Consider the following 56,467-nt stretch of genomic DNA (forward strand, 5'->3'; position numbering starts at 1 on the left):
TTTTGTCATACGAAACACCCTTTCTCCTGACAAACGACGCAATAGAAAATATTTATTTCTCATTATAACAATAATTTTAAAAGAAAGTATACACTAACGTCGCAATAATTTGTCAATTTCTTGAATCTTCTCATCAGCTTTCCCAATTTGCGTATTTTTAGCCTGTTCGCCACCAAGAGCTTGATGTAGTAAAAAAGTTTGACCGGAAATAGCAGTTACAATGGATACTTTTATAATTTCTTTTATCGCGGTGACATCGAATAAAACGAGCCCAAGAAGTGCGGCTAGGCTACCAGTAAAAATATCAGTTAAAAATCCAAAATGAAAAAATGTTTTCAAACGGCGTGGAAGCAATAACTTACCTTGGTTATTGATTAGATGGGAAACGAAGCCGGTAATGCCACCAACGAGAACAGCGGTTAGCCATTGATACATTTCCATCGAATCCACTCCTTTTAGTGAATAAGATTCGATTATTTTATATTGATTCCTTTTAATATTTCATATAAGCATATTGAGAAAGTTTGTTTGGGTATATTTTGTATTCAATTTAATTATAACAGAAAATTTCGAAAGGTTTCAGTCTATTATATGAATCATTTTTACAATAATATGAATGCAGAAAGGGGTGCATGATATGAAGATAGATTATCGAATAAGAAGTGTAGATGGTTATACAAAAACTATAGGGGAATTAGTAAGCATGCTGGAGCATACGAGGGCTGTAACATTAGGCGAAGTAAAAAATTTATCAGTTGAGCAATTAGATTTAATTATGCAGAGCAGCGGAAATTCAATTGGCGCCTTATTAAAGCATATAGCAGCTATTGAAAAAGTTCATCAGCTTATTTCATTTCAAAATCGTGACTTTACAAAAGAAGAATTAGAAATATGGGAAGATGCACTGTATTTAGGGGAAGCAGGTAGAGCGATCCGTGGTCATGAAATACAGTATTATGTACAACTTCTACAAAGTGTTCGAGAAGAATCTCTGAAGTATTTAAGTGAACAAAGTGATGAGTGGCTCATGTCAGAAAGAAAGTGGCCTAACGGTGTAATATATAACCAGCACTATCTTTGGTATCATGTGCTAGAAGATGAAATTAGTCACCGAGGACAAATTAGAATGCTCAAAAGAAAGTTGTTTGAAAATTACGTTAAATAATGTAGCTTTTTATAGGAGAATTCCATATAATGAGAGTAATTAAAAGAAGAACGGGGTGATGTATTATGGCGAAAATAACTTATATGAATAATAAACCAAATACAAAGGTGGATGGAAAGGGCGAGACTATATAAGTGAGCGCACGATCCTTCCGCTTAGCTTACACTAGGGAGGATATCAATTTGAATCAAAATATTTTAGAATCGTTCGGCTGGGATTCTTTTTTTGAGGAACAAGCTGTTGAGAACTTTGAAATAGGACGAATTTTACTCGAGCATAAGCATATATATCGAATTATTTGTAATGATGGTGAGTATATGGCAGAACTGTCTGGGAAGTTTCGGCATGAAGCAGTTACGAAAGGCGATTATCCAGCAGTTGGTGATTGGGTGTATATAAAGAAAATAGAAGATGAAAAGAAAGCGATTATTCATCGTATTTTCCAGCGAAGAAGCTCTTTCTCAAGACAAGAGGCTGGAACAAGAACAGAAGAACAGATTATAGCAGCAAATGTAGATTATTTATTTTTAGTGAATGCACTTAATCATGATTTTAATGTTAGAAGGATGGAACGTTATTTATTATTAGCGTATGAAAGTGGCGCTATGCCAGTTATTGTTTTAACAAAGAGTAGTATATGTAATGATATAGAACAAAAAATTGTAGAAACGGAAGCTATAGCAATTGGTGTTCCTATTTTTGTTGTTGATAGTTTAGAGCATACAGGTATTGATTCGTTGAAACAATTCGTTTCTTCAGGGAAAACAATTGCTTTAGTGGGGTCATCAGGGGTAGGAAAGTCAACTTTGTTAAATGCGCTAATAGGAATTGAGGTAGCAAAAACGGGAGATATACGTGAGGAGGATAGTAGGGGAAGGCATACGACAACGCATCGAGAGTTATTCCAATTGCCAAGTGGCGCTCTCGTAATTGATACTCCCGGTATGAGGGAATTGCAACTTTGGGAAGGAAGCGAAGCGATTCAAACAACATTCTCTGATATTGAAGAACTTGCGACAACATGCCGTTTCCGTGATTGTAAGCATGAGAATGAACCAGGGTGCGCGGTGTATAGTGCAATTGAAAACGGACTTATTACGATAGATCGTTTAAAAAGCTATAAAAAATTACAAAGAGAACTGGCGTATTTTATAAGAAAACAAGATGCAATCCTTGCCAGAGCAGAGCGTGATAAGTGGAAAAAGCTTTCTAAACAACATAAAAAAATGTAAAAACCAAAGGGGCACCCTTTGGTTTTTTCTATTTGTAAATTTTATAATAATATTATTTATATATATAGACAAAGGGAAGTTAATTGTTTAAACTTTACAAAGTATTCATCATAATAGGTTATGAAAATAATAATTAGGGATTGGGAAATATTCATAATTAACTCAATTTAACTTTTAAATTTGAAAATTAGGAGGTTCATAATGGGTAAACTATTAAATTTGTTTCGTGATATGAAAGTAGCAAAAAAGCTATTAATTTCATTCTTTGTAATTTTAATTGCGGCTGTGTCTATTATCGGAGGCATGTCTTATCAAACAGCCAAAAAGAATTTTGAATCGCAAATTAAGAGTAGTGCCAACGACAATATAAAAATACTGGATAATTTAATCAATCAAATGATTGATGCAAAATTTAATGATGTGAATAATTTTGCACGGGTGATTCAGGGGAATATGTATCAAGGAGATAATCAGGATGAATTAAGAAAAATGTTATCTCAATATATAAATTTAAATAAAGATATTGAACAAGTATATGTTGCCGGAAATGATAAAAAATTTGTACAAGAACCAAATATACAAATGGCAGCAGACTATGATCCAACAGAGCGTTCTTGGTATAAAGATGCGGTTGCAAAACAAGGTGGTATTGTTGTTACTGAGCCATATAAGGCAAAAGGAAATGGACATATTGTCGTAACAATCGCAAAACAAACAGAAGATAAAAATGGAGTTGTTGCGCTAGATTTAAGTTTAGATAATTTATTAAAAACATCAAAGTTAATTAATATTGGTAAAAAAGGATATGCCTTCATTTTAGATGGAAAGCAAAAAATAATTGCTCATCCACAAGAAAAATCAGGGGAAAAAGCGGCTGATTCTTGGGCAAAGAAAATTTATGAAGATAATCACGGTGCTTTTTCATATTCTTATGGCGGTAGTGAAAAGAATATGGTATTTGCTACAAATGTAAAAACAGGTTGGAAAATTGGTGGGACGATGTACTCAAGTGAAGTAATTGAAGCTGCTCAACCTGTATTTTATAATATGTTAATTGTTATGCTTATCTCATTAGTAGTAGGCGGGGCACTTATTTATTTTGTAACACTTTCAATTACGAAGCCTTTAAAGAGATTAGTTGTTACCTCTAAAGAAATAAGCGAAGGGGATTTAACGCAAACAATTGAAATTCATTCTAATGATGAAATCGGCCAACTTGCTAAAGGCTTTAATGAGATGACGAATTCGTTACGGACGTTAATTGGAAGAATTAACGATTCAGCTGGGCATGTTGCAGCGGCATCAGAAGAGCTAACTGCAAGTGTAAGGCAAGCGAGTGAAGCGACTGAGCAAATCACAATCGCAATGGATGAAATATCAAGTGGGGCAACGACGCAAACAACAAGCGTAGAAAATGGCGCTATGTTACTGTTTGATGTAACGGAAGGAATTCAACATGTAGCAAATAGTTCATCATCTATTAATACGGCTTCTGCACATACTCGTGAAAAAGCAGAAGATGGTGGGAAACTAGTAGGAAGAACAGTAAACCAGATGCAGTCTATTGCAGAATCGGTTTCACAATCAGATGCAGTTATACAATTACTAAATAATAAATCAAAACAAATTGGTGATATTTTAGAAGTAATTCAAAATATTGCAGATCAAACAAACCTTCTAGCTCTAAATGCGGCGATTGAAGCCGCAAGAGCCGGTGAGCATGGAAGAGGTTTCGCAATTGTTGCAGATGAAGTGCGTAAATTGGCAGAGCAGTCTAGCGTATCTTCTAGTGAAATTAGTAAATTAATATGTGAAATACAAGATGATATGGGTAAGACAGTCAAATCTATGAATCATGTAAATGAGGAAGTTCAATCTGGACTTGTTATCGCAAATGAAACGAAGCAAAACTTTGCTGAAATCTTACAATCTACAAATGAAATAGCTAATCAAATTAAGACGATGGTTGAAACGGCTAATGGAATGTCAAAAGGGGCAAATGAAGTATCTATTTCGGTAGGACAAATTGCAATGACAGCACAAAATAATGCGACAAGCACACAAAATGTTGCGGCTTCAGCTGAAGAACAGCTAGCTTCGATGGAGGAAATTGGATCTGCAGCAGGCACGTTATCTCAAATGGCTGAAGAGTTGCAAGGACTAATTGAGAGATTTAAAGTTTAATAGAGAACAGACTATCCCCTAGTAGCATTATGCCAATAGAGGGTAGTCTGTTTTATTGTGTAAAATCAAATGGAGATGTAAACTTCCTTTATGACGTTTAAAATGGTATTTTGCATAATGTTTGTCGAAAAATAGAGGTATTTGTTAGCTTTGTGTATAATTATTAACGTATAGAATACAAATAAAAGGAGAGTATTATGGGAGTGTATTGGGGGACAAAAAGACATTCTTGGCTTAGTTACGTCTCATTTTGGCTAAGTATTTCATTTTTTATTGTTTTTCTAATTGAAGTGTTTATATTAAAAACACTTTCGAATAGCTCGGTGCAAATTGTTAAATATTTTTATTTTATATTTGTACCAGTAAATATTTTTCTTAGTTTAAAGTTACTATTTAAGAAGAATGAAAAGAAAGCGTTACCTATTTTTAGTTTCATTGTCTCATTATTATTTGCAATTTTAATAATCGTATTAGTTTTAGCAGCTATAGGGAAGGTCTTTTGAGGGGAGTGGTATAAGTCACTCTCCTTTTTTATTTGTGGTAGTCTTACTATATGTAAAAATGTGAATGCTGTAAGCTAATAAAAGCAGAGAGTAGACAATATTTGCATGGATTAAAGTCTGTCGTTATTTGAACTTGTAAGAGTGTATGGAGTAATGAGGTAATATACATAATAATGGAGATAGAATTAGTTATTTTATAAGTATGTATGAAGCAAATGAATACGGTAAGAACGTTGATATATGGTACAATAGCTATGGATAGTGATAGAGATAAAGGGTATATAAAATACTCATCGTTTTTTAGTAAGAGAGGGGTTATCTTATGCTATACGAGGATTTGGAGACATTATTTCAAACAGCTCCGAAAGAAGATAGAGGCGGATGGAAATATATAATCCAAGAACAAAATAATACATTTAAAATTGTTGATGAAATACTGAAAAATCAAATGAGTGTCGAATTATATTTTAATGAATACGATGAGGTGAAAATCACTTTATATAAAGATGGAATTCCCATTACGACTATGCAAAGAATTGCGATTTCAAAAGTTGAATTAGACGAAGATGAAGAAGGTATTCAATTTGTTTTAGAGCGCATGCCTAGTCGAATGATTCGGTTGCAGTTAAAGCCATATTTAGCATTAGAAATGGGACCGTATTGGGAAGTATGTGATGATTGTGAATGAGCATAAAAAAGCATCCAATAACATGGATGCTTTTTTATGTTTTTTGAAGTTGTTTAAACGCAATGATTGGCAGTATAACAATACTTACCCATCCGATGATAGGATATAGAATGTGAAGTAAGTCACTGTAACCGATGTAGCTAAAGCAATAACTAATTAGTAAAATGAAGAAAATAATATTGTTATTTTTCCACCCAGTAATAGATTGCATCTGTTTTGTCATTCCGAACACATTACCAACTAAAGTTGTGAAAACTTCACCGAAAATAATGAGAACGAAAAAGAAGTGAAAAGTTGCATTAAATCTTCTTATGACTTCAGCCATTGGGATGTTATATTGGTAAAATTGATCGACTGATAAGATTGCTAAATGGCTGCATAATAAAATTAAAGAAAGTCCAGCACCACCTAAAATCCCACCCCAAAAAATAGCTTTTCGATCCTTTACTTCACTGGCTAATGGGACGAGAACACTTTGGGCGAGAGAAAGATTTAAGGCGACATATGTAATAGGGCTAGTAATCCATTTCATATTCCAGCTCTCTGCAGGAATAGTGTTGTTAATAGGAGTTGTACCGTGAAAAAAGGTTGTAATAGCAAGTCCGATAATAAAAATCATCATAATAGGTACGACAAGTGTATTTACTTCAAAAACACCTTGTAATCCGCGGCTACTTATAATGAGACAAGCGATAACTGTAATAAGAATACCGAGTTGTCTTGGTAAGCGAAGTTGCTCTTCAAATACTGCACCAGCCCCTGATAACATAACGCTCGTTACGCCGAATAAAACGAGTAATAATAATGTGTTTACAACATTCCCAAATACATCCCCAAATAAATATTTGTTAAATTCTTGCGCTGAAAATGCCCCGATTTGTGATGAAAGTAACATCATCTTTGTGCCAAGCCAAATAAAAAAAAATCCACTTACACATATGCCAATTGTCCCGTATAATCCATTCACTGTGAAAAATTCAACAATTTCTCGTCCAGTAGCAAATCCAGCTCCAACGACAGTTCCGATATAAGTAGCGGCTACTTTCTTTGCTACTTGCCATTGTTGATTGTCCATGTTATCCCTCTTTCTACTATGATGAGCTTGATGTACTATTATGCATATGTATGAGCTTGGACAATTAGACGTATGAAGTGTTTGAAAAAATACATGAATTTAATGATATTAGGGAAGCATTAAAGGTGTTAAAACTTTGTTACATATAAGCCAATTGTTCGAAAGGAAAGGGAATGTATGGTAAAATGTAATTAGGTTATTAAAAGATAAACATTACAAAATGATAAGAGGAGTGATTGTATGAGTACGAAAACAAATGTTGTTGAAGTATTAAACAAGCAGGTAGCAAACTGGAATGTGTTATATGTGAAACTACATAATTATCACTGGTATGTGACAGGGCCACACTTCTTTACATTACATGAGAAATTTGAAGAGTTTTATAATGAGGCTGGAACGTATATTGATGAGTTAGCAGAACGTATTTTAGCTTTAGAAGGTAAACCATTAGCGACAATGAAAGAATATCTCGCAACATCTAGTGTCAGCGAAGGGACAAGCAAAGAATCTGCAGAAGAAATGGTGCAAACATTAGTGAATGATTATTCTGCACTTATTCAAGAATTAAAAGAAGGTATGGAAGTTGCAGGTGAAGCTGGCGATGAAACATCAGCTGACATGCTGTTAGCAATTCATACAACATTAGAACAGCATGTATGGATGCTAAGTGCATTCTTAAAATAACGATAAATATAATAGAAACCCATTGAAAAATTATTTCAATGGGTTTTTTATGATTTTTCAGTTTTCTTTTATGCTATAATATAGTAAAAAGGAGGCGATGCGATGTTTCGCTTTTTCAGAACTGGAAAAGAAGAGCGGGAAATTACGAAAGATGAATTAGAACAAGCGATGGCTCAGTTTTTAGAAACGAATGCTAATATCGTTTATACAGTATTAGTAAATGAAGATTATACAGTAAATTATGATTTGTTAAAACCGTATTTACCTGCATTTCCAACAAATGATTTTCTCATAACGAAGGAAACGCTTGAGGTATTTGAACATACAGCAGAAAATTTAAGCCTAGTGAAAGAAATTGATGTCGTACAAAAAGCAGTAGACCAATACGTAACAGAAAAAGAAATGTTCCCAATTGTTGAAGGTAGCGAAGATCGCCTCATATGCGGAATGAAGCTAGGACCTTACTTAAATCGTAGCTTAAAAAGAGACTTATATATTTCAGAAAAACATTATTTAGTTTCAAGTAAACCAGATAGAAAAAAACAAAAGAGCGGGTAGATGTAATGAAAGCAACAATACATATATTGTTGTCTTTTTTTGTTTGTTAAAATATTGATTTTTCAGTCTATTATTATTTATACTAAATGTATTGGACAGGGAAGAGTAACTATTAAGCATCATTTTGAGAATAAGGTATTGTTAGCGTGGGTTATACAAAGTGGTATAAAGATTCGCAAAAAATATTATAAAAGGTTTCGGGGGAATTGGTACATGAAAAATAGCATGACTTACATTCAATTATTAAATGAAACGTTACGTTGTTATGCAAATAAAGGAAGTTTTGAAGCGTACAATTATATAATGGAAAACGCTACAGGTGTAATAGGGAATGAGGCGCAAATATATAATTTTAAGTATGCACTCGCAAGTGCATCGGGACTTGAAAAAGAAGCATTACATTTAATGAGAGAGGCCATTATAGAAAAGGGATTCTGGTATGGAAATGAGTATTTAATTTCCGACGAAGATTTAAAATCACTACATAAATTTGAAGAATTTCATACAATGGTGCAATTATGTAAAGAAAGAGAAGAATTAGCACATAAAAAGGAAAGACCAGATGTGAAATATATATACAGCAAGAAAGAGGGAAATCTACTACTTACATTGCACGGTGACCAAGAAAATATACAAATAGTAGAACCATATTGGAAATCTGTGTTGACACAAGATTATATGTTAGCTTTACCACAGTCTTCACAAATTGAGTTTTCAGATGGATTTGTTTGGGATGATATAGAGAGAGGGAAAGAGGAATTAAAAGAGCATTACAATAAGTTTATAGAAAATCATACAGTAGAAAGTGTAATCATTGGTGGTTTTTCTGCAGGGGCGAGAGTAGCTTTATATACGATTTTACAACAAGATATAAATGTAGATGGTTTTGTTTTTATGGCACCATGGCTTCCCGAGATTGAAGAATGGGATGAGTTGTTAAGAGTGCTGCAGGATAAACATATAAAAGGATATATAGTATGCGGGGATCAAGATGAAGATTGTTTCGAATCCACGCAGCAATTTGTACAACTATTAAGAGAGAAGAATATAGAACATAAGTATAAAGTTGTGCCTGACTTAGATCATGATTATCCTATTAACTTTGAAGAGCTATTAAAAGAAGCTATTGAATATATAGGAAATGAAAACAATAAGTAGTAAGAAAAAGAGATGCATCACATGTGATGCATCTCTTTTTAGAATTATAAATTAAAAGCATTTGCTAATAAGCGATAAGACTTTAATTTATGTTCAAATTGATGAGTAATCGTGACAATCATAAATTCGTCAGTATTGTATGCTTTGCTTAAGTTTATTATTTTTTCTTTTACAGAAGACGGATCACCAACAATCATACGTTGACGATTTTCTTTTATACGGAATAAATCATAAGCGCTGTATGAATAATTTTGAGCAGTTTCAATAGAAGGTGTACCAGTAGTTCGTTTTCCTTGCTCTAATAATAAGATTGATAAATCTAAACTAGAAGCAATTTTTTCCGCTTCTTCATTTGTTTCTCCGCATATAACAAAGATCGCAACGATTGAATTAGGCTTATCTCCTAAAAATGAAGGCTGATATTGTTCTTGGTAAGCCCTCATAACTTCAGGGCCTCCGAAGCCGTTAATAAATTGTGCAAATGCGAAAGAAGCTCCGTTGTTTGCAGCAATTTTAGCGCTCTCTCCGCTAGAACCGAGCATCCACATTTCAGGAGACGTTGGGATAACTGGAGTGGCTTTTAAGTTTGCATAGTGATGGTTTTCTGGTACTTGATCATGTAAGTACATTGCAACGTCTGCAATTTGTTCTGGATATTGATCAAGTGAGACCATTTTCCCTTCTTGAAGTGCGCGAGTTGCTATTGGCATACCACCAGGAGCTCTACCAACACCGAGATCGATGCGGTTCGGATACAATGCTTCTAGAACACGGAAATTCTCAGCAACTTTATATGGGCTATAATGCGGTAACATAACACCACCTGAACCGACTCTAATACGGTCCGTTTTAGCGGCAATATGAGAAATAAGTATTTCTGGACTTGAACCAGCTAAGCTTACGGAATTATGATGTTCGGATACCCAAAAACGTGTGAATCCGAGTTTTTCAACTTCTTGTGCAAGCGTAACTGTATGTGAAAAAGCTTGGGCTGCTGTGCTACCATCTGAAATAGGTGATTGGTCTAATACACTTAACTTGATCATAGAATATACCTCTCAATCTTAATGTACATATCCTATTATATATTTACTTATGAAAAATGCGTAGTGAAATGCTCAAAATGAAAAGCGGATAATCTTATTTCCGCTTTTAACGAGAAAATCCGCGTTCATAATGATTCATTTCGACTAGATTTAAAATATATTCATAGTTGTCAATTTCACGTTTTAGTTGTTCACGTTCTTTTTCAGATAGTGTCATATTGCTAAGTTTTTTACATAAGTTTTGTTTCTTTAATTCTAAATGTTTTTTTGTAGCATCATAGTCATAGGTATGTTTCATTTTTAACCACTCCTTCTTTGTAGTTGCTATATTATACGAAGTATAAAGAAAAGTGAGATCTGTCTCTTATGTACTTTTAGTGAATATTCAAATTGGAATGGTGTTATGTTTATGGGGATTTATGAATAAAATGCACTAAACCACTAACGTCCATTTGATGAAGTAAGGGGTGGAATTGTGCAGAAAGATATAATGTATAACACTGAAATGGATGAAGCGTTAAAAGTTATAGATAAAGGATTGAATAAGACGACAAGCCCAAAACAGATTATTGTAGTGGGAGCTGGTATGGCTGGGTTAGTTTCAGCCTCTTTATTAAAGGCTGCAGGACATGATGTGAAAATTTTTGAAGCAAATAACCGGGTAGGTGGCCGTATAGAAACGGTTAGAATGGAAGATACCGGATTATATTTAGATGTTGGAGCAATGAGGATTCCATATTCGCATACATTAACGATGACATATATAAGAAAATTTGGGCTACAGGTGAGACCTTTTATTAATAGGAATGAGACGGATATTATATACGTAAATGGACGGAAAACGACGTTAAAACAATATGAAAAAGATCCAAGTATTCTAAGATATCCTGTGGAAATGAATGAAGTTGGAAAAACGTCAGAGGAATTATTATTGTTAGCGGTACAGCCCATTATAAATTTTATAAAAAAGAACCCAGAAAAAAATTGGGACGTTGTAGTAAAGGATTTTGGAAGATACTCTACTGGGCAATTTTTAAAGTATCATCCTTATCAGTATAATACTTACTTTTCGCCAGTAACAATTGAGATGATTGGTGTTCTATTAGATTTAGAAGGTTTTTTGGAACGATCGTTTGTAGAGACTTTACGCTTTCTATACATTATGCAAGAGGAGAGCGGATTTTGTGAAATTGTGGGCGGGAACGATAGATTGCCAAAGTCATTTTTACCGCAATTAGAAGAGAATATTATATATAATCAAAAATTAATGAAGCTACATCAACACGATAATGGTGTGACAGCTTTCTATCGGAACGAGGAAACTTTTGAATATAGTAGTATTACAGGAGATTTAGTTATTGTTACCATTCCGTTTTCGACAATGCGTTTTGTAGAAGTAGATCCGTTTGATTCTATATCTCATGAAAAATGGAAAGCAATTCGTGAATTACATTATATGCCTGCGACGAAAATAGGAATTCAATTTAAAAGCCGATTTTGGGAAGAACAAGGACAATTAGGCGGCAGAATTATAACAGATTTGCCAATTCGTTATGCCTATTATCCAAGTTATGGGATTGGGCAGAAAGGACCGGCTATGATGTTAGGTAGCTATACATGGTCTTATGACGCGTTGTTATGGGATGGTTTATCAAAAGGTGATCGTATTTATTACGCATTACACAACTTAGCAACAATATTAGGTGGTCAAGTGTATGATGAGTTCATATCTGGAATATCAAAAAGCTGGACATTGGATCCGTATGCGCTTGGAGGATTTGCACTTTTTCAAGCAGGTCAAGAATCTGAGTTGCAACCAGCGATTGTCAAACCAGAGGGGAGAATATTCTTCGCTGGAGATCATACAACGCTATATCACGGATGGATTCAAGGTGCGATTGAATCTGGAATTCGTGTAGCGGTGGAAGTGAATGAGTAAAAGGTTTTCAATTCGGAAAATTCTTTACTATATAACTTGAGATGGATATTATTATATATAAAAGAAATATAGGGAGTGTTTACAGTGAATCCGTTATTATTCGATTTTCCTTCTGAATTTTATACTGACAGGCTTTTTATTCGAATGCCGAAACCAGGAGATGGTAAAGTTGTATATGATGCAATTCAGGCTTCAATAGAAGAACTAAAACCTTGGATGGTGTTTGCACAAAAAGAGCAAACAGAGCAAGAAGTAGAAGAAAGTATTAGAAAATCACATATTCAATTTTTGCAACGTGAGGATTTAAGATTACTAGTATTTTCGAAAGAAACAGGTGAATTTATTGCTTCAGCTGGATTGCATCGTATTAATTGGGATATACCTCAATTTGAAATCGGATATTGGATTGATACAAGGTTTAGCGGAAAAGGCTATATGGTAGAGGCTGCGAAAGGTATAACGGATTACGCTTTTTCTGAATTGAAAGCAAACCGTGTAGAAATTCGTTGTGATTCTTTAAATAAGAAGAGTAGAGCGATACCTGAGAAATTAGGTTTTAAGTTAGAAGGTACGTTAGAAAGTGCGAGTGTTGCGGTAGATGGAAACGGATTAAGGGATATGTGTGTATTTGCCATGACTAGAAATACATATGAAAAAGAAGAGCTGTAAGAAAATAGCTCTTCTTTTTATGCATTATGGTACAGGATGTCCATTAGAGCTTTCGAAAATTGTAAACCATTGTTGACGGTCTAAGTTAACTTTTGTAGCAAGAGCGGCAGTTTTTACGCGATCTAATTTACCAGAGCCAACGATTGGCATCATATTAGCTGGATGAGCAAGTAACCAAGCATACATAACCGTATCGATATTAGAAACACCTAGCTCAGTAGCAACTTTTTGCACAGTTTCGCGTACACGTACAGCACGTTCTGATTGACCAGTAAAGATCTCACCACCAGCAAGAGGTGACCAAATCATTGGATTGATTCGTTTTTCTTGGCATAAGTCAATTGTTCCTTTTTCAAAATGCTCAAGCTGCAATGCAGAAACTTCAATTTGGTTCGTAATAAGTGGAAAATCTAAGTACGAATTTAACATATTAAATTGTGAAGGTAAGAAGTTAGATACACCGAAGTGACGAACTTTTCCTTCTTGTTTTAATTGTGAAAAGGCTTTTGCCACTTCATTTGGATCCATAAAAGGATCGGGACGATGAATAAGTAATACGTCAATATAATCTGTATGTAAATTTTTAAGTGATGCTTCTACACTTTGCATAATATGCTCTGTACTAGTATTGTAGTGAGCAACATATCGTTCTGGAAATTTCGGTGATGGGGGAGCGATTCCACACTTTGTAATAATTTGCATGTTTTCTCGTAAGGAAGGCTTTAATTGTAAAGCTTCGCCAAATAACCCTTCACACGTATATGCGCCGTAAATATCAGCGTGATCAAAAGTAGTAATTCCCATATCCATACAATCTTCAATGAAAGAAAGTAATTCTTGTTTTGTCATATTCCATTCTGCTAAACGCCAAAATCCTTGAATAATACGAGAAAATTCTAGCGTTTCAGCCATTTGAACTCGCTCCATTATAAGTACCCCCTTGATGAATAATAATGTTTTGAAAAGGCTTTCTTACTACATGTTATTATATAGTTAATTAGGTGTACAGACAATAAATATGTTTTGCTACAAAAACGATTTTCTCTATATGTTATAATGTAGAAACATATAGCTATAAGGAGATGTACGAAATGATTCCAGTAACAATATTAACTGGTTTTCTTGGATCGGGGAAAACGACATTATTAAATCGTATTTTATCAGAAAATCACGGTAAGAAATTAGCGGTGATTGTAAATGAAATAGGGCAAATTGGCATTGATAATCAGTTGATTATGAATGTGGAAGAAGAAATTATGGAAATGACAAATGGCTGTTTATGCTGTACTGTACGTGAAGACTTACTTGTTGCTTTAAAACAGTTATTGGACGTAAAAGCAGAAGGGAAAATGGATTTTGATGGTTTAGTAATTGAAACGACTGGCCTTGCAAATCCAGGCCCGATTATTCAAACATTCTTTTTAGATCCAGTCATCCAATCTGCTTACCAAATTAACGGTGTTGTAACGGTGGTAGATAGTTATCATATACATAAACATTTTGAAAAAGGATTAGAAGCAAAAGAGCAAATTGCGTTTGCTGATGTTGTTTTAGTAAATAAATTAGATTTAATTGAAGAGAATGAGAAAGAAAATCTCTTGCATGAAATTCAAGGAATTAACCCGACTGCAAAGTTAATTGAGGCGACTAACTGTGAGGTAGATATACCATCTTTATTACAAATCCAAACGTTTAAAACGAAAGATACGTTGCAAATTTACCCTCATAAAGAACATAACCACTTAGAAGGTGTGAAATCATTTGTATTACGTGAAGAACGTCCGCTGGATTTACAAAAGCTTAATGAGTGGATGTCAGCTGTCGTGCAAGAGCTAGGGGAATATTTATATCGTTACAAAGGAATTTTATCGATAGACGGAGTAGATAAACGTATCGTTTTCCAAGGTGTACATACGTTATTTGCTGCTTCGTACGATAGAGAGTGGCAAGAGGGCGAAGAGCGAGTAAGTGAAGTAGTTTTTATCGGAAGAGATATTAATAAAGAGTGGTTCCAAGAACATTTCGAGGAGTGTGTGAAATAAGTCTGCGTAAATTGTAGGCTTATTTTTTATGAGTATTCTATTAGATTGCAAAACAGAATTAAATAAGGGAAAGAAACTAAAAATTGATGACTGTATAATAAAAAGCCTGTTTTCACAGGCTTGTATTTTCGTCTATTAGTAACTCCATTACAACACCTACAACTGGACCTTCATCATCAATATCCCCATTTAAGCGGAAACCAAATGATTCATACAGTCCCATTGCAAGTTTGTTGTCTGGATGTAAACTTAAGTAAATTATTTTACATTCAAATTTTTCTTGTAAGAATTGAATAAGTAAGCGAAGGAAACGTTTTGCGTATCCTTTTCCTTGATATTGTTGGTCAATCATAAAGCGATCGAGCCATACACTTTTATGTTTTACTGAATACCATCCATACATTGCGTATCCTACAAGTGTTTCGCTATCATATAAACCTACTGACGTTCCGTTTCCTTCATATAATGATTCTGCTAAAGAAAACGCGTTACTTTCAATAAATTGTTGCTGATCTTTTGCGACGTCTAAAGCAACTACTGAACGCCAATTTTTTGCTGTTACTTCACAAATGTGAAGATTCATAATTCCAACTCACCTTCTAAATTAATATAGCTTTCAAGCTAATATGGATAATTTTACTTGTTATTTTGGTCAAGTCAAGGATAAATACATAAAAAGGCAGCTGAATAACAGATTCAGCTGCCTAGAAAATATAATGGATTAGTTTGTTGCTTCTTTCAATGTATTTACGTTTTCTTCCATTAAAGTGAAGTAATCTTTATTATTTTTTGCATCATCTTCAGAAATAGTAGCTAAGTGATTTAAGCGTAAAACTTTTGTACCAGTTTCTTTTTGAATTACGGATGCTACTTTTGGAGTAGAGAACGTTTCGAATAAAATATATTTTAGATTATGTTCTTTTACTGTTTTTGTAATGTCAGCAAGCTGCTTTTGAGATGGTTCATCAGAAGCTGAAATTCCAGCGATAGGAATTTGTTTTAGGCCGTATCGTTGTTCCCAGTAACCATAGGCAGCATGAGAAACTAAAATTTCTTTCGTTTTTGCGTTCGCTACAGCTGCCTTAAATCCATCGTCTAAATCAGTAAATTTAGTTTGAAGTGCTGCAAAGTTTTTTTCGAATTCTTTTTTATGTTCAGGTTGTAATTCTACAAGTGCATTTTTAATTTTTTCTGCTTGTTTCATTGCTAGAGTAGGATCTAACCAAACATGTGGGTCTTTATCGTGATGATGTTCATCTTCTTTATGGCCATCTCCATGATCATGATGCTCTTCTTCAGTAGAAGCACGAAGCTCAATACCTTTAGATGCATTTACAATTTTAACATTTTCTTTTTGTAATGTTTTTTCCATTTTTTCAGCAAATGGTTCTAATTCAGCGCCGTTATAAACAAATAAATCGGCTTTTGCAACTTGTACTGTTTGTTTTTGACTTGGTTCAAATGTATGTGAATCTGCACCAGGTGGGTAAATTGCTTCAACATTTACATAGTCGCCACCAATTTTCTTTGCGAAATCAGCGAGTGGGAAAATCGTTGTATAAACTGTTAGCTTTCCATCTTTCTTGGCATTACTTTCTTTTTTATTTGAGCAGCCAGCGAAAATTAAGGTAAAAATAAGTAAGAATGAAAATATAGTCAATCTTTTAGGCATGAAGTTCTCCTCTTTTCTTTTTTACGGATATATTTTCCCCAATTATAGAAGAAAAATATCATTTTAATACAAAACGGAATAATTACGTTTTAGTTTGCGAACTTAGTATAATACATCTTTAATAAAGTTGCAATAAATAATAATCATTCCGATTTGTTTTTGTTATAAAGTTGTCAAATATAGGTGTATTATTTTTGCAAATGCATGCATATGTGACAACGCTGTTTTCATATATTGAAAAGGAGGTAAAGAGGGGGATGAGCGCTTGGGTTACTTAATGGAAGCTATTTTATTAATATTAGCGGTAGTATTGCCATTATCTTTCGTATTAATTTTTTTAAGAAGATTAATAAGTAATTTAGGGGACGCTACAACAATAACGAAATTACAAGAGAGAGATGAGAAAAAAGAGTGAGTAAAGCACTATGCGTACGCATAGTGTTTTACTTGTGGTAAAATAAGAGCAGGAAACTCCTAAAGGTTGTATTTTACTGAAGGAGAGAAAGTAAAATAAGAGGTATATGCATATATGAATAAGCGAACAGCGTTAATACTTGGTGCAAGTGGTTTAGTTGGACAAGAGATAACGCGTCTATTACTTGAATCAGATTACTACGATTCGGTTACTATTTTTGTAAGAGAGCCAATGCAATTGCAACATGAGAAGTTACAGCAGAAACAAGTTGATTTTTCGGTATTAGAGGAATATAAAGAGTTCTTTGCTGTGGATGATGTTTTTAGTTGCTTAGGAACAACAATAAAAAAAGCAAAAACAAAAGCAAATTTTAAAAAAGTAGATTATGAATATACGTTACGAGCTGCTTGTTTAGCTGAAAAACAAGGGGTACAAAATTTCCTTGTCGTGTCTTCTATGGGAGCGAATCCTAAATCATTTTTCTTTTATTCACAAGTGAAAGGGAAAATGGAAGAAGAATTGCAAAAGTTAGTAATCGGTGGTATTCACATTTTTAGACCATCATTATTAGTAGGAAATCGACAAGAATTTCGTTTCGGCGAACAAATGGCTGAAAAGTTATCTCGTATTATCCCTTTTATATTTAAAGGGTCTTTCAAAAAGTATAAACCAATTTCAGCTAAAGATGTGGCGAAAGGGATGTATATAACCGCGCTGCGAGAAGAATCGGGTATCCATACTTATAATTCAAATGAAATTACAACGATAGAATAAATAAAACCGAGAAGAATGACTTCTCGGTTTTATTTATTCGTATGAATTTTCCCTGGCGCTCGCTTGTATTGATATGGTTCTTGCAATTCAAAGCCAAGTTCATTGGCCGCTATTCTCGGGAAGTACGGATTGCGAAGTAACTCACGTCCGATGAAAATTAAATCAGCTTCGTTATTATTTAAAATTTGTTCTGCTTGTGACCCAGTCGTAATCAATCCAACTGCACCAGTTGCAATCTTAGTATGCTCTTTAATATGTTTGGCGTATTGTACTTGATAACCGGGATACACATCAATAAGTGCTGGTACAACTGCGCCAGAACTACAATCTATTAAATCTATTCCCTGTTCTTTCATCCACTTTGTATACTGAACATAATCTTGAACCGTTAGCCCGTCAGGGTGATAATCATTTGCTGAAATACGAACGAATATTGGTCCGTCCCAAACTTCATTTACAGAGTCGATAATTTCGCGTAAGAAACGATAGCGGTTTTCAGGTGAGCCGCCGTATTTATCCGTTCGTTTATTAGTAAGTGGTGATAGGAATTCATTGATAAGGTAACCGTGAGCGCCATGTAATTCGATAACATCAAATCCGGCTTGTTTTGAACGTAACGCGGCCCTCTGAAAAGCTAATATAGTCTCTTTGATTTGCTGTATATTCATTTCTACTGGTATCTTCATCTTATCATTAAAAGGAATTGCAGAAGGAGCGAAAGCATTCGTATCTAATTCAGCTTTTCTTCCGGCGTGAGCGAGTTGAATGGCAGCTTTTGCGCCGTTATCATGTATAAAAGTAGTCGTTTTATGTAAGCCTTCAATTAGGTTGTCATCCCAAATACCTAAGTCTTTGTTAGAAATTCGTCCTTCAGCTAACACCGCAGTTGCTTCAACCATAACTAAACCTACTTGGCCAGCAGCGCGAGTTCCATAATGAATGAGATGAAAATTCGTAACGCTGCCATCCTCATTCCCCGATGAATACATACACATAGGCGACATAACGATACGATTTTTTAGTGTAACGTTCTTAATTGTATAAGGTGAAAAAAGCTTGGAATTCATCAAATAGCCTCCTTGATTGAATTTTCTTATATTTTACCATTCTCTTTTTTGTTTCTCTAATAAAACGCTTATACGAAAAATTTTGTATATTCGTGTTACAATGACTAATATGAACTGAATTGGAGGATGGCATATGTACCAGGCTTATTATGAAAGCGAAGTAGGTTTGCTTGAAATTACAGCGAATCAAGAAGGAATTACGTCTGTTATATTTGTTGATGAACGACAAGAAGAAAATAAAAATGAAATGATAGAACAATGTATAAATGAGTTAGATGAATATTTTAAAGGGAAAAGAAAAGAGTTTACGGTCCCGCTGTCTGCGGAGGGAACAGCATTTCAAAAAAATGTATGGGATGCACTTTATACTATTCCATACGGCGTAAGTGCTTCATATTTAGATATTGCAGAGAAAGTTGGAAATATAAAAGCTGTACGGGCAATAGGAGGGGCAAATAGTCGGAATCCAATTTCAATAATTGTTCCATGTCACCGTGTAATAGGAAAGAGTGGAAAGCTTGTTGGATATGCTGGTGGTTTATGGAGGAAAGAGTGGTTATTAAAACACGAAGGTATTTTGAAATGACGTATGGATGGGAAGAGGGATTGTTTTGAAATGTATAAATTGTGGGCAACCTTGCGAGGAGGAACAGTTAAATTGTGCAAGTTGTCAGCGAAACTTGGATAATGAACAAGAGGAAGGTAGCTCGTTAATAGATAAAGAACTGGAAGTATATGTAGGGAGACAATATCCGTATTACAAAAGGAAATGGGATCTTGAGAATAAGCGGATTGCTAGGTGGAGCTGGAATGGTTGGGCTGCTATTTTCAATATAGGCTGGCTAGGATATCGTAAGTATTATGTACCAGCTGCTTTATTTATGTTGTTATTAGTAGCGTGTGATGCATTTTCGTATTATATGGGATTTAATGTAGCGTTGCCAATCATTAATATGGTGCCTCTTACGTTTTTATTACTCATTTTTATTCTGTTTGGAATGGGGATTTTTGCAAATGGATTATACTATCAATTTGTGGAAAGACGTATATACCGAATAAAAGCAAGAGAAATAAAAGATAAATCAGTTGAAAACTATCTAATCAATGATAGCGGCGGAACGAGCAAAATGGGAGCGACAATTGTTACTATTTTAGCAGTTGCTAGCATATTTTTTAGCCATTTCTTTTTTCCGACTGATCGAGACGTTATTCAAAAGGTTCGTACAAGCTCGCTTTATGAATATCCTTTCTTTTCAATAGGTGAATCTTTCGAAAATTATTTTCAAAATTCAGGTTGGATATATTATCGTGGAACGGAAGGGTTAGAATTAGTAGAATTCCAAGGGTATAACACCGGAACGCCAAGACAAAAGGTGAAGATTCAATTTGTTGTCGATTATAAATTAGGTGAAGTGGAACCATACTCACTTATGGTTAATGGTGAATCTAAAACTGAAGAAGAGTTTTTGAAGCTGATGGAAGAAATATTTAAAGTTCAAAATCCATTTGATATAGAGGATGGATTACAAGTAAATGCTATTCAAGAAAGCGGCTGGAAAGAAATTTCCGATCGCTTTTTTCTATGTTTGTTAAAATAAATATTTAAAATAATCAGAATCTTTTGTATAATGAAATATATTATATAGGATTTAACTTATACATATAGATTGGGGGAAGGAAGAATGAAGAGAAAGACAACAACAATTGCTGCACTTGCGTTAACGACGAGTGTATTGGTTGCAGGATGTGGGAATGGTGAGAAGGCTTCGACAACGAAGAAAGAATCGAATAAGGGAATGGCCGATAAACAAGTTTTAAATTTGCTAGAAACAGCTGAAATTCCTTCAATGGATACATCTAAATCAACAGATTCTGTATCTTTCCGTGTATTTGTAAATGCAATGGAAGGTTTATATCGTCTAGATAAAGATAATAAACCAACACCAGGTATGGCAAAAGATGTGAAGATTAGTGAAGATAAAAAGACATATACATTTGAATTACGTGATGCGAAATGGTCAAATGGTGATCCAGTTCGAGCACAAGATTTTGTATATGCATGGCAACGTACATTAGATAAAGCATTAGCGGCAGAATATGCATTCATTTTATTTGATGTGAAAAATGCACAGAAAGTAAATAAAGGTGAATTACCAGCAGATCAATTGGGTGTTAAAGCGAAGGATGATAAAACGTTGGTAGTAGAATTAGAGCAACCAGCACCTTATTTTCTTGAGCTTACGTCGTTCCCTACATTTTTCCCATTAAATGAAAAATATGTGAAAGAGCAAGGAGATAAATACGGATTAGAAGCAGATAAATTATTATATAATGGACCATTTACAATGAGTCAATGGAAACATGAACAAAATTATCAGTTGAAGAAAAATCCTAATTATTGGGATAAAGATACTGTAAAATTAGACGAAATTAATGTAAGTATTGTGAAGGAAACAAGCACGGGAGTAAATTTATATGATAGTGATCAAGCAGATCGAGTTATTTTAACTTCTGAATTTGTTGATAAATATAAAAAGAATAAGCCAGATGAATTTAAAACGAAGTTAGATCCACGCATATATTTCTTACGTTTTAACCAAAAAAATGCAACATTTAAAAACCAAAAAGTACGTGAAGCGATTGATTTAGCATACGATAAAAAAGGAATTGCTGATGTCATTCTAAATGACGGTTCATTGCCAGCATATTTCTTAGTACCTGAAAAATTCACGACAGGTCCGGATGGAAAAGATTTCCGCTCTGTAAATAAAAACTTCCGTGATAGTAAAGATAATGCAGAGAAAGCAAAAAAATTATGGGAAGAAGCGAAGAAAGAGCTTGGTCAAGATACAATTACGGTTGAATTACTAAACGATGATAACGGTAGCCGTAAAAAAGTGGGCGACTTTATTAAGGAAGAACTAGAGAAAAACTTGCCTGGTATTAAAGTGAATTTGAAACAGCAACCATACAAGCAGAAGCTAGATTTAGAAAAGAAATTCCAATATGAATTCTCATTATCTGCATGGAGTCCTGATTATCCGGATCCAATGACTTATATTGATATGTTTGTTACTGGAAGCTCATTTAATGAAATGGATTATTCTAATCCGAAGTATGATGATTTAGTAGCGAAATCAAAAGGAGAGCTATTAAAAGATGATAAAGCACGCTGGAATGCACTTGCGGAAGCTGAAAAAATCTTAATTGGTCAAGACGCAGCAATTTCTCCTACGTACCAACAAAGTACAGCTTATTTAGAGAAGCCGTTTGTAAAAGGCATTGCTAACCATACGTTTGGCGGGGACTTCAGTTATAAATGGGCATATATTACAAAAAAATAGTATAATAAAAGATGAGTGAATTTTCGCTCATCTTTTATTTGTATAAGGAGGAATTATAGTTGTTAAGGGGAATCAATCATATTTGTTTTTCGGTATCTAATTTAGAAAACTCTATTATGTTTTATGAAAAAGTATTAGAAGGAGAATTATTAGTTAAAGGAAGGGAATTGGCTTATTTTAACATATGTGGAGTATGGATAGCGCTTAATGAAGAGACGCATATTCCGAGAAATGAGATTCATCAATCTTATACGCACATTGCATTTTCTGTTGAACAAGAAGACTTTAAATGTCTAATACAGCGATTAGAAGAAAATGATGTTCATATTTTACAAGGAAGAGAACGTGATGTAAGAGATTGCGAATCTATATACTTTGTTGATCCTGACGGTCATAAATTTGAATTTCACTCAGGGACACTGCAAGACCGTTTAAATTATTATAGAGATGAGAAACCTCATATGACATTTTATTAGGGAGGGATAGCATTTGCATGCACTTGTAATTGGTGGAACAGGAATGCTAAAGAAAGTTTCTATGTGGCTTTGTGAGAAAGGATTTTATGTTTCTATTATCGGCGAGATGAAGTGAAATTAGAAAATGTTAAGCGAATGAGTTCTGCACCAGAAAATATTACATGCCTTTCGTTAGATTATCATAATGATGAAGATGTAAAGCTAGCTATTAAAAGTACAATTGAGAAAAATGGCCCAATCACATTAGTTGTTGCATGGGTACACACAAGTGCAAAGCATGCACTATCAAATATTTGTAAAGAACTAGATTTGTCGTCTAAAACATATAGTTTATTTCATATTTTAGGTAGTAAAGCATCACGTATGCCTGCACAAAAAATAGGGAGTACGCGATGTATTTATCATAGAATTATTTTAGGTTTTATTTTAGAAGATACATATGGAAGATGGCTTACTCATGAAGAGATAGCTGATGGAGTTATAAAAGGGATTGAAAGTAAACGAGCGGAGTGGATTGTAGGGAGAGTTGAACCGTGGGAATTACGACCAACATGGTGAGGGGGAGTAAGAAATGAAAACAACTATATATGTAACAAGGCATGGTGAAACAGAGTGGAATGTAGCGAAGCGAATGCAGGGACGGAAAAATTCTGCTTTAACTGAAAATGGTATAGTTCAGGCGAAACAATTAGGGAATCGAATGAAAGATTTACCAATCCATGCGATCTATAGTAGTCCGAGCGAAAGAACACTTCATACGGCAGAGTTAATAAAAGGGGAACGTGATATACCCATTATAGCGGATGAGCATTTCTATGAAATTAACATGGGTATATGGGAAGGACAAACAATCGCGGATATAGAAAAGCAATTTCCAGAAGAAGTACATCTGTTTTGGAATGAGCCACATCTTTTTCAGTCAACATCAGGCGAAAATTTTGAGGCCGTTTATGAAAGAGTAATTGAAGGGATGCAGCTTCTTTTAGAGAAGCATAAAGGACAAAACATATTGATTGTTTCTCATGCGGCAGCAGCAAAATTACTTATAGGGTATTTCGCGGGAATGGAAATAGAAAATGTGTGGGATGATCCATTTATGCATAGTGCCAGTTTGAGCATAATAGAATTTGAAGAGGGTATTGGTAAAGTGAAACAATTTGCAGATATAAGTCACTTTCAATAAATGTAAAAAAGGCCGCAAAACGGCCTTTTTTGGGTGGTATAAAAACTAGCAGTTACGTTTTTTATACCAGAAGTGATCGAATTTCTTATTTTTGCAAGATGGGAATTTATGTCCGCCTTTGCAATCATTCCATTTGTGTCCGCTATCGTGACAGTCTTTACCATGATCACATGAATCATCGCAAGAGTGACCGTGTCTGTTAGGGAAGAATTCGCATTTTTTACAGAAACTTCGTTTTGTCCAGAAAAATTTCTTTTCAAAGCGTATGCATTTTGTAATGAATGTACAATGTTTTCTGCGAGTACGTTTTGTAACTAATACGCATTCTTTTCTACGCGTTACTTTCGTAACGAACGTCCATTTTTGAACACGTACACGTGTACATTTCGTAACAAATGTCCATTTTTTTACGTGCGTACATTTTGTAACGAACGTACAATGTTTCACGCGAGTACATCTTGTTCTTGGACATTTACCCCCAGTTGTACATTTACATCCAGTTGTACAATGATGATGAGTGAATTTATCATCATCGCATTCAAAAGTACTTGGATCTTGGTGTAAGAAATCCTCCATCCCAGCACTTTTGATTTCTTCGACAGCTTTTCTAATATCACGTTTCATAGAAATCCTCCTTATCATGTATTAAAGTGAAAAGGTATTCTTTTTCCTTAACATGATATGTATGTAGGCATCTTTCTGAACAGGACAAGAGTGTAATTTTATATAAATAGATGATTGCGGATGTATGGACAAGAAAAGGCGCATACATTGAAGGAAGAGAACTGAGAAGGGATGAGAAAACATGCTGCCTTCATATGATTTTTTTGTTCATCCAATGTACTTAGTGGAATTGAAAAAGGACATTTGGTCAGATAGTCCAGTGCCAGCAAAATTAACTTATGGAAAAAAGAAGTATGATATTGATATCGTATACCGAGGAGCTCATATTCGCGAATTTGAGAAAAAGTCTTATCATGTTATGTTTTATAAGCCTAAAAAATTTCAAGGTGCGAAAGAGTTTCATTTGAATTCGGAGTTTATGGATCCGTCTCTCATACGAAATAAATTATCTTTAGATTTTTTTCATGATATTGGTGTACTTTCGCCAAAATCACAACATGTATTTATAAAAATTAATGGTCAAATTCAAGGTGTGTACTTACAGTTAGAATCGGTTGATGAAAATTTTTTGAAAAATAGAGGATTACCGAGTGGTTCTATTTATTATGCGATAGATGATGATGCGAATTTTTCATTAATGAGTGAACGAGATAAAGATGTTAAGACAGAGCTCTTTGCGGGTTATGAATTTAAATATTCGAATAAAAATAGTGAAGAACAACTGAGTGAATTTGTATTTCAAGCGAATACTTTGACGAGGGAAGCCTATGAAAAAGAAATTGGGAAGTTTCTACATGTAGATAAATATTTACGATGGTTAGCAGGAGTTATTTTTACGCAAAACTTTGATGGTTTCGTTCATAACTATGCACTATATCATAACGATGAAACAAATTTATTTGAAGTTATACCGTGGGATTATGATGCGACTTGGGGGCGAGATGTACAAGGGAGACCACTTAATCATGAATATATTCGCATTCAAGGGTATAATACGTTAAGTGCAAGATTGCTAGACATACCTGTATTTAGAAAGCAGTATCGAAGTATTTTGGAAGAAATATTAGAAAATCAATTCACAGTTTCGTTTATGAGGCCGAAAGTAGAAGGGTTGTGTGAATTGATTCGCCCATATTTACTACAAGATCCATACATGAAAGAAAAATTAGAAACATTTGATCAAGAGGCTGATATGATTTATGAATATATAAATAAAAGAAGAAAGTATATACAAGACCACTTACATGAATTAGATTAATTTTGAAAGAGATTGAAACGTTATCAATCTCTTTTTTTTGTATAATAAAGATGTATCAATAAAAATGAAGTAATATATTTGATAGAGAATGGGGATGCGGATATATGACGATTAAATGGATTGATTGGGTAAAACAAATACAATCTATAGCTCAAGCGGGTTTAACGTATTCTAAGGATGTGTATGATATTGAGCGTTTCCAGCAATTACGAGATATTTCTATTTCAATGATGTCACATTACACGAAAACAGATTGGGAAGTCGTAGAGAAATTATTTGCAAGTGAGACAGGCTATCAAACACCTAAAGTTGATATAAGAGCGGTTGTTTTTCAAAATGAAAAGTTATTATTTGTGAAAGAAAAAAGCGATGGGAAATGGGCATTGCCAGGTGGATGGGCTGATGTCGGTTACACGCCAACTGAAGTTGCAGCAAAAGAAGTTTTCGAAGAGACTGGTTATGAGGTAGATCATTTTAAGTTACTAGCTATATTTGATAAAGAAAAACATCAACCATCTCCATCGGCGACGCATGTATATAAGATTTTCATTGGATGCGAGATTATTGGTGGAGAAAAGAAAACTAGTATTGAAACAGAAGAGGTGGAGTTTTTTGGTGAAAATGAATTGCCTAATTTATCAATTGCTAGAAATACAGAAGACCAAATTAAAGAGATGTTTGCCTACATGAAAGACCCGCAGAAAGAGAAATTAATAGATTAATCCTGCTTGAATTGTACATATTGTTAAAATGAAGATATTGGCAGATTGCAGCCTTTATGTAATAATGGGATGGTATGTGAAGAAAAAAGGAGATAAAAAAGAACATGTTAGCAAACATAATAGATCAGTTATTGCAATTTTTTGCAAGCTTAGGTTACTTTGGAGTAGCTCTTGCTTTAATGATTGAAGTAATCCCGAGTGAAATTGTACTTTCGTATGCTGGCTTTTTAGTAGCGAATGGTAAAATTAGTTTTGTGGGTGCAATTATCGCCGGAACGATTGGTGGTACTTTAGCGCAAATCTTTTTATACTGGCTTGGATACTACGGAGGGCGTCCGGTTGTAGAGAAATATGGGAAATATCTACTTATTAATAAACATCATTTAGACATAGCGGAAGGTTGGTTTAAGCGTTATGGAGCAGGCGTAATATTTTCTGCGCGCTTTATCCCAGTAGTACGTCATGCGATCTCTATTCCAGCAGGGCTAGCTAAGATGCCATTAAAACTATTTACACTTTATACGGTTGTAGCGATCATTCCATGGTCAATTCTATTTATATACTTAGGTGAAAAACTTGGTGGGAATTGGCGACAAATTAAAGAGTATGCATCTGATTACACACATTACATAATTATAGGAGCTGTTCTTTTTATTGCTCTATACTTTGGTTTAAAGTATTTCAAAAAGAAAAAAGCAGCGCGTTAAAGTCAATGATTTTTCATTGGCTTTTTTTGTTTGTTTCGGTTCTAAAGAAAAGGAGTTGTCCATAATGTGTAATAATAAAGCGTAGCGGAGGAATGTGATGAAAGGGTCACCGTTTATACGTGGAACGATATTTTTAACGATGGCAACGATGATATCAAAAATGTTAGGGTTTATATATGTTATACCATTTACAGCGATGGTCGGTACGAGTGGTTACGTTCTATACACATATGCATATCGTCCTTATACCATCATGCTCAGTATAGCAACAATGGGATTACCGCTAGCTGTTTCAAAGATGGTATCAAAATATGATCAACTGAATGATTATCATACGGTTAAGAGAGTGTTGAAAAGTGGAATCGTGTTTATGTTTATAATGGGAGTCATTTCGTGTTTTACGTTATATATGCTAGCTCCGCATTTAGCTAAACTTGTCATCGATGGGAATGATCAAACGGGGAATAGTGTAGGAGCGGTTACTACTAATATTCGAATTGTAAGTTTTGCGTTAATACTTGTGCCAGTAATGAGTTTATTAAGGGGCTTCTTTCAAGGATTCCAATCGATGGGGCCTTCTGCATTAAGTGTAGTTGTAGAGCAATTTTTTCGGGTTTTAACCATTTTAATAGGAAGCTTTGTCGTTTTATATGTTTTAAAAGCTTCTGTTTCGCTAGCGGTTGGTATTTCAACGTTCGGTGCATTTATGGGAGCTGTAGGTGGATTAACTGTTTTAAGTGCGTATTATATAAGAAGGAGAAGGCACTTAAAGAAAAAAGAGATGGAAAGTATACCACAAACAACGAAATCTTTTTTCTCATTGTATAAGGAGCTCTTTACATATTCTATTCCTTTTGTTGTGGTGGGCTTAGCAATTCCGTTGTATCAGACGATTGATACATTTACAATTAATAAACTACTTATACAAATAGGGTATATGCAAGGAGAAGCGGAAAAAATTAATGCGATAATTGGTCTTGTTCAAATGGTTGTGCTTATCCCGGTATCCGTTGCGACAGCTTTTAGTATGTCTCTCGTACCAGAGATGACGAAAGCTTACACAGCAGGAAATACGAAGCTATTGTACAAACATTTTACGAGAACAAATGTATTAGTAGTAGCAATTACGGTACCGGCGGCAATTGGAATGATGGTGTTAGCCAAACCTGTATATACTCTTTTATTCGGTGCTGGAAATGATCCAGAGATGGGGAGAATCATTTTACAGTATTATGCTCCTGCTTGCATACTATTTTCTCTTTTTACAGTAACGGCTGCTATGCTACAAGGAATCAATCAACAGCAGAAGACGGTGCTAGGACTAGTGATTGGAATTATTGTGAAGATAGTTTTAAATATTGTATTGCTTCCGTATTTCGATTATGTAAGTTTTATCATTTCAACATACGCGGGCTATACGATTTCAGTCGGGTTTAACTTGTGGATGCTTTCTAAATATGTTATAAAGGCAACATAAGCTTTTAAGGCAGAGAGCACTCTGTCTTTTTCTATGTTTATCCCGCTTTAACGGGCAGTGAGACCCTCACCTCAAAATTCAGCGAAAAAAAGAAGTTTGGTTGGGGGCGGATAACCCGTAAAAGCCCGATTTGTAAGGGCTAATAATTGGTGAGGATGAAGCCCCCCACTGATTAAAGTTTCACTTTATAATATTTTTCTTATAAAAACGTTTTCAAAATAATTTTTCTATTGAAATTTAAACGTATGTTTCATATGCTGAGAATGGCGGTTTAAAAACTGTGATTTAAGAGAGGTAGATTCCTACATGTAAAAAGAATCGGGGTGATAGTATGTTAAATATATATTTAACAGACCGAAACGGAAAACTACAAGAGATTGAGGAAATGCAAAAGGGGTGCTGGATTAATGTACTTCATCCAACAGAAGAAGAAATTCAATATCTAGTACAAACTTTAAATGTAGACTTAGATTTCATTAAAGACCCTTTGGATGATGAAGAACGCTCTCGTATTGAAAAGGAAGACAATAATACTTTAATTATCGTGGATATTCCGACAGTTAGACATGACGAAGAAGGAAATTCGATTTATGACACGATTCCAATAGGTATGATTGTGATGCCGGATTGTTTTGTTACAATCTGCTTAGAAGAGAATCCAATTTTTGAACGTTTTATTAATCAACGTATTAAAGAATTTTATACGTTTAAGAAGACGCGCTTTGCACTTCAGCTCTTATATACGATTTCTACTTATTATTTAAGATACTTAAAGCAAATAAATCGAAAAACAATTGATTTAGAGCATCAATTAAATCAGTCAATGAAAAATAAAGAGATTTTCACATTGTTAGGCCTTGAGAAAAGTTTAGTATACTTTACAACGTCATTAAAGGCTAATAAAATTGTAATTCAAAAGTTAATGCGTAATAGTACATTTTTAAAAATGTATGAAGACGATCAAGATTTATTAGAAGATGTATTAATTGAAAATAAACAGGCTATTGAAATGGCGGAAATATATAGTCACATTTTAAGTGGAATGATGAATACTTTTAGCTCCGTTATATCAAATAATTTAAATAGTGTTATGAAACTGTTAACGTCAATTACGATCATTTTATCTTTACCGACGATGGTTTCTAGTTTCTTTGGAATGAACGTAAAGGTTCCGTTTGAAGGGGAAGCCCACGGTTTTGTAATTGTACTCATCATATGTGTAACACTATCTTTCACGTTAGCTTTTGTTTTTTGGAAGAAACGTTACTTTTAACGATAAGAAAGCTGCTCTAGCATAGTTATATAACTACGCTAGAGCAGCTTTTTTGCTATGAAATCTCAAATTTTGAATAGAATATAACTTGTACAATGTAATGTATATAAAGGGTATGTATGCCATATAAACCTTGTTCAATTAATGAAATGGGGTTAAAATTACATATTGTTAATGAAAAGTTGGAGGAAATACATCATGGAATTGTTTCAATTACCGAAAGCATTCCTGCAAATGAATACAATTTTTATCTCCATATTGATCGAAGCACTTCCTTTCGTGCTCATTGGTGTATTTATTTCAGGATTCATTCAAATGTTCGTGACAGAAGATATGGTGGCAAAATGGATGCCGAAGAACCGATTTCTGTCTGTTTTATTAGCTACTTTTTTAGGTATGTTGTTTCCAGGTTGTGAATGTGGAATTGTTCCGATTGTAAGACGATTAATTGGAAAAGGCGTTCCACCATACGCAGGGATTGCATTTATGTTAACTGGACCTATTATTAATCCAGTTGTATTATTTGCTACTTATGTCGCCTTTGGGAGTAGTATGCACATGGTATGGTATCGTTCTATTGTAGCGATTATCGTAGCCATTATCGTTGGAATTATATTATCCTTTATGTTTAAAGAACATCAATTAAGAGATGATCACTTCCCAGAAGTGAATAATAAGCGTCCACTGCGTAAAAAAATGTGGGATGTATGTACACACGCTGTTGAGGAATTCTTCTCAATGGGAAAATATTTAGTACTAGGTGCATTAATTGCAGCAGCGGTACAAACGTTTGTACAAACTTCAACACTTCTTGCTATTGGACAAGGTCCGTTTTCTTCATCAGCTGTTATGATGGGACTTGCTTATATATTATCACTTTGTTCAGAGGCAGATGCATTTATCGCTTCTTCGTTCCAAAGTACGTTTTCAACAGCTTCACTTGTCGCGTTCCTCGTTTACGGACCGATGGTGGATATTAAAAATATGTTTATGATGCTTGCGACATTTAAAACTAAATTTGTAATTGTTGTTATAGTTACAGTTACTCTTGTTGTTTATGCAAGCTCACTACTCATTTATGCGATGGGGTGGTAGGTTATGTTTCGAGCATATATATTATTAGGTTTTACAATATTAATTGCGCAGCTTCATATTTCCGGTAACATTACGAAGTATATCAATATGAAGTATGCCTATTTATCAACAACAGCAGCAATTATTTTAGGTTTCTTAACGATTATACAAATTATCGTCGTTTTCCAAAAAGAGCACCAAAAGGAAAAAGAGAAAAATGATTGCAGTTGTGACCATAGCCATTGCGGGCATGATCATTCAAAAGATGAGAATACATGGTGGAAAAAAGCATTTTCGTACTCCTTGTTTTGTTTTCCAATTATCTCAGGGTTATTTTTCCCAATTGCGACGTTAGATTCGGATATTGTTAAAGCGAAAGGATTTCACTTTCCTGTTGCACAAGCAGAAAGTAAGGATCCATTTATGACAAGACAATTTCTAAGACCTGATACGAGCATTTATTACGGGAAAGAAGGATACCGTGGTGTAATGGAAAAAGGGAAGAAAGAGTTTGTTACGAAAGACAATATTAATTTGAAAGATGAAGACTTCCTAAAGGGTATGGAAACAATTTATAATTATCCTGGCGAGTTTACTGGGAAAAAATTATCTTTTAAAGGGTTTGTTTTTAGGGATGATTCTTCTAAAAAAGAACAATACTTCTTATTCCGTTTCGGTATTATACATTGCGTAGCAGATTCTGGTGTGTATGGTATGTTAGTGAAAAAGCCAGAAGGCGTAGAGTGGAATAATGATGACTGGATTCAAGTAGAAGGAGAGATAACTACTGAGTTTTATCAGCCGTTTCATGCGAATATTCCTGTATTAGAAGTAACAAAATGGAATAAAGTTGAACAGCCGAAAGAACAATATGTATTTAGAGGAGCCGATTGATAAAATCGGTTCTTTTTTGTGGACTAAAAGTTCTGAATGTTGTTAATATTAAACGTGTAGTTCATTTAGTATAGTGATTATTGAAATATTAGGGATAAATCATTAAAGGGGTGATAACAATGACAGAAGTAAAGGGGAAAACAGCCAATGAGTCAAGGGTGTTCAAAACGAGCCGAGTATTCCCAACAGATTTAAATGATCATAACACGCTATTTGGTGGGAAGATATTAGCGGAGATGGATATGGTTGCTTCTATTTCAGCATCCAGACATTCGAGAAAGGAATGTGTCACAGCATCTATGGACTGGGTCGATTTCTTACATCCTGTTCGTTCTTCAGATTGTGTTAGTTATGAATCTTTCGTAATTTGGACGGGAAGAACTTCGATGGAAGTGTTTGTGAAGGTAGTAGCTGAAGATTTAATTTCAGGTGAGAAGCGTATAGCGGCAACGTCATTCGTTACTTTTGTGGCACTTAGTAAGGAAAATAATCCAGTTCCAGTACCGCGTGTTATCCCTGAAACAGAAGAAGAGAAAGAATTACATCGTATTGCTGTGTTACGTGCAGAACAGCGTCATATACGTAAGGCAGAGAGTAAGAAAGTAGCCACATTGTTAACCTTTTGAGATGAATATTTAGCCATTTAAGTTACTATAGCAGTCGGAAATGGTTTTAAAATGAAAAGCGGACACCTAAAAATAGGTGTCCGCTTTTATAGTTTTTTCATCCACATATCATATGACAGTAGCTACTTAGCAGAAGCAAGCAGCACCGACGATGATTAAGAGGATAAATAATACGACTAATAGCGCAAATCCATTACCATGTGCGAAGCCCATTGTTATTTCCTCCTTTTATTTTAAGATACAACATACAATATGCAAATGAGCTATTGTTTGATATGGACATATATCATGCAATGACATATTTTCTTGAATGATAATGTAATAAAAAAGGGAAGATATAGAAATAACAGTAAGTGGAGAAAGGAATTTATCCATGAAGCACTTTTTCGCTATAATCCTTTGTTTAATAGGTGTATTCATTTGGATGAACATCGATGTGGAAATGGGGAAGGAAATGGCTAGTGAATATGAATTAGGACAAGTTCAATTAGGTGAATGTCAATTATATACGAACGGTGAAGAGTTATATAGAAAATTATTTGAGGATATAAACGATGCAGAAAAGTATATATATATCCATTTTTATATTGTAGGAAAAGATGAAATAAGCCAAGAGTTTTTACAGTTATTAGAGAAAAAAGCATCTAGCGGAGTAGAAGTGAAATTGTCAGTCGATCGGATAGGTGGATATAAGCTGAAGAAAAAGGTAATTAGCCGATTAAAGGAAAACGGTGTGAAGTTTACATTTAGTAAAAAACCGAAACTGAAAAATGTGTTCTATTCTTTGCATCAACGGAATCATAGACGTATTGTTACGATAGATGGAAAGGTATCATACGTCGGTGGTTTTAATATCGGAAAGGAGTACCTTGGACAAAATCCAAAGTTTGGGCCATGGCGTGATTATCACGTGCGCATCCATGGTGAGGGTGCAGCGGATATGGAAAGAAAGTTCGCCGAAGATTGGAAAGAAGATACAGGAGAAAAAATGCCTATACATGAAAGTATACCTACATTAGGGAATGTGAAATATCAATATTTATTTTCAAATGGAAAAGGCTTATGGGAAAAGTATGGGGCACTTTTAAAAAAGGCTAAAAAGTCTTTAATTATCGCTACACCATATTTTGTACCAAGTAAAGAAATGGTGAAAGAGTTAAAAGCTGCATTAAATCGTGGTGTTAATGTGAAAATTCTCGTGCCATTTAAAAGTGATGCCATATTGTTAAAACAAGCTGCCTATCCATATTTGAAAGATATGTTACATGCTGGAGCGGAGATTTATCAATATCGAAATGGATTTTTTCATGGGAAAGTAACAATTATTGATGGAGAAATTGTTGATATTGGGACAGCGAATTTTGATAATAGAAGTTTTTATTTAAATTGTGAGTCTAACTGTATCATATATGATAAAACAGTTGTTGATGAAGTATGGAGTCGATTACAGGTAGACTTTGATAAATCAAAACGATTTTCTGAAGAAGATTTTGAGAAAATTAGTAGATGGGATTGGTTTTTAGCGAGAATAGCGAATGTTTTAGCATCATATTTATAGTATATGGACAAAAGAGAAGGGAGGCGCTTTAATGGACTGTATGAAAGAATTAATGAAATATAGTTATATGCTAATATACAAGGTTGGAGAGTATGCTGGAAAGGTCAGAGACGAAGAATTAAAAAATCTATTACAGCACCATTTACCATATATGTTACAAGCATATAATGAACAAGTAAATTTTCAAGAAGGAGAGAATGTGCAGCATATAACCTGTGAAACAATGGAGTTTGATTTGCATGAAATGGGAAAGGAAACAGTTAGTAAATATACAGGGGATATTCATATTGCAACCAGTTATATTGCGCATTTGAAACGATTAGCTTTAAAGTTTGCTCAAGTTGCAGTGGAAGTTGCTAACCCAGAGTTTCGCTCATTTTTGGAAAATTGTTTCCTGAAAATGAACCGTTACGCTTATAGTGTGTGGCAATATGTTATGAAGAAGGAATATAAGATTACACATCTATATGAAAATGAAAAATTTGCATGAGAAACTAAGGCGAAATGGTATGCGCCTTAGTTTTTTTACGTCCATTGAGAGAAAAAACTAGTTTTATTGTGTATCGATTGGAAATGAAATATATAAATTAAAATTAGGTTTTGTTATCGGAAAATTTACAAAAATTTACCGTATATTTACTGTTTTTCAATCTCTCCTTTAAAAATAGAGAGTAATATGAGGTTGTACATATTCTATCACAAGGAGGAAACGCAAATGAACAAATGGGTTAAATCATTAACTGCTATGGCACTTGCAAGTTCTTTATTAATGGTAGGTTGTAGTAAAGGTGAGGACAAGAAGAAAGAAGACGACACAACAACACAACAAGAGGACAAAAAGGATAAAGAAACAAGCGGAACCGAGAAGTCTACTGATTCTAAAGAAAAGAAATAAAGTAATAATAAAGCTTCCTCTTATATATAAGGAAGTTTTTTTGTTGTAAATTGACTGAGATTATTGAAAAATAGAAAGAGAATGAAAGAGGGGGAAAACAAATGAAAGTATGTATATTGGGAGCAACAGGACGAGTAGGTTCAAACATAATTAATTTAGCATTAAAGGATTCAGCTGAAGTGACTGCATTAGCGCGTGATTTAAATAGAATAGAAATACAACATGAAAGGTTAAGAGTGATAGAAGGGAATGTATTGAACGAAAATGATATAAAGAAAGCGATAGAAGGAAGTGATATAGTAATTAGTGCACTTGGAACGGATCAAAATGGAACATTAGCGAAGAGTATGCCACAAATTATAAAGAAAATGGAAGAATATGGGGTTCGTAGGATCATAACAATAGGAACAGCTGGTATTTTACAAGCAAGAACAGATCTAAATTTATATCGTTTTCAATCAACGGAATCAAAAAGGAAAACGACAACGGCAGCGGAAGATCATTTGGCTGCATATAAGGTACTAAGTAATAGTAATAATTTATGTTGGACAGTTGTTTGTCCGACACATTTAATAGATGGTGAGGCGACAGAGGTATATCGAACTGAAAAAGATATATTGCCAGAGGGTGGATCAAAAATTACAGTGGGTGATACAGCACACTTTGCATGGGATCTATGTAAGAAAAATATATATGAAAATAGTCGAGTAGGTATTGCATATTAAAAAACCATCCCGAAGTCGGGATGGTTAAAAGATGATATAACACAAGAAGATGATAATCATAATGATTTGGAGAATTGCTTTCGCTACTGTACTGCTTAAAAAACCAACTACAGTAGCGACTCCAACTAGAAAAGCATCTTTTGGCGATTTTTTATGTACTAGTTCTGTTATAAATACTGATAAGAACGGTATGATAATAAGTCCGAATGGTGGGAAGAAGAACGAGCCGACAATGATAGAAATCATTCCGACACGTTCGCCCCATTTAGAACTACCGTATTTTTTTAAGAAATATCCATTTGCAATAAAATCAGCAACGAAAATGAAAAGAGTGAAAATGACTTGAATAATCCAAAAAGAAGTTGTTAATTCGCCTCCATTTATACCGAGATGGTAAATCAAATATCCAGCCCAGACAGCTAGTATGCCAGGGATAATTGGATAAATAAAGGCGAGAAATGAAACAACGAAACAGGCAATGATACAAATTGTTAATAAAACAGTCACTTTATAGCTCCTTTTTAATATCTAGTTTATGTACAGCAACTTTTTTGACTTGATGTCCATCAAGTTCTAATACTTTAAATTGAAAACCAGCATATTCAATGGAATAGCCAGCTTCAATATTTAAGTCAACTGCTTGAGAGAGAAGCCATCCTCCGATTGTATCTAAATCACTATCATCAATATGTAGGCCAAACATATCATTTACTTCAGAAATAAGCACCTTTCCATCTAAAACAGTAAGCTTAGGTGTACGCTTTTCAATCATAGGTGATTCATCAGCATCGAATTCATCTTGAATTTCTCCAATGATTTCTTCAAGAATATCTTCCATCGTTAAAAGTCCGGCAGTACCACCATATTCATCCATAACGATTGCCATCTGAACGCGATTTTTTTGAAGGTGGACTAACGTTTTACGAATTGGAACTGTTTCAAATACAGTTAGAACAGGATGTATATAAGATTCAAGTGGTTTATAAATACCTTTCGTTTGATCATGGAATACTTCTTTCGTATTGATCATCCCAATGATATCATCTTTATCTTTTTCAATGATTGGATAGCGTGTATATTTTTCAGTAGCGACGATATCCATATTTTCTTCTAACGTATTTTCAGTAGACAAGCAAATCATTTCGGTACGAGGAACCATAATTTCTTTCGCAACTCGATCATCAAATTCAAAAATGTTATTTACATATTTATATTCGGTTTGGTTTATTTCACCGCTTTTAAAACTTTCACCTAAAATGAGTCGCAATTCCTCTTCAGAATGAGCAAGTTCACTTTCCTTCGCAGGTTCTAATCCGAGTAGTTTTGTGAAAAATATAGCTGTACTATTGAGTAGCCAAATGAATGGATACATAATTTTATCAAATAAAATAAGCGGTCTTGCAAATTTGAGTGTGATTGCTTCTGCTTTTTGAATTGCGAAAGACTTTGGAACTAATTCACCTAATACAACGTGGAAAAATGTAATAACACTAAAAGCAATAACAAAAGATAAAGTGTTAGCCATTGTTCCAGTAATATTAATTTTTTCAAAGAGCGGTCGTAGTATATGTTCCACAGTCGGTTCACCAAGCCAACCAAGCCCTAAAGAAGTGATTGTAATTCCGAGCTGACAAGCTGATAAATAAACATCTAAATTAGATAGGACGCTTCTTGCAGCTAAAGCTTGTTTATTACCTTCATTTGCAAGTTGGTCAATTCGACTTTTTCGTACTTTTACAACAGCGAATTCTGATGCAACGAAAAAGCCAGAAATAAGAATAAGTACAAAGATGAGAAAAATATTTAATATGTCCAAGCGTGTTCTCCATTCCAAGGTCTGGAATAAAGATGTCACCTCCTGCAATTATGTTATACTTTTATAATAAATCCAAATGAAAAGAATAGTCAAAGGAAAAGGGTAAATATTGGTATGTTTCTGTAATAGTTTTTGAATTTGCTGTTATTTTGTCCGCTATACAAAAGGAATAACCCCCTACTTTTAGATTATAGAGGGTTATTTTAAATTAAGGTTTTGGAACACTTCTCGTTAAAGTGTATGACTGTTGCTTGGAGTAGTTTGTGGTCCATAGTGTTTGAAGGAAAGAAAGTATGCTATATGGGATATAGAGTAGTAATAAGCCGATTGTAACAATTATAGGTGAATTTCCGCCAAATTGAACGATAAATTGTAACAGTCCATTTGCATGAAAAACGCATTCCATAAAAACGAATGAAAGAATAATGGAACCTAAAATTGATTTATGATTTGAAGTAAGCGCTAAAAACAATGTGTCTACAAGAAAAGAATCATGTTTTATTTCATATTCATTTGTGTTTTTTAAGAAAGGAATCCATTTTTTTACTGCTTGCATAACGATAATCATGGAAGTACTACATACGATGATAAATGATGAGTAGTAAGGAAGGTTTATAAATTGTGCGATGTATAGAAGTAGTAATAAGACTGAACATTGTAATACTACAGTGCAAAAAGAGTAAGGTATCCATTTCAATACAGTAGTAAACTTTTTAAACGAGTTAGGTACTTTGAAAAATAAATGGCCGATACCCAAACTTATGAAAAATCCGATCGCAAGGGTAAAAGTAAAACGAACAATCGATATAAAATATATTTCCCATATGTAAGGGAATAATGGTGTTGAATGATTAGAAGTATGTATCATTTGGTTTGCTGAGAAAAAGATAGATTCATGCATCCAATCAACCTTTGGAATTGATATAGAAGAAAGCTGTGCGAAGTTTTGAAAAATGCTAATAAATCCATTTTGATAAGAGTAATTGTGTGTAATAAAAAGAGCTGGAATAGGACTTATGGCAAAAATAACAATAACACCAATTATAAATTTACATATATGTGAGCGTAATAAGGACATATAACCACCTACTCTTAGAATATTCAGAAAATTCTTATTCTTATTTTAGCTTTTTTTGAAAGAAGTTACAATATATTTTTCATTTAGTAATTCAGAGAGAAGATTTGATAGCAAAAATATACAAGTGAAGGATTCATGAATAAATTATGACAAGAAAATGAATAATTTTCAGAAAAATAAAATAAATCATTTATTTTTTTCTGAAAATATAATATAGTTATGGCACAGAAAGTATTTTAACATAAGGAGGCTTTTTATGAGGATTAAAGGGAATTACGTGCCGAAAAGGGAAGTTTTACTGTGCTCAAGTTCGATTACGATTGGGGAAGCGTTAGAGCATTTAAATAAAACGGGGTATCGTTGTGTACCAGTTTTAGATGAAAAAAAAGAGAAATTTTTAGGGAATATATATAAAGTAGATATTTTAGAATATAAAGGATCACTTGATGAGAGTGTAATACAATTATTAAACGATAAAGAAGGATTTGTGAGAGAAGATTCATCTTTCTTTAAAGTATTTTTTACAATAAAAAAATTGCCTTATTTATCAGTAGTTGATGAAAAAGGGGTTTTCCTTGGAATTTTAACGCATAAAAAAGTTTTTGAGTTATTAGAGGATGCATGGGGCGTTCACTCTAGTAAATACTCTGTCATGATTGGAACGCAAGACTATAATGGAGCAATCCAAAAATTATCGACAGTTTTAAAGAAATACACTGGTATTCAAAGTTTGATGACTTTTGATAATGATGCCTTATTAGTTCGTAGAATTATGTTTACATTAGGAGAAGAGTTTAACGACGGTGAATTAGAGACATTATTGAAAGATTTAGAAGATCACGGATTTAGAGTTGTGTATGTGGAAGAGATGAAAAATCCACGTGAAGTTGAAACGATAGAGTAACATAACAAAAGCCATCTAATTATATATTAGATGGCTTTTGTATGTTACGTGTATAAAGTTATTTGAAAATAACAATTGAATAATAGGTGAGATTGTAACAATATTTGTGTAAGAGAATAAAAAATGTAGATAATTTCGATTTTCAAAAAAATCAATTTGAAAATATGTTTTTATTTTGCAACTAAATATGTTACTATATGTGTGATAAAAACAAAGAGGTCTGACATCTACACTCCACGTAATAACACTCTAATGATTTAAAAATTCAAAAAAATCAAAATTCAAAATAATAATTGTATTAATGATTAGAGTAAAAATAAGGGGAATGGAGAAATTATGGAGAAAGACACTGCTTTGTAAGGGGCATATTTTATCATCTTGAGCAGAGAGGAGGATGCATAGCATATTGTAAAATATAGAGATAAACAATGAAAAAGTGCTATGCAAATGAAGAGCATGAAGGGACGTTTAAGGCCAGGTGATACGGTAGCAATTGGTTTAATGCTATTTGCATTATTTTTAGGAGCAGGAAATTTAATTTTTCCGCCAGTTTTAGGTCAACAAGCAGGAGAGAATGTTTGGATTGCTACAATAGGATTCCTTGTAACGGGAGTCGGATTACCCCTACTAGCTGTAACAGCTGTCGCGTTTGTAGAGGGGGACTTGAAAGCGCTATCTTCTAGAGTCCACCCTATATTTGCGTTTATTTTCCCATTGATTAGTTATTTAGCAATTGGACCATTTTTCGCGATTCCTCGTACTGGAGCTGTTTCGTTTGAAATGGGTATGAAGCCGTTTTTATCAGAGGCAATGGTTTCAGAGTGGTACATGCTATTTCTTTTCACGATAGTTTTCTTCGGAATAACGTGGTATTTATCATTAAATCCATCTAAATTAGTGGATTGGTTCGGAAAGTTTCTTACACCATTATTAGTATTAATTGTCGCTGTTATTGTCGGAAAGGCAATTATTGATCCAATTGGAGAGCCAGCTGCGCCGTTAGCTGCTTACAAAGAAAATGCTTTCTTTGGTGGATTTATTCAAGGATATTTAACGATGGATGCAATTAGCGCGCTCGTATTCGGAATTGTCGTTGTACAAGTTATCCGCTCTAAAGGGATAAAAGAGAGTAGTCAAATTGCAAAAATAACAGTAGTATCAGGTATTATTGCTGTACTTGGTTTAACGTTAATTTATTTATCACTTGCTTATCTTGGTTCAACAAGTACATCACTTGGTATCTCAGAAAACGGTGGCCTTATTTTAACGAATGTTGTAAATGAGCTATATGGGACGAGTGGTAAAATTTTATTAGGGCTTGTTATTATACTCGCTTGTTTAACAACTTCTGTTGGGTTAACATCTGCGTGTGCAGGTTTCTTTACAAACTTATTCCCAAAACTTTCGCATAAAACGATTGTAACAATGGTATGTGTATTTAGTTTAATTGTATCTAACCTAGGTTTAACACAATTAATCGCAGTAACATTACCTGTGTTAATGATCATTTATCCAGTTGCAATTGTATTAATCGTACTTTCGTATTTCCATAAGTGGATTGGGAAGCGTAATACAATTTATATTGGAGCTATTTTAGGTGCATTGTTAATTAGTTTCTTTAACGGTTTAGAAAGTGCGAAAATTAAAATTGACGCGATTTCTAATGTACTACAAATGTTACCGTTATATAACGAAGGAATCGGATGGTTAATTCCATCGTGTATTGGCGGGATTCTTGGTTTCTTCTTCTATAAATCAAATGAATCAAGTGAATTACAAAAGAAAGGTGCTTAGGCACCTTTCTTTTTTTGAAGGGGATTTTTGTATTTTGTCTAAGTAATAATTGGGGGGAATGATAAATGGCTAATTTTGAAGATTTTTTAAATTTGGATTTGAGAATTGGAACTGTAATACATGCAGAGGAATTTAAAGAAGCGAGAGTACCAGCGATTAAACTAGCAATAGATTTTGGAGAAATCGGGATAAAGCAGTCAAGTGCTCAAATTACGAAAAGGTATATTCCAGAAGATTTAATCGGTCAACAAATCGTTGCTGTTGTAAACTTTCCACCAAAGCGTGTAGCTGGATTCAAATCAGAAGTGCTTGTGCTTGGTGGTGTTCCTGAAGCTGATGATGTTGTGTTACTTCAGCCTAATATGGAATTGCCAAATGGAACAAAAATTAGCTAGGGTGAAGGTAGGGGCTAATATGGATATCGGACGAGAATATTTGCAATGTGCGATTTCGAACTTTAAAGCAACAAAGAAACAAGGGGAACGGGCTCTTTCTCAATTATCATATGAACAAATACAATGGTCTTCTCATGAAGAAACAAATAGTATAGCGATTATTATTAAGCATCTGCACGGTAATATGCGTTCTAGATGGACGGATTTTTTAACGTCTGATGGTGAAAAAACAGATCGTAATCGAGATGGTGAATTTGAAGGATGCTATCATTCAAAAGAAGAAACCCTTATAGCTTGGCAAGAAGGATGGAAATATGTTTTTAATACGATGAATACTTTAACGCCGCAACACTTATTGAAGACGGTATACATTCGCGGTGAAGCACATACTGTCATGCAAGCAATTGAAAGGCAAATTTCTCATTATGCATTGCATATTGGTCAGATTATTTACATTGGGAAGATGTTAAAAGAAAATGAGTGGGAATGTTTAAGTATTCCGAGAGGTCAGTCTGCGCGTTATGTAGAGAAAAAACGTTCAACATAATAATAAGAAAGCAACCGATAAAAAATAGGAAAAAAGAAAGTCAGCCAAATAATAGATGGTTCTGTAATCATAAGAATACTGCCAAAAATAAGTCCATATATAATAAGAAAGAAATTGAAAAGTGTATTCACAGGGAGAAATCGTGAGATAAACACTTGCTGTCGTTTAAAACAATCACTGTGAAATAAATAAAAGCGGAAGTACCATGTGGCTGTAATAAGGTCTTTCTTTCTCACAATTCTTTTTTTGCATGTATGACAGATAAATGGTGGTTGCATTTCATTACGCTCCATTTTTTATTTTCATAATAATGTGAGACAAAAGTAGGTACAAAGTGTATGTTCCTATATACGCTCCTGCAATAAGGAAAAATGGATTCAGTAAAATTCCATGAATGCTCGTCATGAAAACTAAATCTTGTATTAAAACATCGTATATATTAATGGAAATAATTGTACCAAGTACATATAGTGCCAAGTACGCAGAAATATGTAGCACAATAGAGATTTTTGGTTGCTTAGCGGACAAATAAAAAATGAATGATAGAGCGATTGGTAATATTCCTATTAATAGCTTCAATTCATTTCACCTCATTAACAATATAGCCGAAATTTTAACGGTCTATTCTCTAGGGCTTGTACATAACTTGAAATAGAGAGGTGATAGTATGAATCGGGGCTTTTTTTTTATGAAGTTTACAAATATGCGTAAGTTAGTTTTATTTGTTATTACTACAGTGCTAGCGACTTTTTTTCTTATTAGTCTGATGGTAACCTCTATGAAAGAGACAAAGTCAACGTATTTATATAATTGGTTAAATGAGTTATCGATGAATGGTTACATGTATGTACTTGGAAAAGAGAATCATTATTTTACACAGGAGTATCGAAATTTGAATCAAGATTTTTCAATTTCTTCTTTTCTCTTTTCTATGGCTACAAATATTCGCTTTAATGATGTACGCAGTTTTGTCGGGAAAGAGCTCCCGGGATTTGGTAAGTACGATACAGAAATTGTTATTGCGGGTGAGGGTACAAATTATTCTAACTTACCGATAGAGTCGAGTGTTCCTCTTGAAGAAGTAGTGAAGGAACGGACTAGTGGAACTGGACAAGCACCTAAACAAGATACGAATAAAGAGAAAAAACAGCCGTCCCAAACGACTGGGAAGAGACAAGTTGCGTTTATTTATCATACACATAGCTGGGAATCTTATTTACCTTTACTTAACTTAACGAATGACCCGAATCCGAATAAAGCAACGAGTTCTGTGTCGAATATTTCTATATTAGGAGATCGTTTCCGTGAACAACTAGAAGGTGAAGGGATTGGAGCTACTAACGATAAGAGTGATGTTGGTCAAAAGTTAATAAGTAAAGGTTTAAACAGTAATAGTTCGTATAAAATGTCACGAGAAATTGTGCAGCAAGCTATGGCTGGAAATAAAGATCTTCAATACTTTTTTGATTTGCATCGTGATAGTGCCCGAAAGAATGTAACGACAAAAACAATTGGAGATAAATCATATGCAAAGCTTGCATTTGTAGTAGGGAAAGGAAATAAAAACTATGAAAAAAACTTACAATTAGCGACAGCTTTACATGAGGCGATTAATAAGAAATATCCAGGAGTGAGCCGTGGGGTCATTCAAAAAGGGTTCCAGACAGGAAATGGGATCTATAATCAAGACCTATCAGGACAAGCGATATTAATAGAAGTTGGCGGTGTAGATAATACAGAGGAAGAATTGAATCGATCAATTGATGCACTTGCTAAAGCATTTGGTGAATATTTTTGGCAGGCAGAAAAAGTGAATGGATAAAGTGAATGGATAAAGTGAAACGTGAATTAGCCAGGACATCTATCGATAATTATTAGCTCACTTCAATCTTGGAAAAACGTAAGTGTAATGCTTGCGTTTTTTCTTTGTAATGGTGAGATGTCACAGAATAGACATAATTTGTCGTTGTTATAGTAATATCGAAATTTGTCAATTTATAGTAGGAGATTTACAAAGGGATTTTCGAGAAAGTAGAGAAAATCTTTTTATAAGGAAAACTTTTTATTATGAAACTGGTAGGGTGATTGAAGTGATTAGAGAGATCGAAATAGAAGATGCAGCATCATTTTTACAATTAAGTAAGCAATTAGATGAAGAAACGAAGTTTATGTTATATGAACCAGGAGAAAGAAAAACTACAGCTGAGCAACAAGAAAAAATAATCGATCGATTTATAGAAAATGAATATGCAACAATATTTGTAGCAGTTGAAGATGAGAGGATAGTAGGTTTTATATTAGTGAATGGAAATAACATTCAAAGAAAGAGACATGTGGCAACCATTGTAATTGGTATTTTGCAAGAGTATAACGGGCGAGGTATTGGGACGAGATTGTTTAAAGAGGTTGAGAAGTGGGCAAAATTACATGATGTATGGCGTTTAGAATTAACAGTAATGGCCCACAATACAAGAGCTCAGACACTATATAAAAAAGCTGGATTTGAGAAAGAAGGTGTCAAAAAAGCTGCTCTTATTATCGATGGAAAGTGCATCGATGAGTATGAAATGGCCAAATTATTAAAATAAGAGGTCGTTATATGAAAAAAAGATGGGCACTACTTGGTATTGTAGCTGCAATAATTATTGTTGGAGTAGCAGGAATCAATTATAAAATGTATAAGGATAAGCAGGCGCGGGAAGTAAGTGTAAATAGCATATTTCCGAAAGCGAAAGAAACGATTGCTAATATGGATGGGGATATTGCGGTAATTAATAATCCGAATTCAATGCTTGTACTTGTAAATAAAAGTAGGCGTTTACCAGATGGGTATAGACCGCCAGATTTAGTTATTCCGAAAGTGCGCTACTCTAGTGAAGGTGATCAAGAAAAGAAAAAGATGAGAAAAGAGGCAGCGAGGGCGCTTGAGGATATGTTTCAGCAGGCTGACAACGAGCGTATTTTTCTTTTTGCAGTTTCTGGATTTAGATCTTTTGATCGACAAAAAGCATTAAATACGATGTATAAAAAACAAGACGGGGAAGCAAAAACAGCAATGTCTAGCGCGGTTCCTGGCACAAGTGAGCATCAAACTGGACTAGCTATGGATATTACGTCTCAATCTGCTAAATTTCAGTTAGAGACAGTTTTTGGGGAAACGAAAGAAGGTCAGTGGCTTTCTGAAAATGCCCATAAATTTGGTTTTGTGGTTCGATACACAAAAGCGAAAGAAACGATTACGGGCTATCGGTATGAACCATGGCACGTAAGGTATGTGGGAAATCCACAAGCTACATATTTGTATGATAATCAACTGACGCTTGAAGAAGTAACAGAGTGAACAATTGAGGGGAGAGATGTACAATGACGATGTTATATAAGAAAAAAGTACATGCATATATTACAAGAGAACAAGAGGGGGTTATGCAATTACTTGTTTTTAAACATCGTGATATACATGAAGCTGGTATTCAAGTGCCAGGGGGAACGGTTGATGAAGGTGAAACGTTAGAAGCTGCTATATTGCGTGAAGTACAGGAAGAATCCGGATTGCGTCATTTATGCATAGAGCGGTTTTTAGCAGATTACATTATACATATGAAAGAAAAACAGGAGTATGAAAAACGCCACTTTTTCCATGTAACTTTACTAACAGATGTAAAGGATACTTGGGAACATATTGTAAGTGCTGGTGAGGAAGATAAAGGATTAGTATTTTGCTATGAATGGGTTGATATTGCAAAATGCCCTGAATTAGCTGGGAAACAAGGTGAGTTTTTACATTTATTAGATGAAGTATACGCACAGTAATGTAAGAGTCTGAAGCGAAGGTTAATCCGTTTCAGACTTTTTTTATTTTTCGGGAAATTAAAGGTGTTTAAATAAGGATATTGAATTTCTTTAAAGGGATATTAATTTAGGATGTGTTGAGATGAAAAATTGAAAAAGTAAGGGGTATATGCTAAAAAAGTTCATATAAGGGAGAATATAAATGGAAATTCAGTTTAATCCAATCTTAAAAAAGGAATTAACAATTCAAGATATTCAAAATGAAATGGAATCTGGAAAGCTAACTTCAAAAGAGCTAGTGATGTATTATCTCTATAGAATCGCAAAGTATGATCAAGACGGGCCGAAAATCAATTCAATTTTAGAAATTAATCCAGATGCTATTTTTATTGCAGAAGCGTTAGATTATGAAAGAAAGACAAACGGCGTAAGGGGACCATTGCATGGAATACCTGTTTTGCTTAAGGATAATATTGAAACGAATGACTTCATGCATACAAGTGCAGGTACAATAGCTCTAGAACAAAATATAAGCAGTGAAGATGCATTTCTCGTTACTAAACTGCGAGAAGCAGGGGCAGTGATAATAGGAAAAACGAATATGACAGAATTAGCAAATGCAATGTCTTTTGAAATGTGGGCTGGATATAGTGCAAGAGGTGGTCAAACAATCAATCCATATGGAACGGGCAAGGATCATATGTTTGTTGGCGGATCTAGTACAGGATCTGCAATAGCAGTTGCTGCTAACTTTACAGTAGTATCTGTTGGGACAGAAACCGATGCTTCTATTTTGAGCCCCGCTGTTCAAAATTCTGTAGTAGGTATTAAACCGACTGTCGGTTTAATTAGTCGTAGAGGAATTATTCCATTTACTTATTCGCAAGATACAGCTGGACCATTTGCTAGAACGGTAACCGATGCTACTATTTTGTTAGGGAGTTTAACTGGAGTGGATGAGAAAGATGTAGTTACTCACAAAAGTGACGGTAGGGCATATCGGGATTATACATCTTACCTTGATGCAAATGGTTTAAATGGAGCGAAGATTGGTGTGTTTAACGATGCACCAAAAGATTATTACGAAAATGGTGAGTATGATGAAATCTTGTTTAAGGAAACGATCCAAGTATTACGTAATGAAGGAGCGACAGTAGTAGAAAATATTGATATTCCTTCTTTTCATAGAGAATGGAGCTGGGGAGTTCCGCTTTATGAGCTGAAGCATAGTTTAGATAACTATCTTTCTAAATTACCTTCTACTATCCCGGTACATTCTATTTCGGAGTTAATGGAGTTTAATAAAAACATAGCAGAAAGAGCTTTAAAATATGGACAAACTAAGTTAGAGGGAAGAAAAGATTTTCCTAATACGTTACGAAATCCAGAATATTTAAATGCGAGATTAGAAGATATATATTTTTCTCAAGAACAAGGCATTGATTTTGCATTGGAAAAATATAATCTTGATGCGATACTGTTTCCTTCCTATATAGGTTCTACTATATGTGCGAAAGCGGGTTATCCGTCTATAGCAATACCGGCAGGGTATATGGAAAGCGGGAGGCCTTTTGGAATTACCATTGCAAGCACTGCCTTTAGTGAAGGGATATTAATTAAATTAGCTTATGCTTTTGAACAAGCGACAAAGCATAGAAAAATCCCCAACTTATCATGAATAGAATAAACAAAGAGGACAGGAATCCCTGTCCTCTTTGTTTTAGTGATTAAAGTGAAATATCGTTCTGCTCTGTCTTATGATATTTTAATAAACTAAAGGATAAACAAGCGGAACATAAAATAAGAATAGAAGCGATGATATAAATTGTACGAACACCGAACATATCAGTAATAATGCCAATGCTAAGCATAGATAGTCCAGAGGCTGTTGAAAGAAGTGCACCATGTGCTGTATACATTTTGGATAATAAAGCGGGGGTAACACTTGATTGTAAAACAGTCGTTTGAGAAATATCTCTAATTTGATAACATGGTCCCATTAGAACACATAGAAAAAGCGCAATAAATCCACTGCTCGTCATACCATATAAAAATGTAAGAATGCTAAATATAAGAGAGCTAATCGACATAGATCGTATTAAATTGTTTTGAATATAGGAACTCATTTTCCACGCTAATAGACCACCGATTAACGTGCCAACATAATAACTTGTATTAATATATCCCCACCATTCTTCGCCCTTATGAAGGATAGTCGTAACGTATGCCATCGTAATAGCACCAATCCATATTGTCCCTGCGAAAGTTTCGATTAAATCCATATATGTAACGGTACGGAGAGAAGGATTTTGAAATAGGAGTTTCCAACCTTCCAATAAAACAGTACTTTTGGAAGAGGGAGAATCTGCTATTCTTTCAGTATGTATGGAACGTAATGAAAAATGTAATGCAATGCATCCGAAAATCATTAAAATGTTATTAATCATGAGTGTAGAAGTAGCGCCAATGAGAAGAACGACAATACTCGTAAATGAATAAGCAACGGCTTGCACAATTTGTGTTGAAAAGGAAAAGATACTATTTACTTTTACTAATTTTTCTTTCGGTGTAAGGCGCGGAAGAATACCGTATAATAATGGAGCACTCCACCCGCTACATAATGAAATGACAAAAATAAAAGTTAATAGAGCTATAATGTTTGTGGATAAGACCGGGAACAAAATCATTAATAATAGTAAAAAGACTGTTTTCAACCATTGGAGCGTATATAACAGCGTATAAGATGGAAAACGATTTATCATAAGTGGTGCAGAGATGTTAGCAATTAGATTTGTGATAACTTGTAATAATGGAAAAAGAGCAGTAATAGTAGCTGATTTAGTTGCTATATAAATATGAGTTGTAATAATCATTACATATACGATGTCAGCGAGAGTAATGCATATTTTGGAACCTAAATAGTAGATTAGTGACAGGTTTCTCAATAAGAATATCACCTCTATAAAAAATAGTATTTAGTAATTGTAATTTAAAAATTAAAATTTTTAAAGAATTTAATTTTTTGTCACTTTTTGAAAGGGATTTTCATGTATAATGAAGAATATATTGATATAGTATTATATTAATGATCATTGTAACAGTGAATATGTACAATAGCTTGTAGCAAACGCCCAAGTGTAAGAAAGGGCGGATAAACCATTCTTTTCTTCATATACATATAGAAAATGAGAAAGAAAGTGAGGGTTGCATATGGCTGCTTGGGTAATTTGGTTTATAATAGCTGGTATTTTATTTATCGCGGAAATGTTGTCGATTACATTTTACATGCTTTGGCTTGGAATTGGAGCTGTTGTCGGAGGTCTTATTGCTTTGTTTGCTCCTGATGCACTACTGTTACAAGTTACTGTTGGTGCAATTGTAAGTTTAACTTTGACATTCTTTACGAAAAGAATTTCAAAAAACTTTCGAGAAGCAAAAGGTTTTACTGATACAGTAGATATGCTTGTTGGTAAAAGAGGGATTGTTATGCAAGCGATTACAAATGAAGCGAATGGTATTGTGAAGGTGGATGGAGATACTTGGACAGCTATTGCAGATTCTTCAATTGATGCTGGAGAAAAAGTCGTTGTTATAAAGAGGCATAGTACTATATTACAAGTGAAAAAGGAGAGTGAATAAATATGGTAGCATTAACGTTAACGATTATATTCGCACTAATTGTAGTTACATTTATCGCATTAACAATTAAAATTATTCCTCAGCAAAAAGTTGGGGTTGTTGAAAGATTTGGTAAGTTTCAACGTATAATGCACCCAGGGTTAAATATTTTAATACCAATTGTAGATCGTGTTCGTGTATATCATGACTTACGCATTCAACAAACGAATGTACCACCGCAAAAGGTAATTACGAAAGATAATGTTCAAGTAGAAATTGATACAATTATTTTCTATCAAATTGTTGAACCAGAACTTGCGACATATGGTATTTCAAACTATGAATATGGTGTTCGTAATATTACGTCAGCAACGATGCGTCAAATCATCGGTAAAATGGAACTGGATGAAACGTTATCTGGTCGTGAAAAAATTTCAACAGAAATCCGCTTAGCGCTTGATGAAGCAACAGAAAAATGGGGCGTACGTATTGAACGTGTCGAAGTTGTTGATATTAACCCGCCAAAAGATGTGCAAGCATCAATGGAAAAACAAATGAAGGCTGAGCGTAATAAACGTGCGATTATTTTAGAAGCTGAAGCAGCAAAACAAGATAAAGTCCTTCGCGCTGAAGGGGAAAAGCAAAGTAAAATCTTGATGGCTGAAGGGGATAAAGAAGCGCGTATTCGCGAAGCTGAAGGTATAAAAGAAGCAAAAGAATTAGAAGCACAAGGGGAAGCACGAGCAATTGAAGAAATTGCAAAAGCAGAACAAAATCGTATTGAATTGCTTCGTGAAGCGAATTTGGATGAGCGTATACTTGCTTACAAATCATTTGAATCATTAGCTGAAGTTGCAAAAGGACCAGCAAATAAAGTCTTTATTCCGTCTAATGCAATTGAAACACTTGGTACTCTTGGGGCAATTGGAGAAATATTTAAAGAAAAACAAGCGAAGAAACTACCTTCAAATGATACAGGAAAAGAACAATAAAAGTGAGGAAGAGAAATGGTATACCATTTCTCTTTTTTTGTGCGTATATTCTGAAAAGCTTGTACATATCCATGTATAAAGAAGGTGATGCAGTGAAAAAGTATGCAACTCGAATACATGGGAAGAAGCTGATTTCGTTACTCCTTTTATATGCGCTAATAGTAATTATGATAGCGTCGATTTTGACGTCATTTTTACATACAATGAAATCGAATTATGCAAATCAATGGTTTGGAAAAGTATCGATGCAAGGTTTTGTTCAAATGATAGAAAGTGAGAATCGCTATTACGGATTTGATTATTTTAAGAAGAATAAAAGAGAGTCAGTTGGGAATTTAATGTTCTCTATCGCGACAGATTTGAAAATTAAAGATTTAAGAACATTCGTCGGTAAAGAAGTACCTGGTATGTCAAAGTATTATTCTAATATTATCGTAGCTGGGGAAGGGACAAACTTGACAAATATCCCAAATGAATCTAGTGTACCGATTGAAGAAGTAACGAAAGAACGGGAAATAGCAAAAGATAAAGTTACAGAAGCGGAAAAGAATAATCCGGTTCAGAAAAAGAACGGAGCGAAAAAAGGTGAAAGTGCAGTATATATTTATCATACACATAGCTGGGAATCCTTCTTTCCATTATTACCAGGGGCAACTGATCCATCTAGCCCAGATGTAAATGTGTCTTTACTAGGGAAACGTATGAAAGAGCAACTTGAAGGACAAGGAATTCCGGTAGTTCATGATAAAACGAATATGGGTGATTTATTAGCGAGTAAAAAGTGGGTATGGTATCAGTCATATAAAGCGTCTCATGAATATGTAAAAGAAGCATTAGCACAAAATAATAAAATTGCGTTTCCGATTGATATACACCGTGACGATCAGCGTAAGAAAGTAACAACAAAAGTAATTAACGGAAAATCGTATGCAAGATTATATTTTATAATTGGGATGGAAAATGAAGGCCGTGCTGAAAATGAAAAAATTGCAAGAGCGATCAATAGTTATTTAGATGAAAACTATTACGGATTAAGTAGAGGGATTTTTCCAAAGTATAAAAAAGATGGAAATGGCGTTTATAACCAAGATTTATCGAAAAATGCGATGTTAATTGAAGTTGGTGGTGTTGATAATACGTTAGATGAATTATATAACACAATTGATGTGTTAACAGAAGCGTTTAGTAAATATTATTGGAATGATGCGGAAAAAGTGAATGGATGAGGGATGGGAGACCGTTCCTTTTTTATTTTGGAATCTTAAAATGTGATATAATGGAATTTTATGAATGTTAAATAAAGGGAGAGAGAAACATGCAAATACTACTAATACGCCACGGAGAATCAGAAGCTGATATTTTACATGTGCATGAAGGTCGAGCTGATTTTGAGTTAACTGACAAAGGGAGACAACAAGTACAAAGACTTGTACAGAAAGTGAAAAAAGATTTTGCACCAGATTTCATTTGGGCAAGCACATTAAAACGCGCTCGTGAAACGGGTGAAACATTAGCAGAAGCAATTGGTTGTCCAATTCAATTAGAAGAGGAATTAATGGAGTTTAATAATGGAGTGCAAGCAGGCTTATCATTTGAAGAAGCAAAGAAATATCCAGAGCCAAAGTTTCTTCATGATCGTTTTGAAAACGGGGAATCGTTTATTGAGTTTCGAATGAGAATAGAAGGAATCTTTTCTAAAATCTTGACAGAGAATACATATGACCGAATTGCAATTGTTGCCCATGGGGGCGTAATTAATAGTCTATTACGTGCATTTTTCAAAATGCCAGTTTCAATGGACTACTATTTCAAAATGGGAGATACGGGAATAAGTTTAATTGAAATTGAGGGTGAACAAAAAACGGTGCATTTCATTAATGATACGAATCATTTGGACGGGATGTAAAGACTTATGTACAAAGTTGTATTTTTCGATGTTGACGGTACGTTATTAAGTGAGATTGATAGAAGCATGCACGAAAGTACAAAAGAAGCGGTACAAAGATTAATAGATAAAGGAATTCACGTAGTTGTTACAACTGGAAGACCATATAGTTTATGCTCACAATTTAAGGAACTAGGTATAAATACGTTTATTTCAGCAAATGGTGCACATATAAAATGTGGGAAAGAAGTTATACATAAATCAGTACTTTCAAGCGAAATCGTTCATGATATTTCAAATTTTGCTGAATTACATGGTCACAGTGTTTCTTACTTTACAGAAGAATTTGCAATGAATAATATTGCTTCCAAAGATGAACGTGTCATGCGAGCGTTAAATGAAACCTTAAATTTAGAGCAGTATCCTGACAAAGTTAGAAACTTATCAGATGAGATGTATTGCATATGTCTGTATGCTGATGATACAGAAGCTCAAAAATTCATTGAAAGATATCCAGCACTTACGTTTGAGCGTTTTCATGGTTACGTTATAAATGTATTGGAAGATAGTAAAGTATCGAAGCTAACTGCAATTCAAAAAGTATTGGAACATTTAAACATTAGTAAATTAGAAGCCATTGCTTTTGGCGATGGTGGAAATGATATTGAGATGTTGCAGTATGTAGGATTAGGAGTTGCGATGGGAAATGGTGGAGAGGAGTTGAAGAGAAGGGCTGATTTCGTTACAACGAAGGCGAGTGAAGGCGGAATTTCTTATGCCTTAAAGAAGTTGCGCATTATTTAAAACTAATAGTTAGTCAGTGTGAAAAATCCTGTTTTATTAATGGCTTTTGTTAATATGTATACTGTTTTAGGGAATTATTTGAGCTCTCCTACTTACAATTTAACTGCAGAACAAATCCTTTATTTTCGCTTAGCAGGGCTGTTTGGTATGTTGCTCTCACCACTTGCAGGTCGTTTAACAAAGAGGTTTGAAGTAAGGAAAGTTCTTCAAGGAGGATTGTTGATTGTTATTTTTAGTCTAAGTTCAATAGGCTTTGTTTCGTATCTATCTCTACTTGTAATGATGAGTGTCTGTTTTGTAATAGGTATTGCTATATCCGTTCCGTCTTTAGTTTCTCTTGTAGGTCAATTAGGAGGGAAAATTAGGAATGATACTTTTTATTGGTTTTGTAGCTTCTCTATTTATAATTAATGAATGAGTGGAAAATCACTCAAATAAAGGAATGCGAGGATCGTTCATATGCTCGCATAATAAAATATGAATTTGTCCACGATGATGATAAAAGTGTGCAACGATTTCAAGTAACCATTCAAAGCGCGAATAAGAAATACCCCAATAGGCAGTCATAACTTCTGCTAATTCTATTTGGGAGTAGGAAAGAAATGTTTTAGAGAGAAGGTTGTAACCTTCAATCATCGTTTGTTGCATGTGAGCAACTGTTACGGGGGTACGTTCTATATAAAAGGTATGTAATTCTTTTTCTGGAATACCATTTAAAATGAGTAAATCAGCATGACAAATAAGAGAAAGATGTGCACACATTTCAAATAATGATCGTTTTGAGTGAATCGGTTGTATTTTTAAATCGTTTTCACTATATTGGTTAAGCATATCAATAGAAGTATCAATAGCAACTTTTAGTTGATGCAATGCAGATTGAACAAACATTGTAATTCTCCTCGTCTCCGTATATAATAGTTTCTTGAGGATATTATATCATACTCAAAATTCCGAAAATTCTAGTAGTTTGACTAGCATAATGAAAAGTATTATATTGTAAAAGGTTATATGAAACGTGAAATAGAATGGAATGCAATTATTGAGTTAGGAGTTAGACCAATGAGTTTGAAATATGGAAGAGATACAATTGTAGAAATTGACTTAGATGCTGTAAAACATAATGTAAAAGAATTTAAAAAACATGTAAATGATGAAGAAATTAAGATGATGGCTGCTGTAAAAGCGAATGGGTATGGCCATGGGGCAGTTGAAGTTGCCAAAGCTGCAATTGAAGCAGGAATACATCAACTTGCAGTTGCATTTGTAGATGAAGCAATAGAATTAAGAGAAGCAGGAATTACTGTGCCGATTTTAATTTTAGGATACACACCAGTAGCGGCTGTAGAAGATGTAATTCAATATGACGTTATGATGACTGTTTATAGAGTAGAAGATTTACATGGTATAAATGAAATTGCAAACCGTCTTCAAAAGAAAGTACAAATTCAAGTGAAAATTGATACAGGAATGAGTCGTATCGGTTTACAAGAAGAAGAAGTTAAACCATTTTTAGAAGAATTAAACCGTATGGAGTATGTAGAGGTAGTAGGGATATTTACGCATTACTCTACGGCAGATGAAATCGATAAATCATATACGAATATGCAAACAAGTTTATTTGAAAAAGCTGTTAATACAGCGAAAGAATTAGGAATTCAAATACCATATATTCATAGTTCAAATAGTGCGGGATCAATGGAATTAAGTAACACATTTCAAAATATGGTACGCGTTGGAATAGGAGTGTACGGTATGTATCCGTCAAAAGAAGTGGATCATTCAGTCGTTTCTTTACAGCCTGCGTTGTCGTTAAAATCAAAAGTAGCTCATATTAAACATGCGAAGAAGAATCGTGGTGTAAGTTATGGGAATACGTATGTAACAACTGGTGAAGAATGGATTGCGACTGTACCAATTGGTTATGCTGATGGTTATAATCGTCAATTATCTAATAAAGGCTATGCGTTAATTAACGGGGTTCGAGTACCTGTTATTGGCCGTGTTTGTATGGACCAGTTAATGTTGGATGTTTCAAAAGCGATGCCAGTACAAGTAGGAGACGAAGTAGTATTCTACGGTAAACAAGGTGAAGAAAATATCGCAGTAGAAGAAATAGCGGATATGTTAGGTACAATAAACTATGAAGTTACATGTATGCTAGATAGAAGAATTCCGCGTGTCTATAAAGAAAATGACGAAACAACTGCAGTTGTAAATATATTAAGAAAAAACTGAATCATTTCGATTCAGTTTTTTTATTCATATCAAATGCGAATATACCCTCTTTATGTAATACGGAGTAAACTTTGTGAAACACACTTTTTAGTTCATCTAAATTAAACTATCACCGGCAGAGATGACCAGTCCCGCAACAAAGATCTAATATACGAGAGTAGGGAAGAGCATCTTGTAAAACGAGGCTGGGTAGGAGTATTAAACAAAATGTCTCCAATGTTTATTATAGATGTTTGCTAAAATATCATAATTAGAATAAATTGTTTTTTTAACATATGTATTCACCTAAAAATTCATTAAATTATAATAGTCATGCCTCGTTTTAATTTCAAAACCACATTGTGTATATAGTTTTAAAGCGTGGATATTTTTTGTTTCGACGTCTAATTCAATTGTTGAAACTCCTTCTGTAATAAGGGTATGTACTATATTACAAAGAATATCTTTTCCGTATCCTTTACCTTGATAAGAAGGATGAACGGCGAATCCTGATAGTGTAGTAGATTGCTCTTGTTTAGAAACTGTAATTGTTCCTATCACTTTTTCAGCAATAAGGGCACTGTAAACTTGATGGGAAGATGAATTCATCATTTTTTGTAACCATGTAGTCGTATTTTCTACTGAATCACCAAAAGCTTTACTAGAAATTTTAATAAGATCAAGAAGTGATTCTGAAGTTGCAAGAGTAAGCTGTATATTATTATCTGTTGTTTTTTGAATTTCGTTTGTTTTGCACTCCATACTATATTCACTATATAAATATGGTAACTTCATATGTTTTACAAATTCATTCCCAGAAATAGAATCCCCATTAATAATAAGAAGAGCTTCATCTGTCTCTCTATTTTGTATTTCTTTCATTGCAGTTTGTAAAAGGATAGTTCCGAAACGTTGTTTTCTAAA

General features: G+C 34.2%; 65 protein-coding genes and 3 pseudogenes (2 of these 68 only partly in view). 48 read left to right on the top strand and 20 right to left on the bottom strand.

The features are described from left to right. Together ACTFN4_RS10755 and ACTFN4_RS10760 are read right to left on the bottom strand one after the other, a co-directional pair. Positions 1-9: the start of a hypothetical protein gene (locus tag ACTFN4_RS10755; RefSeq protein ID WP_000162602.1), read on the bottom strand. 216 nt of this gene lie to the left of the window's left edge; 9 of the gene's 225 nt are visible here — the first part of the coding sequence; the start codon lies at positions 7-9; its stop codon lies beyond the left edge, outside the window. Positions 10-93: 84 nt separating this feature from the next. Further along, positions 94-441, bottom strand: a complete 348-nt coding sequence (locus tag ACTFN4_RS10760) for a DUF4257 domain-containing protein (protein WP_000426317.1) — start codon at positions 439-441, stop codon at positions 94-96. A 196-nt stretch (positions 442-637) separates the two neighbouring features. Here ACTFN4_RS10760 and ACTFN4_RS10765 point away from each other — a divergent pair, with 196 nt between their 5' ends. From ACTFN4_RS10765 to ACTFN4_RS10790, 6 genes and pseudogenes are all read left to right on the top strand, one after another. Then, on the top strand, positions 638-1,165 hold the full coding sequence (locus tag ACTFN4_RS10765) for a DinB family protein (protein ID WP_000687342.1): 528 nt from the start codon (positions 638-640) through the stop codon (positions 1,163-1,165). Between the two features lie 182 nt (positions 1,166-1,347). Further along, positions 1,348-2,397, top strand: coding sequence for a ribosome small subunit-dependent GTPase A (gene rsgA / locus ACTFN4_RS10770; RefSeq protein ID WP_439962288.1), 1,050 nt, complete (start codon positions 1,348-1,350; stop codon positions 2,395-2,397). A gap of 303 nt (positions 2,398-2,700) precedes the next feature. Then, positions 2,701-3,639, top strand: a pseudogene (locus ACTFN4_RS10775) (HAMP domain-containing protein); the annotation flags it as partial. A gap of 123 nt (positions 3,640-3,762) precedes the next feature. Beyond that, the gene (locus ACTFN4_RS10780; protein WP_406622349.1) at positions 3,763-4,581 is read left to right on the top strand and encodes a methyl-accepting chemotaxis protein; all 819 of its coding nucleotides are present in this window, start codon (positions 3,763-3,765) and stop codon (positions 4,579-4,581) included. A gap of 197 nt (positions 4,582-4,778) precedes the next feature. Continuing rightward, positions 4,779-5,084 carry a hypothetical protein gene (locus ACTFN4_RS10785; RefSeq protein ID WP_000539569.1) on the top strand — a complete coding sequence of 102 codons (306 nt, stop codon included), beginning with the start codon at positions 4,779-4,781 and terminating at the stop codon, positions 5,082-5,084. A gap of 322 nt (positions 5,085-5,406) precedes the next feature. Next, positions 5,407-5,772 (top strand): DUF3979 family protein, encoded by a 366-nt coding sequence (locus tag ACTFN4_RS10790; protein WP_000965068.1) that lies wholly within the window; start codon positions 5,407-5,409, stop codon positions 5,770-5,772. Positions 5,773-5,806: 34 nt separating this feature from the next. Here the strand turns inward: ACTFN4_RS10790 and ACTFN4_RS10795 are convergent, their stop codons facing one another. After that, a complete protein-coding gene (locus tag ACTFN4_RS10795; RefSeq protein WP_000370210.1) occupies positions 5,807-6,847 on the bottom strand; it encodes a YkvI family membrane protein in 1,041 nt (346 codons plus the stop codon). A gap of 240 nt (positions 6,848-7,087) precedes the next feature. On the opposite strand from ACTFN4_RS10795, the gene ACTFN4_RS10800 reads away from it, so the two are divergent. The 3 genes from ACTFN4_RS10800 to ACTFN4_RS10810 all read left to right on the top strand — a co-directional run bounded on the left by ACTFN4_RS10800 (position 7,088) and on the right by ACTFN4_RS10810 (position 9,247). Next, positions 7,088-7,531 carry a Dps family protein gene (locus tag ACTFN4_RS10800; RefSeq protein WP_000105199.1) on the top strand — a complete coding sequence of 148 codons (444 nt, stop codon included), beginning with the start codon at positions 7,088-7,090 and terminating at the stop codon, positions 7,529-7,531. 102 nt (positions 7,532-7,633) lie between these two features. Further along, positions 7,634-8,089, top strand: coding sequence for a DUF3939 domain-containing protein (locus ACTFN4_RS10805; protein ID WP_000488210.1), 456 nt, complete (start codon positions 7,634-7,636; stop codon positions 8,087-8,089). Positions 8,090-8,302: 213 nt separating this feature from the next. After that, positions 8,303-9,247: an alpha/beta hydrolase gene (locus ACTFN4_RS10810; protein WP_000798313.1), complete on the top strand. Its 945-nt coding sequence runs from the start codon at positions 8,303-8,305 to the stop codon at positions 9,245-9,247. 44 nt (positions 9,248-9,291) lie between these two features. On the opposite strand, the gene ACTFN4_RS10815 is transcribed toward ACTFN4_RS10810, so the two are convergent. Together ACTFN4_RS10815 and ACTFN4_RS10820 are read right to left on the bottom strand one after the other, a co-directional pair. After that, a complete protein-coding gene (locus ACTFN4_RS10815) occupies positions 9,292-10,293 on the bottom strand; it encodes an LLM class flavin-dependent oxidoreductase (RefSeq protein ID WP_000594045.1) in 1,002 nt (333 codons plus the stop codon). Between the two features lie 106 nt (positions 10,294-10,399). After that, entirely contained in the window at positions 10,400-10,591 is a 192-nt protein-coding gene (locus ACTFN4_RS10820) for a DUF3896 family protein (RefSeq protein WP_000683359.1), read from the bottom strand. A gap of 177 nt (positions 10,592-10,768) precedes the next feature. On the opposite strand from ACTFN4_RS10820, the gene ACTFN4_RS10825 reads away from it, so the two are divergent. Beyond that, positions 10,769-12,232: a flavin monoamine oxidase family protein gene (locus ACTFN4_RS10825; protein WP_001168130.1), complete on the top strand. Its 1,464-nt coding sequence runs from the start codon at positions 10,769-10,771 to the stop codon at positions 12,230-12,232. Positions 12,233-12,316: 84 nt separating this feature from the next. Then, a complete protein-coding gene (locus tag ACTFN4_RS10830; protein WP_001068736.1) occupies positions 12,317-12,901 on the top strand; it encodes a GNAT family N-acetyltransferase in 585 nt (194 codons plus the stop codon). A gap of 24 nt (positions 12,902-12,925) precedes the next feature. On the opposite strand, the gene ACTFN4_RS10835 is transcribed toward ACTFN4_RS10830, so the two are convergent. Beyond that, positions 12,926-13,828, bottom strand: coding sequence for an aldo/keto reductase (locus ACTFN4_RS10835; RefSeq protein ID WP_000442783.1), 903 nt, complete (start codon positions 13,826-13,828; stop codon positions 12,926-12,928). Between the two features lie 164 nt (positions 13,829-13,992). Here ACTFN4_RS10835 and ACTFN4_RS10840 point away from each other — a divergent pair, with 164 nt between their 5' ends. Next, the gene (locus ACTFN4_RS10840; RefSeq protein ID WP_000613422.1) at positions 13,993-14,943 is read left to right on the top strand and encodes a CobW family GTP-binding protein; all 951 of its coding nucleotides are present in this window, start codon (positions 13,993-13,995) and stop codon (positions 14,941-14,943) included. A gap of 112 nt (positions 14,944-15,055) precedes the next feature. On the opposite strand, the gene ACTFN4_RS10845 is transcribed toward ACTFN4_RS10840, so the two are convergent. Next, positions 15,056-15,526 carry a GNAT family N-acetyltransferase gene (locus ACTFN4_RS10845; RefSeq protein ID WP_001048682.1) on the bottom strand — a complete coding sequence of 157 codons (471 nt, stop codon included), beginning with the start codon at positions 15,524-15,526 and terminating at the stop codon, positions 15,056-15,058. Between the two features lie 138 nt (positions 15,527-15,664). Continuing rightward, a complete protein-coding gene (locus ACTFN4_RS10850; protein WP_001126148.1) occupies positions 15,665-16,615 on the bottom strand; it encodes a metal ABC transporter substrate-binding protein in 951 nt (316 codons plus the stop codon). A gap of 265 nt (positions 16,616-16,880) precedes the next feature. Between ACTFN4_RS10850 and ACTFN4_RS10855 the strand changes: the two genes are divergently transcribed. Continuing rightward, the gene (locus ACTFN4_RS10855) at positions 16,881-17,030 is read left to right on the top strand and encodes a hypothetical protein (protein ID WP_000540932.1); all 150 of its coding nucleotides are present in this window, start codon (positions 16,881-16,883) and stop codon (positions 17,028-17,030) included. 114 nt (positions 17,031-17,144) lie between these two features. Then, a complete protein-coding gene (locus tag ACTFN4_RS10860) occupies positions 17,145-17,804 on the top strand; it encodes an oxidoreductase (RefSeq protein WP_439962289.1) in 660 nt (219 codons plus the stop codon). A 29-nt stretch (positions 17,805-17,833) separates the two neighbouring features. Here ACTFN4_RS10860 and namA read toward each other — a convergent pair whose 3' ends face one another. Next, the gene (gene namA, locus ACTFN4_RS10865; protein ID WP_439962290.1) at positions 17,834-18,871 is read right to left on the bottom strand and encodes an NADPH dehydrogenase NamA; all 1,038 of its coding nucleotides are present in this window, start codon (positions 18,869-18,871) and stop codon (positions 17,834-17,836) included. A gap of 133 nt (positions 18,872-19,004) precedes the next feature. On the opposite strand from namA, the gene ACTFN4_RS10870 reads away from it, so the two are divergent. The 6 genes and pseudogenes from ACTFN4_RS10870 (at position 19,005) to ACTFN4_RS10895 (ending at position 23,874) form a co-directional block, all read left to right on the top strand. After that, entirely contained in the window at positions 19,005-19,457 is a 453-nt protein-coding gene (locus tag ACTFN4_RS10870; RefSeq protein ID WP_000283912.1) for a methylated-DNA--[protein]-cysteine S-methyltransferase, read from the top strand. Between the two features lie 7 nt (positions 19,458-19,464). Then, positions 19,465-20,469: a DUF2628 domain-containing protein gene (locus ACTFN4_RS10875; protein ID WP_002195426.1), complete on the top strand. Its 1,005-nt coding sequence runs from the start codon at positions 19,465-19,467 to the stop codon at positions 20,467-20,469. 84 nt (positions 20,470-20,553) lie between these two features. Further along, positions 20,554-22,215: a peptide ABC transporter substrate-binding protein gene (locus ACTFN4_RS10880; RefSeq protein WP_000824276.1), complete on the top strand. Its 1,662-nt coding sequence runs from the start codon at positions 20,554-20,556 to the stop codon at positions 22,213-22,215. 59 nt (positions 22,216-22,274) lie between these two features. Continuing rightward, on the top strand, positions 22,275-22,691 hold the full coding sequence (fosB, locus tag ACTFN4_RS10885) for a FosBx1 family fosfomycin resistance bacillithiol transferase (RefSeq protein WP_048519024.1): 417 nt from the start codon (positions 22,275-22,277) through the stop codon (positions 22,689-22,691). Between the two features lie 13 nt (positions 22,692-22,704). Then, a pseudogene (locus ACTFN4_RS10890) lies at positions 22,705-23,249 on the top strand (short-chain dehydrogenase). Between the two features lie 13 nt (positions 23,250-23,262). Beyond that, complete coding sequence (locus ACTFN4_RS10895; RefSeq protein WP_000858826.1) at positions 23,263-23,874, top strand: phosphoserine phosphatase 1; 612 nt, start codon at positions 23,263-23,265, stop codon at positions 23,872-23,874. 45 nt (positions 23,875-23,919) lie between these two features. Here the strand turns inward: ACTFN4_RS10895 and exsB are convergent, their stop codons facing one another. After that, positions 23,920-24,498 carry an exosporium protein ExsB gene (gene exsB / locus ACTFN4_RS10900; protein ID WP_000817498.1) on the bottom strand — a complete coding sequence of 193 codons (579 nt, stop codon included), beginning with the start codon at positions 24,496-24,498 and terminating at the stop codon, positions 23,920-23,922. A 181-nt stretch (positions 24,499-24,679) separates the two neighbouring features. Between exsB and cotH the strand changes: the two genes are divergently transcribed. From cotH to ACTFN4_RS10940, 8 genes are all read left to right on the top strand, one after another. Further along, positions 24,680-25,756 (top strand): spore coat protein CotH, encoded by a 1,077-nt coding sequence (gene cotH / locus ACTFN4_RS10905; RefSeq protein ID WP_000938001.1) that lies wholly within the window; start codon positions 24,680-24,682, stop codon positions 25,754-25,756. Between the two features lie 104 nt (positions 25,757-25,860). After that, the gene (locus tag ACTFN4_RS10910) at positions 25,861-26,478 is read left to right on the top strand and encodes an NUDIX hydrolase N-terminal domain-containing protein (RefSeq protein ID WP_000153584.1); all 618 of its coding nucleotides are present in this window, start codon (positions 25,861-25,863) and stop codon (positions 26,476-26,478) included. 104 nt (positions 26,479-26,582) lie between these two features. Continuing rightward, on the top strand, positions 26,583-27,185 hold the full coding sequence (locus ACTFN4_RS10915) for a DedA family protein (protein WP_439962291.1): 603 nt from the start codon (positions 26,583-26,585) through the stop codon (positions 27,183-27,185). Between the two features lie 97 nt (positions 27,186-27,282). Further along, on the top strand, positions 27,283-28,662 hold the full coding sequence (locus ACTFN4_RS10920; RefSeq protein ID WP_000678845.1) for a putative polysaccharide biosynthesis protein: 1,380 nt from the start codon (positions 27,283-27,285) through the stop codon (positions 28,660-28,662). Between the two features lie 331 nt (positions 28,663-28,993). After that, on the top strand, positions 28,994-29,935 hold the full coding sequence (locus ACTFN4_RS10925) for a magnesium transporter CorA family protein (protein ID WP_000932389.1): 942 nt from the start codon (positions 28,994-28,996) through the stop codon (positions 29,933-29,935). 198 nt (positions 29,936-30,133) lie between these two features. After that, a complete protein-coding gene (locus ACTFN4_RS10930; protein ID WP_000418716.1) occupies positions 30,134-31,030 on the top strand; it encodes a permease in 897 nt (298 codons plus the stop codon). Between the two features lie 3 nt (positions 31,031-31,033). Next, positions 31,034-31,903 (top strand): TIGR03943 family putative permease subunit, encoded by an 870-nt coding sequence (locus tag ACTFN4_RS10935; RefSeq protein WP_000488043.1) that lies wholly within the window; start codon positions 31,034-31,036, stop codon positions 31,901-31,903. 119 nt (positions 31,904-32,022) lie between these two features. Further along, entirely contained in the window at positions 32,023-32,529 is a 507-nt protein-coding gene (locus ACTFN4_RS10940) for an acyl-CoA thioesterase (protein ID WP_000141164.1), read from the top strand. Positions 32,530-32,655: 126 nt separating this feature from the next. On the opposite strand, the gene ACTFN4_RS10945 is transcribed toward ACTFN4_RS10940, so the two are convergent. Next, a complete protein-coding gene (locus tag ACTFN4_RS10945; protein ID WP_000505094.1) occupies positions 32,656-32,742 on the bottom strand; it encodes a YjcZ family sporulation protein in 87 nt (28 codons plus the stop codon). Between the two features lie 160 nt (positions 32,743-32,902). Here ACTFN4_RS10945 and cls point away from each other — a divergent pair, with 160 nt between their 5' ends. The 4 genes from cls (at position 32,903) to ACTFN4_RS10965 (ending at position 35,707) form a co-directional block, all read left to right on the top strand. Beyond that, a complete protein-coding gene (gene cls, locus ACTFN4_RS10950; protein WP_439962292.1) occupies positions 32,903-34,087 on the top strand; it encodes a cardiolipin synthase in 1,185 nt (394 codons plus the stop codon). A gap of 31 nt (positions 34,088-34,118) precedes the next feature. Then, the gene (locus ACTFN4_RS10955; RefSeq protein WP_000340527.1) at positions 34,119-34,577 is read left to right on the top strand and encodes a spore coat protein; all 459 of its coding nucleotides are present in this window, start codon (positions 34,119-34,121) and stop codon (positions 34,575-34,577) included. Between the two features lie 225 nt (positions 34,578-34,802). After that, positions 34,803-34,982, top strand: coding sequence for a hypothetical protein (locus ACTFN4_RS10960; RefSeq protein WP_001045960.1), 180 nt, complete (start codon positions 34,803-34,805; stop codon positions 34,980-34,982). A gap of 101 nt (positions 34,983-35,083) precedes the next feature. After that, positions 35,084-35,707, top strand: coding sequence for an NAD(P)-dependent oxidoreductase (locus ACTFN4_RS10965; RefSeq protein ID WP_439962293.1), 624 nt, complete (start codon positions 35,084-35,086; stop codon positions 35,705-35,707). Positions 35,708-35,731: 24 nt separating this feature from the next. Here ACTFN4_RS10965 and ACTFN4_RS10970 read toward each other — a convergent pair whose 3' ends face one another. The 3 genes from ACTFN4_RS10970 to ACTFN4_RS10980 all read right to left on the bottom strand — a co-directional run bounded on the left by ACTFN4_RS10970 (position 35,732) and on the right by ACTFN4_RS10980 (position 38,601). Beyond that, positions 35,732-36,214, bottom strand: a complete 483-nt coding sequence (locus ACTFN4_RS10970; RefSeq protein ID WP_439962294.1) for a DUF456 domain-containing protein — start codon at positions 36,212-36,214, stop codon at positions 35,732-35,734. A gap of 1 nt (position 36,215) precedes the next feature. After that, complete coding sequence (locus tag ACTFN4_RS10975) at positions 36,216-37,523, bottom strand: hemolysin family protein (RefSeq protein WP_000353738.1); 1,308 nt, start codon at positions 37,521-37,523, stop codon at positions 36,216-36,218. A 208-nt stretch (positions 37,524-37,731) separates the two neighbouring features. Next, entirely contained in the window at positions 37,732-38,601 is an 870-nt protein-coding gene (locus tag ACTFN4_RS10980) for a hypothetical protein (protein WP_000055268.1), read from the bottom strand. Between the two features lie 256 nt (positions 38,602-38,857). Here ACTFN4_RS10980 and cbpA point away from each other — a divergent pair, with 256 nt between their 5' ends. The 4 genes from cbpA to ACTFN4_RS11000 all read left to right on the top strand — a co-directional run bounded on the left by cbpA (position 38,858) and on the right by ACTFN4_RS11000 (position 42,241). Further along, the gene (gene cbpA / locus ACTFN4_RS10985) at positions 38,858-39,505 is read left to right on the top strand and encodes a cyclic di-AMP binding protein CbpA (RefSeq protein WP_001220526.1); all 648 of its coding nucleotides are present in this window, start codon (positions 38,858-38,860) and stop codon (positions 39,503-39,505) included. A 456-nt stretch (positions 39,506-39,961) separates the two neighbouring features. Next, positions 39,962-41,299, top strand: a complete 1,338-nt coding sequence (gene brnQ4, locus ACTFN4_RS10990) for a branched-chain amino acid transport system II carrier protein BrnQ4 (RefSeq protein ID WP_011110049.1) — start codon at positions 39,962-39,964, stop codon at positions 41,297-41,299. Positions 41,300-41,364: 65 nt separating this feature from the next. Next, positions 41,365-41,694, top strand: a complete 330-nt coding sequence (gene csaA / locus ACTFN4_RS10995) for a chaperone CsaA (protein WP_001263013.1) — start codon at positions 41,365-41,367, stop codon at positions 41,692-41,694. Beyond that, a complete protein-coding gene (locus tag ACTFN4_RS11000) occupies positions 41,675-42,241 on the top strand; it encodes a DUF1572 domain-containing protein (RefSeq protein WP_000435831.1) in 567 nt (188 codons plus the stop codon). Before csaA ends, ACTFN4_RS11000 begins: the two co-directional genes overlap by 20 nt. On the opposite strand, the gene ACTFN4_RS11005 is transcribed toward ACTFN4_RS11000, so the two are convergent. After that, positions 42,214-42,519 (bottom strand): hypothetical protein, encoded by a 306-nt coding sequence (locus ACTFN4_RS11005; RefSeq protein WP_033686886.1) that lies wholly within the window; start codon positions 42,517-42,519, stop codon positions 42,214-42,216. The two genes, ACTFN4_RS11000 and ACTFN4_RS11005, sit on opposite strands and share 28 nt — an antisense overlap. Before the next feature lie 4 nt (positions 42,520-42,523). Further along, positions 42,524-42,820: a hypothetical protein gene (locus tag ACTFN4_RS11010; RefSeq protein WP_000770738.1), complete on the bottom strand. Its 297-nt coding sequence runs from the start codon at positions 42,818-42,820 to the stop codon at positions 42,524-42,526. 88 nt (positions 42,821-42,908) lie between these two features. Here ACTFN4_RS11010 and spoIIP (ACTFN4_RS11015) point away from each other — a divergent pair, with 88 nt between their 5' ends. The 5 genes from spoIIP (ACTFN4_RS11015) to ACTFN4_RS11035 all read left to right on the top strand — a co-directional run bounded on the left by spoIIP (ACTFN4_RS11015) (position 42,909) and on the right by ACTFN4_RS11035 (position 47,708). Beyond that, entirely contained in the window at positions 42,909-44,063 is a 1,155-nt protein-coding gene (gene spoIIP, locus ACTFN4_RS11015; protein WP_001079278.1) for a stage II sporulation protein P, read from the top strand. 268 nt (positions 44,064-44,331) lie between these two features. Continuing rightward, positions 44,332-44,829 carry a GNAT family N-acetyltransferase gene (locus ACTFN4_RS11020; RefSeq protein ID WP_000617568.1) on the top strand — a complete coding sequence of 166 codons (498 nt, stop codon included), beginning with the start codon at positions 44,332-44,334 and terminating at the stop codon, positions 44,827-44,829. A gap of 11 nt (positions 44,830-44,840) precedes the next feature. Continuing rightward, positions 44,841-45,581, top strand: a complete 741-nt coding sequence (locus ACTFN4_RS11025) for a M15 family metallopeptidase (RefSeq protein WP_000747649.1) — start codon at positions 44,841-44,843, stop codon at positions 45,579-45,581. Between the two features lie 23 nt (positions 45,582-45,604). Then, positions 45,605-46,051 carry an NUDIX hydrolase gene (locus tag ACTFN4_RS11030; protein WP_000178293.1) on the top strand — a complete coding sequence of 149 codons (447 nt, stop codon included), beginning with the start codon at positions 45,605-45,607 and terminating at the stop codon, positions 46,049-46,051. A gap of 181 nt (positions 46,052-46,232) precedes the next feature. Next, positions 46,233-47,708, top strand: a complete 1,476-nt coding sequence (locus ACTFN4_RS11035) for an amidase family protein (protein ID WP_000405401.1) — start codon at positions 46,233-46,235, stop codon at positions 47,706-47,708. Positions 47,709-47,757: 49 nt separating this feature from the next. Here the strand turns inward: ACTFN4_RS11035 and ACTFN4_RS11040 are convergent, their stop codons facing one another. Further along, the gene (locus tag ACTFN4_RS11040; protein ID WP_069358027.1) at positions 47,758-48,975 is read right to left on the bottom strand and encodes an MFS transporter; all 1,218 of its coding nucleotides are present in this window, start codon (positions 48,973-48,975) and stop codon (positions 47,758-47,760) included. A gap of 265 nt (positions 48,976-49,240) precedes the next feature. Here ACTFN4_RS11040 and ACTFN4_RS11045 point away from each other — a divergent pair, with 265 nt between their 5' ends. The 6 genes from ACTFN4_RS11045 to ACTFN4_RS11070 all read left to right on the top strand — a co-directional run bounded on the left by ACTFN4_RS11045 (position 49,241) and on the right by ACTFN4_RS11070 (position 53,740). Next, complete coding sequence (locus ACTFN4_RS11045) at positions 49,241-49,669, top strand: NfeD family protein (RefSeq protein ID WP_000741976.1); 429 nt, start codon at positions 49,241-49,243, stop codon at positions 49,667-49,669. Between the two features lie 2 nt (positions 49,670-49,671). After that, positions 49,672-50,640, top strand: coding sequence for an SPFH domain-containing protein (locus ACTFN4_RS11050; protein ID WP_000226252.1), 969 nt, complete (start codon positions 49,672-49,674; stop codon positions 50,638-50,640). A gap of 20 nt (positions 50,641-50,660) precedes the next feature. Continuing rightward, positions 50,661-51,866 carry a stage II sporulation protein P gene (gene spoIIP, locus ACTFN4_RS11055; RefSeq protein ID WP_306426789.1) on the top strand — a complete coding sequence of 402 codons (1,206 nt, stop codon included), beginning with the start codon at positions 50,661-50,663 and terminating at the stop codon, positions 51,864-51,866. An 89-nt stretch (positions 51,867-51,955) separates the two neighbouring features. Then, positions 51,956-52,546, top strand: coding sequence for a histidine phosphatase family protein (locus tag ACTFN4_RS11060; protein WP_439962295.1), 591 nt, complete (start codon positions 51,956-51,958; stop codon positions 52,544-52,546). Between the two features lie 6 nt (positions 52,547-52,552). Then, complete coding sequence (locus ACTFN4_RS11065; protein WP_000278973.1) at positions 52,553-53,329, top strand: Cof-type HAD-IIB family hydrolase; 777 nt, start codon at positions 52,553-52,555, stop codon at positions 53,327-53,329. Positions 53,330-53,368: 39 nt separating this feature from the next. Beyond that, complete coding sequence (locus ACTFN4_RS11070; protein WP_080001420.1) at positions 53,369-53,740, top strand: multidrug transporter; 372 nt, start codon at positions 53,369-53,371, stop codon at positions 53,738-53,740. Between the two features lie 15 nt (positions 53,741-53,755). On the opposite strand, the gene ACTFN4_RS11075 is transcribed toward ACTFN4_RS11070, so the two are convergent. Further along, positions 53,756-54,217, bottom strand: coding sequence for a DinB family protein (locus tag ACTFN4_RS11075; protein WP_000497991.1), 462 nt, complete (start codon positions 54,215-54,217; stop codon positions 53,756-53,758). A 171-nt stretch (positions 54,218-54,388) separates the two neighbouring features. Between ACTFN4_RS11075 and alr the strand changes: the two genes are divergently transcribed. Next, entirely contained in the window at positions 54,389-55,564 is a 1,176-nt protein-coding gene (gene alr, locus ACTFN4_RS11080; RefSeq protein ID WP_033687447.1) for an alanine racemase, read from the top strand. Positions 55,565-55,586: 22 nt separating this feature from the next. On the opposite strand, the pseudogene ACTFN4_RS11085 reads toward alr, so the two are convergent. Both ACTFN4_RS11085 and ACTFN4_RS11090 read right to left on the bottom strand, forming a co-directional pair. Continuing rightward, a pseudogene (locus ACTFN4_RS11085) lies at positions 55,587-55,849 on the bottom strand (class I SAM-dependent methyltransferase); the annotation flags it as partial. Further along, positions 55,850-56,467, bottom strand: the 3' portion of a protein-coding gene (locus ACTFN4_RS11090) for a GNAT family N-acetyltransferase (protein WP_000354423.1). 252 nt of this gene lie beyond the right edge of the window; only the last 618 of its 870 coding nucleotides appear in the window; its start codon lies beyond the right edge, outside the window; it ends in the stop codon at positions 55,850-55,852.

The organism is Bacillus cereus group sp. MYBK95-2 (assembly GCF_051915225.1).
Classification (GTDB): Bacteria; Bacillota; Bacilli; order Bacillales; family Bacillaceae_G; genus Bacillus_A; species Bacillus_A cereus.

What these genes read in the sequence shown, in the direction of transcription:
- ACTFN4_RS10800 (WP_000105199.1), top strand. Translation starts at nt 7,088, where the DNA reads ATGAGTACGAAAACAAATGTTGTTGAAGTATTAAACAAGCAGGTAGCA.
- ACTFN4_RS10935 (WP_000488043.1), top strand. Translation starts at nt 31,034, where the DNA reads ATGTTTCGAGCATATATATTATTAGGTTTTACAATATTAATTGCGCAG.
- ACTFN4_RS10845 (WP_001048682.1), bottom strand. Translation starts at nt 15,526, where the DNA reads ATGAATCTTCACATTTGTGAAGTAACAGCAAAAAATTGGCGTTCAGTA.
- ACTFN4_RS10940 (WP_000141164.1), top strand. Translation starts at nt 32,023, where the DNA reads ATGACAGAAGTAAAGGGGAAAACAGCCAATGAGTCAAGGGTGTTCAAA.
- ACTFN4_RS10820 (WP_000683359.1), bottom strand. Translation starts at nt 10,591, where the DNA reads ATGAAACATACCTATGACTATGATGCTACAAAAAAACATTTAGAATTA.
- ACTFN4_RS10920 (WP_000678845.1), top strand. Translation starts at nt 27,283, where the DNA reads ATGAAAGGGTCACCGTTTATACGTGGAACGATATTTTTAACGATGGCA.
- ACTFN4_RS10795 (WP_000370210.1), bottom strand. Translation starts at nt 6,847, where the DNA reads ATGGACAATCAACAATGGCAAGTAGCAAAGAAAGTAGCCGCTACTTAT.
- csaA (WP_001263013.1), top strand. Translation starts at nt 41,365, where the DNA reads ATGGCTAATTTTGAAGATTTTTTAAATTTGGATTTGAGAATTGGAACT.
- ACTFN4_RS10815 (WP_000594045.1), bottom strand. Translation starts at nt 10,293, where the DNA reads ATGATCAAGTTAAGTGTATTAGACCAATCACCTATTTCAGATGGTAGC.
- exsB (WP_000817498.1), bottom strand. Translation starts at nt 24,498, where the DNA reads ATGAAACGTGATATTAGAAAAGCTGTCGAAGAAATCAAAAGTGCTGGG.
- ACTFN4_RS11070 (WP_080001420.1), top strand. Translation starts at nt 53,369, where the DNA reads ATGGCTTTTGTTAATATGTATACTGTTTTAGGGAATTATTTGAGCTCT.
- ACTFN4_RS10955 (WP_000340527.1), top strand. Translation starts at nt 34,119, where the DNA reads ATGGACTGTATGAAAGAATTAATGAAATATAGTTATATGCTAATATAC.
- namA (WP_439962290.1), bottom strand. Translation starts at nt 18,871, where the DNA reads ATGAATTCCAAGCTTTTTTCACCTTATACAATTAAGAACGTTACACTA.
- ACTFN4_RS10910 (WP_000153584.1), top strand. Translation starts at nt 25,861, where the DNA reads ATGACGATTAAATGGATTGATTGGGTAAAACAAATACAATCTATAGCT.
- ACTFN4_RS10780 (WP_406622349.1), top strand. Translation starts at nt 3,763, where the DNA reads ATGGATGAAATATCAAGTGGGGCAACGACGCAAACAACAAGCGTAGAA.
- ACTFN4_RS11045 (WP_000741976.1), top strand. Translation starts at nt 49,241, where the DNA reads ATGGCTGCTTGGGTAATTTGGTTTATAATAGCTGGTATTTTATTTATC.
- ACTFN4_RS10880 (WP_000824276.1), top strand. Translation starts at nt 20,554, where the DNA reads ATGAAGAGAAAGACAACAACAATTGCTGCACTTGCGTTAACGACGAGT.
- ACTFN4_RS10875 (WP_002195426.1), top strand. Translation starts at nt 19,465, where the DNA reads ATGGGAAGAGGGATTGTTTTGAAATGTATAAATTGTGGGCAACCTTGC.
- ACTFN4_RS10915 (WP_439962291.1), top strand. Translation starts at nt 26,583, where the DNA reads ATGTTAGCAAACATAATAGATCAGTTATTGCAATTTTTTGCAAGCTTA.
- spoIIP (WP_001079278.1), top strand. Translation starts at nt 42,909, where the DNA reads ATGAATCGGGGCTTTTTTTTTATGAAGTTTACAAATATGCGTAAGTTA.
- ACTFN4_RS11005 (WP_033686886.1), bottom strand. Translation starts at nt 42,519, where the DNA reads ATGCAACCACCATTTATCTGTCATACATGCAAAAAAAGAATTGTGAGA.
- ACTFN4_RS10895 (WP_000858826.1), top strand. Translation starts at nt 23,263, where the DNA reads ATGAAAACAACTATATATGTAACAAGGCATGGTGAAACAGAGTGGAAT.
- ACTFN4_RS10760 (WP_000426317.1), bottom strand. Translation starts at nt 441, where the DNA reads ATGGAAATGTATCAATGGCTAACCGCTGTTCTCGTTGGTGGCATTACC.
- ACTFN4_RS11075 (WP_000497991.1), bottom strand. Translation starts at nt 54,217, where the DNA reads ATGTTTGTTCAATCTGCATTGCATCAACTAAAAGTTGCTATTGATACT.
- ACTFN4_RS10980 (WP_000055268.1), bottom strand. Translation starts at nt 38,601, where the DNA reads ATGTCCTTATTACGCTCACATATATGTAAATTTATAATTGGTGTTATT.
- ACTFN4_RS10805 (WP_000488210.1), top strand. Translation starts at nt 7,634, where the DNA reads ATGTTTCGCTTTTTCAGAACTGGAAAAGAAGAGCGGGAAATTACGAAA.
- ACTFN4_RS11065 (WP_000278973.1), top strand. Translation starts at nt 52,553, where the DNA reads ATGTACAAAGTTGTATTTTTCGATGTTGACGGTACGTTATTAAGTGAG.
- ACTFN4_RS10860 (WP_439962289.1), top strand. Translation starts at nt 17,145, where the DNA reads ATGAATAAGCGAACAGCGTTAATACTTGGTGCAAGTGGTTTAGTTGGA.
- ACTFN4_RS10835 (WP_000442783.1), bottom strand. Translation starts at nt 13,828, where the DNA reads ATGGAGCGAGTTCAAATGGCTGAAACGCTAGAATTTTCTCGTATTATT.
- ACTFN4_RS10870 (WP_000283912.1), top strand. Translation starts at nt 19,005, where the DNA reads ATGTACCAGGCTTATTATGAAAGCGAAGTAGGTTTGCTTGAAATTACA.
- ACTFN4_RS11000 (WP_000435831.1), top strand. Translation starts at nt 41,675, where the DNA reads ATGGAACAAAAATTAGCTAGGGTGAAGGTAGGGGCTAATATGGATATC.
- ACTFN4_RS10840 (WP_000613422.1), top strand. Translation starts at nt 13,993, where the DNA reads ATGATTCCAGTAACAATATTAACTGGTTTTCTTGGATCGGGGAAAACG.
- cotH (WP_000938001.1), top strand. Translation starts at nt 24,680, where the DNA reads ATGCTGCCTTCATATGATTTTTTTGTTCATCCAATGTACTTAGTGGAA.
- ACTFN4_RS10965 (WP_439962293.1), top strand. Translation starts at nt 35,084, where the DNA reads ATGAAAGTATGTATATTGGGAGCAACAGGACGAGTAGGTTCAAACATA.
- ACTFN4_RS10930 (WP_000418716.1), top strand. Translation starts at nt 30,134, where the DNA reads ATGGAATTGTTTCAATTACCGAAAGCATTCCTGCAAATGAATACAATT.
- ACTFN4_RS10765 (WP_000687342.1), top strand. Translation starts at nt 638, where the DNA reads ATGAAGATAGATTATCGAATAAGAAGTGTAGATGGTTATACAAAAACT.
- ACTFN4_RS11030 (WP_000178293.1), top strand. Translation starts at nt 45,605, where the DNA reads ATGACGATGTTATATAAGAAAAAAGTACATGCATATATTACAAGAGAA.
- ACTFN4_RS11035 (WP_000405401.1), top strand. Translation starts at nt 46,233, where the DNA reads ATGGAAATTCAGTTTAATCCAATCTTAAAAAAGGAATTAACAATTCAA.
- ACTFN4_RS11025 (WP_000747649.1), top strand. Translation starts at nt 44,841, where the DNA reads ATGAAAAAAAGATGGGCACTACTTGGTATTGTAGCTGCAATAATTATT.
- cbpA (WP_001220526.1), top strand. Translation starts at nt 38,858, where the DNA reads ATGAGGATTAAAGGGAATTACGTGCCGAAAAGGGAAGTTTTACTGTGC.
- ACTFN4_RS10925 (WP_000932389.1), top strand. Translation starts at nt 28,994, where the DNA reads ATGTTAAATATATATTTAACAGACCGAAACGGAAAACTACAAGAGATT.
- ACTFN4_RS10945 (WP_000505094.1), bottom strand. Translation starts at nt 32,742, where the DNA reads ATGGGCTTCGCACATGGTAATGGATTTGCGCTATTAGTCGTATTATTT.
- alr (WP_033687447.1), top strand. Translation starts at nt 54,389, where the DNA reads ATGAGTTTGAAATATGGAAGAGATACAATTGTAGAAATTGACTTAGAT.
- ACTFN4_RS10790 (WP_000965068.1), top strand. Translation starts at nt 5,407, where the DNA reads ATGCTATACGAGGATTTGGAGACATTATTTCAAACAGCTCCGAAAGAA.
- brnQ4 (WP_011110049.1), top strand. Translation starts at nt 39,962, where the DNA reads ATGAAGGGACGTTTAAGGCCAGGTGATACGGTAGCAATTGGTTTAATG.
- ACTFN4_RS10850 (WP_001126148.1), bottom strand. Translation starts at nt 16,615, where the DNA reads ATGCCTAAAAGATTGACTATATTTTCATTCTTACTTATTTTTACCTTA.
- ACTFN4_RS11050 (WP_000226252.1), top strand. Translation starts at nt 49,672, where the DNA reads ATGGTAGCATTAACGTTAACGATTATATTCGCACTAATTGTAGTTACA.
- ACTFN4_RS10785 (WP_000539569.1), top strand. Translation starts at nt 4,779, where the DNA reads ATGGGAGTGTATTGGGGGACAAAAAGACATTCTTGGCTTAGTTACGTC.
- ACTFN4_RS11060 (WP_439962295.1), top strand. Translation starts at nt 51,956, where the DNA reads ATGCAAATACTACTAATACGCCACGGAGAATCAGAAGCTGATATTTTA.
- ACTFN4_RS10960 (WP_001045960.1), top strand. Translation starts at nt 34,803, where the DNA reads ATGAACAAATGGGTTAAATCATTAACTGCTATGGCACTTGCAAGTTCT.
- ACTFN4_RS10810 (WP_000798313.1), top strand. Translation starts at nt 8,303, where the DNA reads ATGAAAAATAGCATGACTTACATTCAATTATTAAATGAAACGTTACGT.
- cls (WP_439962292.1), top strand. Translation starts at nt 32,903, where the DNA reads ATGAAGCACTTTTTCGCTATAATCCTTTGTTTAATAGGTGTATTCATT.